The 57,671-nt window shown below is 41.5% G+C and carries 51 protein-coding genes and 3 pseudogenes (2 of these 54 running past the window's edge); 19 read left to right on the top strand and 35 right to left on the bottom strand.

Annotated elements, in window-relative coordinates; translation table 11 throughout:
- Together J5A56_RS03810 and rplS are read left to right on the top strand one after the other, a co-directional pair.
- Positions 1–221, top strand: partial view of an acid phosphatase gene (locus J5A56_RS03810; protein ID WP_021672342.1) — the 3' end only. The gene continues 514 nt to the left of window position 1, outside the view; the window shows 221 of its 735 coding nt (coding positions 515–735); its start codon lies off the left edge, out of view; the stop codon is at positions 219–221.
- Positions 222–354: 133 nt separating this feature from the next.
- Positions 355–717 carry a 50S ribosomal protein L19 gene (rplS, locus tag J5A56_RS03805; protein WP_036920085.1) on the top strand — a complete coding sequence of 121 codons (363 nt, stop codon included), beginning with the start codon at positions 355–357 and terminating at the stop codon, positions 715–717.
- 342 nt (positions 718–1,059) lie between these two features.
- Here the strand turns inward: rplS and J5A56_RS03800 are convergent, their stop codons facing one another.
- Positions 1,060–1,344: a hypothetical protein gene (locus J5A56_RS03800; protein ID WP_021672344.1), complete on the bottom strand. Its 285-nt coding sequence runs from the start codon at positions 1,342–1,344 to the stop codon at positions 1,060–1,062.
- 403 nt (positions 1,345–1,747) lie between these two features.
- Between J5A56_RS03800 and J5A56_RS03795 the strand changes: the two genes are divergently transcribed.
- The gene (locus J5A56_RS03795; RefSeq protein ID WP_021672345.1) at positions 1,748–2,380 is read left to right on the top strand and encodes a hypothetical protein; all 633 of its coding nucleotides are present in this window, start codon (positions 1,748–1,750) and stop codon (positions 2,378–2,380) included.
- A gap of 206 nt (positions 2,381–2,586) precedes the next feature.
- Here the strand turns inward: J5A56_RS03795 and J5A56_RS03790 are convergent, their stop codons facing one another.
- Positions 2,587–2,961: a RidA family protein gene (locus J5A56_RS03790; protein WP_009012227.1), complete on the bottom strand. Its 375-nt coding sequence runs from the start codon at positions 2,959–2,961 to the stop codon at positions 2,587–2,589.
- Positions 2,962–3,189: 228 nt separating this feature from the next.
- On the opposite strand from J5A56_RS03790, the gene J5A56_RS03785 reads away from it, so the two are divergent.
- Positions 3,190–4,371 carry a phosphoribosylaminoimidazolecarboxamide formyltransferase gene (locus J5A56_RS03785; protein ID WP_021672347.1) on the top strand — a complete coding sequence of 394 codons (1,182 nt, stop codon included), beginning with the start codon at positions 3,190–3,192 and terminating at the stop codon, positions 4,369–4,371.
- An 11-nt stretch (positions 4,372–4,382) separates the two neighbouring features.
- Positions 4,383–4,568 (top strand): hypothetical protein, encoded by a 186-nt coding sequence (locus tag J5A56_RS03780; protein WP_013264945.1) that lies wholly within the window; start codon positions 4,383–4,385, stop codon positions 4,566–4,568.
- A gap of 334 nt (positions 4,569–4,902) precedes the next feature.
- Here J5A56_RS03780 and pgeF read toward each other — a convergent pair.
- From pgeF to hpt, 4 genes and pseudogenes are all read right to left on the bottom strand, one after another.
- Positions 4,903–5,681: pseudogene (pgeF, locus tag J5A56_RS03775) on the bottom strand (peptidoglycan editing factor PgeF).
- Positions 5,674–6,846 (bottom strand): GTPase ObgE, encoded by a 1,173-nt coding sequence (gene obgE, locus J5A56_RS03770; RefSeq protein ID WP_021672350.1) that lies wholly within the window; start codon positions 6,844–6,846, stop codon positions 5,674–5,676. The pseudogene pgeF and the gene obgE overlap by 8 nt, the downstream one beginning before the upstream one ends.
- A 149-nt stretch (positions 6,847–6,995) precedes the next feature.
- Positions 6,996–7,568 carry an adenylate kinase gene (locus J5A56_RS03765; protein ID WP_021672351.1) on the bottom strand — a complete coding sequence of 191 codons (573 nt, stop codon included), beginning with the start codon at positions 7,566–7,568 and terminating at the stop codon, positions 6,996–6,998.
- Positions 7,568–8,107, bottom strand: a complete 540-nt coding sequence (hpt, locus tag J5A56_RS03760; RefSeq protein ID WP_021672352.1) for a hypoxanthine phosphoribosyltransferase — start codon at positions 8,105–8,107, stop codon at positions 7,568–7,570. The genes J5A56_RS03765 and hpt overlap by 1 nt, the downstream gene beginning before the upstream one ends.
- Positions 8,108–8,188: 81 nt before the next feature.
- On the opposite strand from hpt, the gene J5A56_RS03755 reads away from it, so the two are divergent.
- Positions 8,189–9,706: an NAD(P)H-hydrate dehydratase gene (locus J5A56_RS03755; protein ID WP_021672353.1), complete on the top strand. Its 1,518-nt coding sequence runs from the start codon at positions 8,189–8,191 to the stop codon at positions 9,704–9,706.
- Between the two features lie 197 nt (positions 9,707–9,903).
- Here J5A56_RS03755 and J5A56_RS03750 read toward each other — a convergent pair whose 3' ends face one another.
- Positions 9,904–10,914 carry a class II fructose-bisphosphate aldolase gene (locus tag J5A56_RS03750; protein ID WP_004360402.1) on the bottom strand — a complete coding sequence of 337 codons (1,011 nt, stop codon included), beginning with the start codon at positions 10,912–10,914 and terminating at the stop codon, positions 9,904–9,906.
- Positions 10,915–11,410: 496 nt separating this feature from the next.
- Between J5A56_RS03750 and J5A56_RS03745 the strand changes: the two genes are divergently transcribed.
- A complete protein-coding gene (locus tag J5A56_RS03745; RefSeq protein WP_021672354.1) occupies positions 11,411–12,235 on the top strand; it encodes a Cof-type HAD-IIB family hydrolase in 825 nt (274 codons plus the stop codon).
- 241 nt (positions 12,236–12,476) lie between these two features.
- Here J5A56_RS03745 and J5A56_RS03740 read toward each other — a convergent pair whose 3' ends face one another.
- The 17 genes and pseudogenes from J5A56_RS03740 to J5A56_RS03660 form a co-directional block, all read right to left on the bottom strand.
- Positions 12,477–14,294, bottom strand: coding sequence for a MutS-related protein (locus J5A56_RS03740; RefSeq protein ID WP_021672355.1), 1,818 nt, complete (start codon positions 14,292–14,294; stop codon positions 12,477–12,479).
- A 30-nt stretch (positions 14,295–14,324) separates the two neighbouring features.
- Entirely contained in the window at positions 14,325–15,647 is a 1,323-nt protein-coding gene (locus J5A56_RS03735) for a thioredoxin family protein (protein ID WP_021672356.1), read from the bottom strand.
- A gap of 29 nt (positions 15,648–15,676) precedes the next feature.
- Complete coding sequence (locus J5A56_RS03730; protein ID WP_021672357.1) at positions 15,677–16,342, bottom strand: hypothetical protein; 666 nt, start codon at positions 16,340–16,342, stop codon at positions 15,677–15,679.
- A gap of 46 nt (positions 16,343–16,388) precedes the next feature.
- Positions 16,389–17,174: an Omp28 family outer membrane lipoprotein gene (locus tag J5A56_RS03725; protein WP_021672358.1), complete on the bottom strand. Its 786-nt coding sequence runs from the start codon at positions 17,172–17,174 to the stop codon at positions 16,389–16,391.
- Positions 17,175–17,179: 5 nt separating this feature from the next.
- Entirely contained in the window at positions 17,180–18,811 is a 1,632-nt protein-coding gene (locus tag J5A56_RS03720; RefSeq protein WP_021672359.1) for a DUF6029 family protein, read from the bottom strand.
- Positions 18,812–18,815: 4 nt separating this feature from the next.
- Positions 18,816–19,307: a TlpA family protein disulfide reductase gene (locus tag J5A56_RS03715; RefSeq protein ID WP_021672360.1), complete on the bottom strand. Its 492-nt coding sequence runs from the start codon at positions 19,305–19,307 to the stop codon at positions 18,816–18,818.
- A 609-nt stretch (positions 19,308–19,916) separates the two neighbouring features.
- Positions 19,917–20,789: a hypothetical protein gene (locus J5A56_RS03710; protein WP_021672361.1), complete on the bottom strand. Its 873-nt coding sequence runs from the start codon at positions 20,787–20,789 to the stop codon at positions 19,917–19,919.
- Between the two features lie 21 nt (positions 20,790–20,810).
- The gene (locus tag J5A56_RS03705; protein WP_021672362.1) at positions 20,811–22,781 is read right to left on the bottom strand and encodes a TonB-dependent receptor plug domain-containing protein; all 1,971 of its coding nucleotides are present in this window, start codon (positions 22,779–22,781) and stop codon (positions 20,811–20,813) included.
- Between the two features lie 74 nt (positions 22,782–22,855).
- Positions 22,856–23,650 carry an HmuY family protein gene (locus J5A56_RS03700; RefSeq protein WP_021672363.1) on the bottom strand — a complete coding sequence of 265 codons (795 nt, stop codon included), beginning with the start codon at positions 23,648–23,650 and terminating at the stop codon, positions 22,856–22,858.
- 14 nt (positions 23,651–23,664) lie between these two features.
- On the bottom strand, positions 23,665–24,603 hold the full coding sequence (locus tag J5A56_RS03695; RefSeq protein WP_021672364.1) for a calycin-like domain-containing protein: 939 nt from the start codon (positions 24,601–24,603) through the stop codon (positions 23,665–23,667).
- A pseudogene (locus tag J5A56_RS03690) lies at positions 24,600–25,078 on the bottom strand (T9SS C-terminal target domain-containing protein). Before J5A56_RS03690 ends, J5A56_RS03695 begins: the two are co-directional and overlap by 4 nt.
- Positions 25,079–25,604: 526 nt before the next feature.
- Entirely contained in the window at positions 25,605–26,918 is a 1,314-nt protein-coding gene (locus J5A56_RS03685; RefSeq protein WP_021672366.1) for a DUF58 domain-containing protein, read from the bottom strand.
- Between the two features lie 37 nt (positions 26,919–26,955).
- The gene (locus J5A56_RS03680) at positions 26,956–27,930 is read right to left on the bottom strand and encodes an AAA family ATPase (RefSeq protein ID WP_036920101.1); all 975 of its coding nucleotides are present in this window, start codon (positions 27,928–27,930) and stop codon (positions 26,956–26,958) included.
- Between the two features lie 52 nt (positions 27,931–27,982).
- Complete coding sequence (locus J5A56_RS03675) at positions 27,983–29,233, bottom strand: DUF4350 domain-containing protein (RefSeq protein WP_021672368.1); 1,251 nt, start codon at positions 29,231–29,233, stop codon at positions 27,983–27,985.
- The gene (locus J5A56_RS03670; RefSeq protein WP_021672369.1) at positions 29,230–29,841 is read right to left on the bottom strand and encodes a DUF4129 domain-containing protein; all 612 of its coding nucleotides are present in this window, start codon (positions 29,839–29,841) and stop codon (positions 29,230–29,232) included. The genes J5A56_RS03675 and J5A56_RS03670 overlap by 4 nt, the downstream gene beginning before the upstream one ends.
- Positions 29,842–29,853: 12 nt before the next feature.
- Positions 29,854–30,846, bottom strand: coding sequence for a hypothetical protein (locus tag J5A56_RS03665; protein ID WP_021672370.1), 993 nt, complete (start codon positions 30,844–30,846; stop codon positions 29,854–29,856).
- Positions 30,821–31,801, bottom strand: coding sequence for a stage II sporulation protein M (locus tag J5A56_RS03660; protein WP_021672371.1), 981 nt, complete (start codon positions 31,799–31,801; stop codon positions 30,821–30,823). The genes J5A56_RS03665 and J5A56_RS03660 overlap by 26 nt, the downstream gene beginning before the upstream one ends.
- Positions 31,802–31,902: 101 nt before the next feature.
- Between J5A56_RS03660 and J5A56_RS03655 the strand changes: the two genes are divergently transcribed.
- The 4 genes from J5A56_RS03655 to J5A56_RS13835 all read left to right on the top strand — a co-directional run bounded on the left by J5A56_RS03655 (position 31,903) and on the right by J5A56_RS13835 (position 35,269).
- Positions 31,903–32,628, top strand: coding sequence for an RDD family protein (locus tag J5A56_RS03655; RefSeq protein WP_021672372.1), 726 nt, complete (start codon positions 31,903–31,905; stop codon positions 32,626–32,628).
- 285 nt (positions 32,629–32,913) lie between these two features.
- The gene (locus J5A56_RS03650; protein ID WP_021672373.1) at positions 32,914–33,762 is read left to right on the top strand and encodes an SDR family NAD(P)-dependent oxidoreductase; all 849 of its coding nucleotides are present in this window, start codon (positions 32,914–32,916) and stop codon (positions 33,760–33,762) included.
- Complete coding sequence (locus J5A56_RS03645) at positions 33,759–34,871, top strand: AMP-binding protein (RefSeq protein WP_349251574.1); 1,113 nt, start codon at positions 33,759–33,761, stop codon at positions 34,869–34,871. Before J5A56_RS03650 ends, J5A56_RS03645 begins: the two co-directional genes overlap by 4 nt.
- A gap of 29 nt (positions 34,872–34,900) precedes the next feature.
- Complete coding sequence (locus J5A56_RS13835) at positions 34,901–35,269, top strand: hypothetical protein (RefSeq protein WP_349251573.1); 369 nt, start codon at positions 34,901–34,903, stop codon at positions 35,267–35,269.
- A 287-nt stretch (positions 35,270–35,556) separates the two neighbouring features.
- On the opposite strand, the gene J5A56_RS03640 is transcribed toward J5A56_RS13835, so the two are convergent.
- Positions 35,557–38,580: a PEP/pyruvate-binding domain-containing protein gene (locus tag J5A56_RS03640; protein WP_021672375.1), complete on the bottom strand. Its 3,024-nt coding sequence runs from the start codon at positions 38,578–38,580 to the stop codon at positions 35,557–35,559.
- A 258-nt stretch (positions 38,581–38,838) separates the two neighbouring features.
- Between J5A56_RS03640 and gdhA the strand changes: the two genes are divergently transcribed.
- The gene (gene gdhA, locus J5A56_RS03635) at positions 38,839–40,176 is read left to right on the top strand and encodes an NADP-specific glutamate dehydrogenase (RefSeq protein ID WP_021672376.1); all 1,338 of its coding nucleotides are present in this window, start codon (positions 38,839–38,841) and stop codon (positions 40,174–40,176) included.
- Positions 40,177–40,331: 155 nt separating this feature from the next.
- Complete coding sequence (locus J5A56_RS03630; protein ID WP_021672377.1) at positions 40,332–41,138, top strand: septal ring lytic transglycosylase RlpA family protein; 807 nt, start codon at positions 40,332–40,334, stop codon at positions 41,136–41,138.
- 510 nt (positions 41,139–41,648) lie between these two features.
- Here the strand turns inward: J5A56_RS03630 and J5A56_RS03625 are convergent.
- The 3 genes from J5A56_RS03625 to J5A56_RS13420 form a co-directional block, all read right to left on the bottom strand.
- Complete coding sequence (locus J5A56_RS03625) at positions 41,649–42,497, bottom strand: hypothetical protein (RefSeq protein ID WP_021672378.1); 849 nt, start codon at positions 42,495–42,497, stop codon at positions 41,649–41,651.
- 148 nt (positions 42,498–42,645) lie between these two features.
- Positions 42,646–43,635, bottom strand: a complete 990-nt coding sequence (locus J5A56_RS03620; RefSeq protein WP_249112014.1) for a hypothetical protein — start codon at positions 43,633–43,635, stop codon at positions 42,646–42,648.
- 20 nt (positions 43,636–43,655) lie between these two features.
- The gene (locus tag J5A56_RS13420; protein WP_249112012.1) at positions 43,656–44,078 is read right to left on the bottom strand and encodes a hypothetical protein; all 423 of its coding nucleotides are present in this window, start codon (positions 44,076–44,078) and stop codon (positions 43,656–43,658) included.
- A gap of 979 nt (positions 44,079–45,057) precedes the next feature.
- Here J5A56_RS13420 and tnpB point away from each other — a divergent pair.
- From tnpB to J5A56_RS03590, 6 genes and pseudogenes are all read left to right on the top strand, one after another.
- A complete protein-coding gene (tnpB, locus tag J5A56_RS13415) occupies positions 45,058–45,273 on the top strand; it encodes a transposase (RefSeq protein WP_249112009.1) in 216 nt (71 codons plus the stop codon).
- A gap of 63 nt (positions 45,274–45,336) precedes the next feature.
- Positions 45,337–46,995: an IS66 family transposase gene (gene tnpC / locus J5A56_RS03610; protein WP_211815440.1), complete on the top strand. Its 1,659-nt coding sequence runs from the start codon at positions 45,337–45,339 to the stop codon at positions 46,993–46,995.
- Between the two features lie 744 nt (positions 46,996–47,739).
- Positions 47,740–51,126: pseudogene (locus tag J5A56_RS03605) on the top strand (SusC/RagA family TonB-linked outer membrane protein).
- Between the two features lie 12 nt (positions 51,127–51,138).
- Positions 51,139–53,052: a SusD/RagB family nutrient-binding outer membrane lipoprotein gene (locus tag J5A56_RS03600; RefSeq protein WP_036919818.1), complete on the top strand. Its 1,914-nt coding sequence runs from the start codon at positions 51,139–51,141 to the stop codon at positions 53,050–53,052.
- Between the two features lie 471 nt (positions 53,053–53,523).
- Entirely contained in the window at positions 53,524–53,823 is a 300-nt protein-coding gene (locus J5A56_RS03595) for a hypothetical protein (protein ID WP_021671831.1), read from the top strand.
- Positions 53,824–53,833: 10 nt separating this feature from the next.
- Positions 53,834–54,352 carry a hypothetical protein gene (locus tag J5A56_RS03590; RefSeq protein ID WP_021671830.1) on the top strand — a complete coding sequence of 173 codons (519 nt, stop codon included), beginning with the start codon at positions 53,834–53,836 and terminating at the stop codon, positions 54,350–54,352.
- 78 nt (positions 54,353–54,430) lie between these two features.
- Here J5A56_RS03590 and rplQ read toward each other — a convergent pair whose 3' ends face one another.
- From rplQ to infA, 7 genes are all read right to left on the bottom strand, one after another.
- Positions 54,431–54,919 carry a 50S ribosomal protein L17 gene (gene rplQ / locus J5A56_RS03585; RefSeq protein WP_021671829.1) on the bottom strand — a complete coding sequence of 163 codons (489 nt, stop codon included), beginning with the start codon at positions 54,917–54,919 and terminating at the stop codon, positions 54,431–54,433.
- Positions 54,920–54,977: 58 nt separating this feature from the next.
- On the bottom strand, positions 54,978–55,976 hold the full coding sequence (locus J5A56_RS03580; RefSeq protein WP_004361631.1) for a DNA-directed RNA polymerase subunit alpha: 999 nt from the start codon (positions 55,974–55,976) through the stop codon (positions 54,978–54,980).
- A 14-nt stretch (positions 55,977–55,990) separates the two neighbouring features.
- The gene (gene rpsD, locus J5A56_RS03575) at positions 55,991–56,599 is read right to left on the bottom strand and encodes a 30S ribosomal protein S4 (protein WP_004361630.1); all 609 of its coding nucleotides are present in this window, start codon (positions 56,597–56,599) and stop codon (positions 55,991–55,993) included.
- 38 nt (positions 56,600–56,637) lie between these two features.
- Entirely contained in the window at positions 56,638–57,027 is a 390-nt protein-coding gene (gene rpsK / locus J5A56_RS03570) for a 30S ribosomal protein S11 (RefSeq protein ID WP_004383890.1), read from the bottom strand.
- A 20-nt stretch (positions 57,028–57,047) separates the two neighbouring features.
- The gene (gene rpsM, locus J5A56_RS03565; RefSeq protein ID WP_004361628.1) at positions 57,048–57,428 is read right to left on the bottom strand and encodes a 30S ribosomal protein S13; all 381 of its coding nucleotides are present in this window, start codon (positions 57,426–57,428) and stop codon (positions 57,048–57,050) included.
- Positions 57,429–57,525: 97 nt separating this feature from the next.
- Positions 57,526–57,642: a 50S ribosomal protein L36 gene (gene rpmJ, locus J5A56_RS03560; protein ID WP_004352823.1), complete on the bottom strand. Its 117-nt coding sequence runs from the start codon at positions 57,640–57,642 to the stop codon at positions 57,526–57,528.
- A gap of 13 nt (positions 57,643–57,655) precedes the next feature.
- Positions 57,656–57,671, bottom strand: partial view of a translation initiation factor IF-1 gene (infA, locus tag J5A56_RS03555; protein WP_004352768.1) — the final stretch only. It continues 203 nt past the right edge of the window; 16 of the gene's 219 nt are visible here — the last part of the coding sequence; its start codon lies beyond the right edge, outside the window; it ends in the stop codon at positions 57,656–57,658.

Here is a 57,671-nt window from a genome sequence, read left to right as displayed (position 1 = left end):
CAGAGCTGAATCCATCACGCGGTAACGAGATTATGAAACATGCTTACGAGTATGGTCAGAGCCGAGTAATCTGTGGTTATCACTATCAGAGCGATGTCGATGCTGGTCGTCTTTGCGCAAGCGTAGGCTTTGCTGCCGTACAATCATCTGATGCTTTCCAAAAGCAAATGGCAAAGGCTAAGAAAGAGATAGCTAAGGTGCTTGCAACAAATAAGCATTAAAAAGCTTACATTTACTTTGTTATTTCATTGAAAAGTAGTAACTTTGCACCGCTTTTCGGCGTAACCGCTGATCGTGGAAGAGTCATGGATTACGTTACGTTGGAACGACAAACAATATTTAATTAATAGAAAAATGGATTTAATTAAAGTTGCTGAAGAAGCATTTGCAACCGGCAAGCAGTTCCCAGAGTTCAAGGCTGGTGACACTATTACTGTCGCTTACAAAATCGTCGAGGGTAACAAACAGCGTATTCAGCTTTACCGTGGCGTAGTTATCAAGATTTCTGGTCATGGTGAGAAGAAGCGTTTCACAGTTCGTAAGATGTCAGGCACCATTGGTGTTGAGCGTATCTTCCCAATCGAGTCACCAAACATCGATTCTATCGAGGTGAACAAGCGTGGTAAGGTTCGTCGTGCGAAACTCTACTACCTCCGTGAACTCACAGGTAAGGCTGCACGCATCAAGGAGAAGAGAACTGTTGTTGCAGAGAAGTAAGCCCTTGGAAAATCCAAGAAAATAAAAGTCCGAAACTATTGGTTTCGGGCTTTTTTATTTACCTCTTAATAAGGATTATTAGACATTCATTATTGATAAAGCTAACGAAATAAAGAGAGAAAGCGTTATCATATTGCACCATCTAAAACATCTTCTTGTCAGTTTTCTTGACTATGAAGAAAAAACTTCTCACCGTAAAAACACATATAAATAATGTAGGGACCCATGCTTTGCTTATCTTGTGATAGGTATCGCTAACAGATAAACACATCATATGTCCCTACAATCCTTCAGAGATAACCTTTCAGAGAGTCTCCCCTACTCAATATCTCTACAGAGCAATTAATCTTCGTAATTCAACTTTGCATCATTTTCACCATGCAAAGCCGCATTTAAATCTTTCCAATTTTGGAAACCAGCAAAGAGAGCTAACCTATCTAAAGTCTTTTTAGAAGGTTTTTCCTTCCCCTTGAAATAACCTATCAACTTATTCAAAGATGACGATTCCAAGTGGATGTGATGAAGTGCTAACCTACTGGACAATCTTTCTAAGTCAGAAGCCAACTCTCTGCGGACATTTGCCTTTTGACCAAGCTCCTCAATAATGGTTCTAAGCTTCTTTTTCATACCACAATTTTCAACATATACTAACGTAATGCAAAAGTAACGAAAGATTGTCTAACTAAGTAATATTCATCGACTTTTCTTAACACTCTGACTGTTAATTAAAGTTGTAGACATAAAGAAGTAAACAAGAATCTAACACTCTGTTCAGCTAAATGATAGAATAAATTCACTCGCATACCTCATCATCGATTGGTTAGCAAATAATCAAAAAAATATTGAAAGTGTATCAGGTTAAACAATGTTTAATAAAAATGCTTATCTTTGCAGTCAAATTGACATTCTAAGTCTGACTGAGTATATGACAAGCCCTTTATTATAGGATAATATCTCAAGGTAATAAAATTCGAAACATTTATTAGAACACTATAATTAGTATTATTAATTTTACAACAGAATAGTATATATGAACACAGTAAAAAACAAACCCTTCCTCTTATTATTGGTATTGCTTTTCCAGGTATTTACAATAAAAGCACAGAATAATTTCACCAGACTTCATGGCACCTATAATGGCTCAGCGAAAACAGAAATTATAAAAAAGGACGGAAGTTCTTCAACCACAGAAGTGAAGAAGTTTCAGGTAGTGATTGAGAAAATAAATGATGACACAAAACTTATACTGAGAGATTACAAATTAGGTGCATATACTTTCGAGGATATTGTGTTTGACAATCTTACAGCAACCTACCAACCAGAGAACAAACGATGGAAATTCACCATCAATCCTCTTTCTGGTGATTACGTCAATGCAAAAGGAACCTCATTGAGTTTACAAGTCCATGGCTCGCTAATTGGTAGCGACAACTATGTTTATGACAATGGAACTATAGAATTCACTTTTGAAATTTATAATAGACCAGAAAGCAAGACAAAGAATATCTACAAAGGCAAGAATGACGTTGCAGCAGGTATTAGTTCTATAGCTGTCAACAATAAAAAGGATATAATCTATGACCTTAACGGTCGCCACGTACAGAATCCACGCAAAGGACTCTATATCATCAACGGTAAGAAGGTGTTGTTGAACAACAAGTAAGCGACCGAACAAGCCGAACAGACCATGTAAAAGACGGCATAGGAAATACTATCCAAACCTTATACAGCACTGACACGATAAAACAAGAATCCCTTTATAATGGCTTAAGCACCACGCTTACCATATATAAAGGGATTTTTGATTAAACAGAATCAAGTAAGAATAAAGCTAACAGAAGCCTTGTTAGCTTAATCTTCTCTATCCGTTTACTTCACAGCAATGCACTCAACCTCAACAAGTGCGCCCTTTGGCAAAGCCTTTACAGCGAATGCTGAACGAGCTGGATAAGGCTCCTTGAAGAACTCGGCATAAACTTCATTCATCGCTGCGAAGTTCTCCATATCAGAAAGGAATACTGTTGTCTTGACAACATGAGACAGGTCTACACCTGCAGAAGCCAACACGTTGCGTGCGTTAGTGAGCGACTGGCGAGTTTGTTCCTTCACGCCACCCTCTGCAAATGCATTAGTAGCCGGGTCAATAGGAAGCTGACCAGATGCGAAGATGAAACCATTGGCTTCGATAGCCTGACTGTAAGGACCTACTGCTGCAGGTGCCTTGTCTGTGTGTAATGCTTGCATATCTTTAAGTAATTTAAAGGGATTAAAGGAGTCAGAAGGTGTTTTACCTACGGCAGAATAGCCTTCAAGCTCCAAATATTATTTTCTTTTCGAGTGTAAAAGTACTGCTTTTCTTTAAAAGAAACAAACCAACACGGCTAATTTACTTAAAAACAACAAGCATAACGACGTATTCCATTATTTTTCCTTATCTTTGCACTACCAATTTACATATACCACATAAGTTATATGAAAGAATTAGCTCTTAAGTACGGATGCAATCCGAACCAAAAGCCTTCACGTATCTATATGGAGGAAGGCGAACTCCCAATCACAGTTCTCAGTGGTCGTCCTGGCTACATTAACTTTCTTGATGCGCTCAACAGCTGGCAACTCGTTAAAGAGCTGAAGGCGGCTACGGGTCTACCTGCAGCTGCATCGTTCAAGCATGTCAGCCCAGCTGGTGCTGCAGTAGGTCTTCCTTTGAGTGATACACTCAAGAAGATTTACTTCGTCGATGATGTTGACTTCGAGCTTACACCGCTTGCCAGTGCTTACGCTCGTGCTCGTGGAGCTGACCGTATGTGTTCTTATGGCGACTTCTGTGCGCTCAGCGACACCTGTGATAAGGAGACTGCATTGCTGATCAAGCGTGAAGTTAGCGATGGTGTTATCGCACCTGACTATACTCCAGAGGCTTTAGAAATTCTTAAGGATAAGCGTAAGGGTGCATACAATGTCATTAAGATTGACCCTAACTATGTGCCTGCTCCTATCGAGAAGAAGCAAGTGTTCGGCATTACCTTTGAACAGGGCCGCAACGAGGTGAAGCTTGATGACCCAGCACTCTTCGAGAATATCCCTACCAAGAACAAGACATTCACTGAGGATGCTAAGCGTGACCTCATCATTTCGTTGATTACATTGAAGTACACACAGAGTAATTCTGTTTGCTATGTGAAGGACGGACAAGCCATTGGTATTGGTGCTGGACAGCAGAGTCGCATCCACTGCACCCGCTTAGCTGGTAGCAAGGCTGACGAATGGTGGCTGCGCCAGTGTCCAAAGGTTATGAACCTCCCATTCAAGAAGAATATCCGTCGTGCTGATAGAGATAACACAATAAACATCTATATCTCTGATGAGTATGCAGATGTACTGCAGGATGGTGTATGGCAACAATTCTTCACAGAACGTCCAGAGCCTCTGACACGTGAAGAACGCAAGGAATGGATTGCCAAGAACACAGGTGTTGCACTCGGTTCTGATGCTTTCTTCCCATTTGGCGACAACATTGAGCGTGCGCATAAGAGCGGTGTAGAATATATAGCACAGGCAGGTGGAAGTATTCGTGACGACCATGTTATTGACACTTGCGACAAGTACAACATCGCAATGGCATTTACAGGCGTTCGTTTATTCCATCATTAAAAAGATTGTATATGAGTGATATTGACGATATTATCGAGACCGGAATGGTCTTTCGAAGTGCCTCGAAACCCAAAACCGATGACGGCAAGGTAAAAACCAAAGCCAAGAAAAAGAAGTATATTACTGGTGCACACGGCTCTGGCAGTGCAAAGCAGAAGGCTAAATACCGTCAGCAACGTGCCAACCGACACAAGTAAAGAAAACAACGAATGCCCTCGTTTGTCCGTCCCTATTGAAGAGTACTGGAGAAACGAGGGTGTTCGTTGTTATTTTAATATACCCTCTAAATATTAAGAAAAGGTCAACCCTTTTGAAGAAAAAGGTAGACCATTTGGAAGAAAAGGGGCAACAACAGAGAAAGAGAAAACCTTTTCTAATGAATCTATTAAGACAACACTATTGATTACACGGTCCCTTTCAAATTACTTTCATACGAAAAAATATTTTTCTTCATGAAAAGAAATATTTATTTTCACGACAAAAATATTTATTTACATGAGAATAATTCCGTAATAACCATGGAATAGGTATCTATTTCAATGCAATACCTGTATAGATAGTACCAAATCCTTCTTTAAGAATACGTGCTGAGAAGAAGTCGGAAGCATTATCATAAGTGCAGATAGCAGACTGAAGGATATTAGCTGTTGGCACACCAAGTTCTTCTAACTGAAGTTGATTGCAAAGCGGAAGGTCAATATGCCACTTCTCATACATACGTGCAATACGCTCCATAGGGAAGCCTGCAGCAGCAAAAGCATCATAAACTTCCTGTCCTACCTCAAAATTCTTTGGGAAATACAAGGACCTACGACCACTTTAAGTTCCTTTGGGTCAGTGCCATATAGTTTTGTCATCTTACGAACTGTATGCTGAATGATACGTTGCACCGTACCACGCCAACCGGCATGGGCTGCACCAATGGCATGATGAACTGGGTCATAAAAAAGAACAGGAACACAATCAGCCGTATGAACGCCAACGCAGACGTTACGACAATCGGTAACGACAGCATCTTTTCCTTCTTCCATCTCATACTGTTCAGCGGCTGAAAGATTAAAAAAAGCATCCGTCACAGTCAGACAATGTGTCTCGTGTATCTGATGCAGACGGATAATTTTATCAGCCTCAACACCAATCTCAGCAGCTACAGCCTGCAAATTCTCTACCACAGCAGAAGGTTCATCACCTCGATGCGGGTTGATGTTCAGCGTAGCAAGTTGTCCCTTGCTGACACCGCCATGACGAGTAGTACTAAAACAGACCACCTCATCGACAAGTTTGAAGTAATGAAGAACAGGCTTAATCATTCGTGTATTCAAAATCTTCAAGGTCTTCTACCTCATCCAAGTCGTCAATACCTACCTCTTCAACATCATCAATATCAGCATCTTCTGCCTCCAACTCAGCTGCAAAACGTGACATATCCTTGTCACGATGAACAAGCGTATCCTCTGATAAGATGCTCTGCAACTTATTGCTCTCTGCATTAAGTTCCTTCCAAAGAACATCTTTCAACTCGTCAATTCCTTGTCCTGTAACAGCAGATATGAAGACAACAGGAAGGTCTGTTGGCAACGTTTCACGCAGCATCTCAATGAGTTCGTCATCAAGTAGGTCGCATTTTGTCACCGCTAAGACACGATGTTTGTCGAGCATCTCTGGATTAAACTGCTGCAATTCGTTTAGTAACACCTCATATTCACGCTTGATATCGTCGGTGTCTCCTGGTACCATAAAGAGCAGAAGGGAGTTTCGCTCAATATGACGGAGGAAACGTAAGCCGAGTCCCTTACCTTCACTGGCACCCTCAATGATACCAGGAATATCCGCCATCACGAAACTTTGATTGTCACGATAGCTAACAATACCCAACGATGGTTCCATCGTGGTGAATGGATAGTTGGCAATCTTTGGCTTTGCACTTGAAAGCGTAGACAACAAAGTTGACTTGCCCGCATTCGGGAAACCCACCAGACCGACATCGGCTAACAGCTTCAACTCAAGAATAACAGTCATCTCCTGCATCGGCTCACCCGGTTGTGCATAACGTGGAGCTTGATTCGTAGCCGTACGGAACTGGAAATTGCCCAATCCGCCACGTCCACCTTTCAACAACAATACCGTCTGTCCGTCGTGCATAACATCGCAGACATACTTACCCGTTTCAGCATCATAGGCAACAGTACCACAAGGAACATCAATATAAATATCCTTTCCATCCGTACCATGACACTTATCACGACCGCCATTACCTCCATGTTCCGCATAGATATGACGCTGAAACTTCAAGTGCAACAGCGTCCAATAATTGTGGTTACCACGTAAGTAAACACTTCCACCCTTACCGCCATCGCCACCATCTGGTCCGCCATTAGGGTTATACTTCACATGACGAAGGTGCATGGAACCTCTACCACCCTTACCAGAGCGGCAGTATATCTTTACATAATCAACAAAATTTGAATCAGCCATAGCAAGTGATGGGTGTTAGAAGTGGGGTGAATTATAGTTTAAAAGCCCTATCTTTCTTCAAGGACTAAATAACAAAAAACTGATAGGAGATGGGAAGAAGTAGATACATTATGTATCCCTTAACACCCAACACCTATCAGCTGGATATATTAAAGACTGTCAATAACAGACTCAATACGTGCAAAGATTTCTTCAACTGTACCGAGACCTTCAACATGATGATGAATCTTCTCACCCTTATACCAATCAATTAATGGAGAAGTCTGGTTGCTGTAAACATTGAGACGCTTCTTAATTGTCTCCTCATTGTCATCAGAACGACCACTCTGCTGTCCACGAAGAAGCAGACGCTTCATCAACTCATCCTCAGGGACAAAGAGTTCAACCATAGCCGCTACGCTGTGACCACGCTCAGCCAACATCTTCTTCAAAGCCTCTGCTTGTGGGATAGTACGTGGGAAACCATCAAAGATAACACCCTTATGTTCCTTGCCAAAGCTATCGTATACGCTTGCAAGAATATCTATCATCAACTCATCAGGAATGAGCTGACCATTGTCAATGTATCCTTTTGCAGTCTTACCAAGTTCCGTACCATTCTTAATCTCGTTACGAAGTACGTCACCGGTTGAGATATGACCGAAGCCATACTTCTCAATCATCTTGTCGCTCTGAGTACCTTTACCAGCACCTGGCGCACCGAAAATTACAATATTCTTCATTATTCTTGTACTAAAGTATAAATATCTCGTAAGTTGCGACCCTGCTGGTCATAGTCAAGTCCATATCCAACAATGAAATCGTTTGGTATCTCCATTGCAGCATATTCAATATTCAAAGGTACTGTCAACTTACCTGGCTTTAACAGTAAGGTAGCGATATGCAAGCCTGCTGGCTCACGTGTTCCCAATGTTTCGAGCATACGCTTCATTGTTGCACCAGTGTCCACAATATCCTCAACAATAATAACCTCTCTACCACGGATATCCTCGTTCAAACCGATAATCTCCTTGATAGTTCCAGTTGAGGTAACACCTTGATAAGAAGCCAACTTAACAAAAGATATCTCACAAGGAATGGTGATCTGCTTCATCAAGTCAGAAGCAAACATGAATGAACCGTTCAGCACCGCAAGAAAGAGTGGAGTCTTACCTTCAAAATCCTTGTTTATACGGTCAGCTACCAGCTTTACCCTCTCCAAAATCTCGGCTTCAGGAATAGAAGTCTCAAACGTTTTGTCCTTAATTGTTACTCGACTCATGCTTCTTTATTTATAATTTAGCGCAAAATTACGAAAATAATACCAAACTATCCGCATTTATTTTGTAAATTTGCCATCGATATGAAGATATTTACAAGTGCCCAGATTCACGAACTGGACAGATACACCATAGAACACGAACCTATCAAGTCGATTGACTTGATGGAACGTGCAGCAAAAGCCATTACCCGTGCTATCATGGAGGAATGGTCTATACATACGCCAATTGTTGTCTTTGCAGGACCTGGCAACAATGGCGGTGATGCCCTCGCTGTGGCACGTTTGCTGACAAACGAAGGCTATAAGGTGAGTACCTTCCTTTTTAATATCAGCAATCATCTATCAGAAGATTGTGTGACAAATCGTCAACGTCTGCTCGATAGCAAACATGCAAAGGATTTCACAGAAATCACAGCAAAGTTTGATCCACCTGAGTTGACTGCCGAAACATTGGTCATTGATGGCTTGTTTGGTTCTGGACTTAACAAGCCATTGGCGGGTGGCTTTGCTTCTTTAGTGAAATATATCAATCAAAGTCCTGCAAAGACTGTGAGTATTGATGTCCCTTCTGGTCTGATGACTGAGGACAACACGTATAACGTACGTGCAAATATCATTCATGCTACCCTCACATTAACCCTCCACGAACGGAAACTATCCTTCCTTTTCGCTGATGCACAGCAGTTCATTGGTAGACTGAAAGTACTCGATATTCGTCTAAGTCAAGAGTTTATCAGAAAGACCGAGGCACAATATTACATCTTAGAAGAGAACGATATTCGCTCACGTCTACTCCATCGTGATGACTTCTCACACAAAGGAGACATGGGCAACGCCCTTATCATTGCTGGTAGTTATGGTATGTCAGGTGCTGCAATATTAGCTACACGTGCCTGTTTGCGCAGTGGTGTGGGTAAGGTAACAGTGCATACGCCGAAAAAGAACTATGACATCATGCAGATTTCTGTTCCTGAAGCTATCTTGCAGATAGACCATGAGGAGACGGCCTTCACTGAAGCGGTTGATACAGATGATTTCGATGCACTTGCAATAGGTCCTGGATTAGGCAGACAGGAGCCTACTGCCACAGCGATGATAACGCAGATAAGACGCGCACAATGTCCTATTGTTACCGATGCTGATGCCCTTAATATTCTTGCAAGCCATCGCGCATGGATGCAACAACTACCAAAGGGAATCATTATGACGCCTCACGCAAAGGAACTCGACCGTCTTACAGGCTCACCTGCCAATGCTGACTTCGAGCGTCTTCATCGTGCAAGAGAATTGGCAAAGTCCTTACAAGCTTATATCATATTGAAGGGACACAACAGCGCACTCTGTCTGCCTACTGGTAATGTTATCTTTAACTCAACAGGTAACAGCGGCATGGCAACAGCTGGTAGTGGTGATGTTCTCACAGGAATCATCACAGCCCTCCTTGCTCGTGGTTATAATCAGCAGAATGCTTGCATGGTTGGCATGTACCTCCATGGGCTTGCTGGCGATTTAGCAGTCAAGGACTTAGGCAAAGAGAGTCTCGTTGCTGGAGATATCATTAACTATCTCCCTAAGGCTTTCAAACTTTTGGACGATTAATAACCTGCCAGAAGAACAATCCGCAGCCTCGCATGGTTCAATCCATGTGGGGCTGCGGTTTTCTCTGTTCCAACCTACGAGGCACTGCCTCATAGAAACCAACAAGCCTCGTAGAAACCAACACAACAAAAAGCGGCAACTCCCGAAAGAAGCTGCCGCTAATGTTTTTATTTGGTCATGCTGACCTCAACAAATGATTAGTCGAGGTTAGCAAGTTTGTTCTCAGAACCAAGAACGTCTGTAATCTTATGCTTGTAAAGATCCTCCATGTATTCACGAGCCTTACCGCAGTACTGGCGTGGGTCGAAGTACTCTGGGTGCTCATCAAATGTCTGGCGAACACCTGCGGTGAATGCAAGACGAGAGTCAGAATCAATGTTAATCTTGCAAACAGCACTCTTAGCAGCCTGACGAAGCTGCTCCTCTGGAATACCAACAGCGTTAGGCAACTTACCACCATGTTCGTTGATGATATCAACATACTCCTGAGGAACTGAAGAAGAACCATGGAGAACGATTGGGAAACCTGGGAGCTGCTTCTCGATAGCTGCGAGAACATCGAATGCCAATGGAGGAGGGATCAAACGACCAGTCTTTGGGTCACGTGTACACTGCTCTGGAGTGAACTTGTAAGCACCGTGAGAAGTACCGATTGAGATAGCCAAAGAGTCGCAACCTGTACGAGTAGCGAAGTCAACAACCTCCTCTGGCTTTGTGTAGTGAGAAACCTCAGCTACTACGTCATCCTCAACACCAGCGAGAACACCGAGTTCAGCCTCAACAGTTACGTCGAACTGATGAGCATACTCAACAACCTTCTTAGTCAAAGCGATATTCTCTTCGTATGGAAGAGCAGAACCATCAATCATTACAGAAGAGAAACCGAAGTCTACACAGCTCTTGCAAGTCTCGAAGCTATCACCGTGATCAAGGTGAAGAACAATCTCAGGATGATGGCAACCCAACTCCTTTGCATACTCTACTGCACCCTCAGCGAGGTAACGGAGAAGAGTCTGGTTAGCATACTTGCGGGCACCCTTAGATACCTGAAGGATAACTGGTGACTTCAAATCAGAAGAAGCCTTGATGATAGCCTGAAGCTGCTCAAGGTTATTGAAGTTGAACGCTGGAATAGCGTAACCACCGTCAATTGCTCTCTTGAACATCTCACGAGTGTTCACGAGACCTAATTTCTTGTAATCTACCATAATTTCTTTTATCTTTTAAAATTAATAAATCTATACCTATTTACAATTGCAAAAGTACAGTTTTATTTTCTGATATCCAAAACATCACACATATTTAATAAGCGCAAAATGTTAAATTCCGTGATAAACTGCAATGTTTTCAGAATAAAAGCGAATAGACTTATTAGATATAATAGCCTAATAAGCCTAATTTCTTATTTCAATGATAAACTGAATTACTTCTCTGATGGTTCAATAACACGCCAAACAACTAATGCAAGCGCACCACCAGCAAATAAACCTACGATAAAGACCCAAAGGAAAGTTAATCCTTCACGTAAACGTTTGCGATTTATTGTATTACATCAAAACTTTTTCATACTTATCATTTTATATCAAGGCAAACACAGCCTTTAGTCCATAAAAAGCCGTACCTTTGCACAAGGATTAATGGTTTTCGATAATTATAAGTCATTATTCATAATGGAAATTACAAAGTAATAAGAAGACAAACAACATGAAGTATAAGATGATTGTGCTCGACTTGGACGGCACATTGACTAATGATAAAAAGGAAATAACCCCACGTACAAAAGAAGCCCTTATGCAGGCACAAGCCGCAGGAGTGCACGTCGTACTGGCATCTGGGCGTCCTACCTATGGAATAGTCCCTTTAGCAGAAGAGCTGAAACTAAAAGAAAATGGCGGTTTCATCCTCGCTTTCAATGGCGGAAAGATTATTGATTGCACTAACAACGAAGTTCTTTTCGAGCAAAAGCTGGACGAGCAGCTCGTTCCCCTACTTTATCAAGAGGCTAAGCAAGCGGGTATGGAAATCCTAACCTACCAAGGCGAAGGCATTGCTACTACGAATAAAAATGACAAATACGTAGAACATGAAGCTTTCATCAATAAGATGCCCATCGTGCAATATGATGATTTCCTCAACCAATTGGTCTATCCTATCAATAAATGTCTGATTGTTGGTGACCCTACCCCACTTCACGAGTTGGAGATAAGATTAGCCAAAGAGTTGGAAGGAAAGATGGAAGTATATCGTTCTGCCGACTTCTTCCTTGAATGCGTACCACTCGGTATCGACAAAGCACGCTCCCTTGACCGTCTTATCTCTACACTCGGTATTCAACGGGAAGAGGTGATAGCCTGTGGTGACGGCTATAACGACCTCAGTATGATTCGCTTTGCAGGACTTGGTGTGGCTATGGCAAACGCAGCAAAAGACATTCAGAGCGAGGCAGACTTCGTTACCCTATCAAATGAAGAAGATGGTGTCGCACACGTCGTTGAACGTTTTATCCTTTCTTTAGAGAAAGTCAATTAAGTAGTGTTCATCATCAATGACGAATTCTTTTCATGAAGAAAAATAATTTTATTCATGAACATAAATATTTTTTTCGTGAAAAGAAATATTTTTCTTCATGAAAAGAATTCGGAAACAACCCAAAGTCAACCTATTCTGATAGTCATTTTGGATTATCATTTACCACGACAAAACGCCTTAGAAACAACAAAATAACTTCTAAACGTTCTATTTTAATCTTCCATTATCCCAAGTCACTCGTTCAAATACAATTAGGATTCAGGATTCCTTTCAACAAGAATGTCGCATTCTGATTGCGTGCTACCCCTTTCGTAATCTTGTACGAATAAGTGATATTCTCACCCAATTCTATTTCAAAACAATAGTTATGAAAACGCCCTGCGTATTCCTCTTCCATCTTTGAAAGTTCAAGGTCGTGAGTAGCAATAACGCCTGTTACATTGCGTTCGGCAATATATTGCAAGAAAAGACGAGAGCCATTCAACTTATCGAGAGAGTTTGTTCCCTTCAAAATCTCGTCCAAAATAATCAGACTTGGCACATCATCACGCAACGAGCCTAACAACTTCTTCAAACGAAGCAACTCAGCATTGAAATAAGAGATGCCATGCGTAAGGTCGTCCGTCGTGCGCATACTCGTAAAGAGATGGAATACTGAGACCTTCAACTGCTTAGCAAAGACCGGCAAACCATTCATCGCCAAGAGATAATTTATACCCAAGGAGCGTAGGAAGGTACTCTTACCTGCCATATTCGCGCCCGTGATAATATAATATTCATGGTCGAGGATATTAAAATCATTCGACACAGCCTTCTCGGCAAGGAAGGGATGATAAAGGTCTTTCGCTTCATAAACCACCTTATTCTCCTCGCTGATCTCTGCCTGTACAGCCCTGTCTTCATTCAGTCGGAAGTTACCCATTGACACCAAAGCATCAAAGAGATTCAGACTATCAATCCACTCGTTCGTACGCTGTTCATACGTATGCTGCCAGCGAAGGAAGAGTCTTACGATAGTAATGTCAATCAAAGCAAAGCTATTGAAGACAAAGACTCCGACCTCGTTACTTCTGTTATCAATCTTTTGTAAGATAAGTTCTAACTTCTCAAAAGATTCTTCCGCACCCGAAAGTTTTTCTTTCAACGCTTGAAGTTCAACAGACTTAAACTCAATCGTATTAATCAACTTTAGTACTTGCAAGTAACCATCTACCTGTGTGTGTACCTTTGCTATCAACTCAGAAATGACACGCATGTGCTTATGTCCACAAAGGAAAGAGAACATAAAGTTAAATATTCCCCACCATACAGGCAATAGGAAAGGAACCAATCCCACAACGGAAAGCACGATACTCACATAGAAACCAAGTAAATTGGCATAACAGAAATAACGTAAAAGAGAGCTATGGAAGAACTTTGGAAAGCTTTGGCGATGAACATCCGTCAATGCCTTCAAAACCTCTTCTGTATTAATACGCCCCTTTACGCCCAAAGACTTGAATTCAGAAAGGAAAGTTTCCTCCTTACCCAACTCGTCTATGGAAACCATTCGTTGACGTATCTGCCCAACAAGTTCCTCCCTCTTTGCACCTCCCCATTCCGTAGACAGACAGGCTGCCAACTGGTCACTACCACCAGTTGAGATAGTGCGGTTCATCCTTTGAAACAGAGAACCTATACCAAAGACATCCATATCAAAGGTGTAAGGATGTTGCGGATTAACATATTGTTCGCCAGCTTCAAAGCCTGAGAAGTTGCCATTTAGATAGTCTATCTCATTCTGATAAACTCGCTGCAGAGCCTCTGCCGTCTTTATCTTTCGGTCGTTCAGCACGTCACGATGACGAATGTAAAGATAAAACAATAATGCAGCTAAGGCACAGAAAAGCGTCCAAGCTGCATTATGCAATAAGGTGTAGAGAACTACAAAACCAATAGCTACCAAAAAAGAACCGATTTCTGTCAGGATAAAAACACGACTACGGTTACGGAGAGAGACGAGTGTTTTGCTCGTCTCTTCTGCCTTATGCTGATACAAATCAGTCAATTTTCTGTTCATAATACAAATAAGTATAAGGTCAGGATGACATTATTGTGTCACCAGCTCTTTACTAACACGGCCATCACTGTACTTCACAATGTTAACACCCTTTTGTGGAGTTGTAATACGACGACCATCAAGCGTATAGCGTGCTGTCTCTACAACCTGTCCTTCTCCCTGTGACAAAGAAGAGATTGCAGTAGTATTTGGCTCAGAAATCGTACACTTGGCAGCATTCTCAATGCGCCCAGTAGTCTTATTAATCAGCAGAACGCAGACTTTCAACTTCGACTTGTCTTGTATTATCTTCTTATTAGAAATATTCTTAAAGGTATATGTATGGCTCTGTGGTTCATCTGCCTTAATCGGAGTATTGATATAGCCTGTTAAAGGAGCTTTTACTCCTTCTGCAGCAATGGCAACAAAGTTATTTTCAAGATTACGAATATCTCGAGGAGCATCAATAAAATAATCAAATTCTTTTGTAATACCACGATCAGCCGTACTACCTGAAAAATTGTTGTATTGTACCCAATTAGGATTTGACATACCATCTTCCGTCAGCACATAAGCAAAGCCATAAGGAGCTTCATCTCGATTCACACAGAAAGTGACACGGGGAGTTACAGTAATATTGTTTTTCTCCTTATCCCATACAGCTGATACTTCTACATCCATATCTGCACCTTTTGAGCGTTCCTCTTCAAACTCAGTTTGTGCTTTGAAATAACCCAGTAAAAGATTTCTATTCATATCAAGTGAAGGGCGACTTCTGTAATCTGTAGCTTTCCATGCATAGTCTGTACAAGTTAATGGATCAGCTCTACCTCCAGTATGGATAGCAATGCCAATGAAGTCTTCACCATATTTATGTGCCAGATTCTCCATAAGTGCAATACCACGCGGACAAAATCCACACCACATTCCAGTGTATTCTTCAACTACAACTTTTCTGCGAGGCACCTTTGTAACAGTTATTCTCGGAAGCGTTGCATAGTTGAAATTAGCACTATTCAACTCTCCATTTACCTTTGTAATTGTAAACAAAAGGTCGGTTTCTGAAACCTGTGTATGAGGAGGGACATCAATTTCTATCGTTGTTCCCTCCATGCGGTTCAATGGATTTGTAAGGACATAATTCTTCGACATCAGCTCCTTGCCATTGAAAGAAAGTGTATAATCGAAGTTACGAATAGCTGTTCTACCGTAATTGGTAATCAATAGTTTACCTTTTGCACTCTTTGCTGTGATAGGAACATATACTTTCTGCCCTGTAGAAGGAATAAGCGTATAACCATCCGCCTTTACATTCACAGCACAACAAAAGACAGCAATAAGCGCAATAAACAATGTATAAAACTTATGTAACATATCAAGTTATAGATTAATAAATTATATGCTTAACGAATAACATACTTTTTTGTATAGGCAACGCCCGTCTGCTTCACAATGTAAACACCCTTAGGGAGATTTGTCAAAGACGTAAGTTGCTTATGTAACAGTACACCTTGAGTATTGTAAACATCGTAAGTAATACCCTTCTGTGAAGCTACAGCAGCAATACCTGTTGCCTTAGTATCAAACTTAACAGTAATCATCGGACCTGCCTTCTCTTCCTGTGAACCAGATTCTTTTATTGTAAGTTTCAGCGTTACTGTACAGTTCTCGAATTCACCATAACTGTGATCTATTTCTACAGCTTCCTTTTTAAGACCGATAGGGAAAAGCTTACTACCTACCTCGTAAGTACCAGCCTCCGAATGAAAAGTACAATTCCCATACGCACAAACCTGCACGTCACCCTCATCTATATCGTTAATAGTATAGGAAAGAGATACATCTTGAGACTTATCCGACTTGTTCTGAATGTACACCTTTCCTGAAATCTTATTTCCCTCAAAGGGGAAAGTAGTTTTTTCTACCTTATTCAGAACAACTGTTGTATTGTTAGTAATGACCCTACCTTGTTCATCAAGGAACACAACATCATTAGAACTTGTCTGTGCTTGTGCACTAACTAAAAGATTAGTCATCAGACCAATAAACACGAGTAAACGTAATTTCATTTTCTTATTTTTTTATATTTATTCGTAATTGATTATCATTCGTTTATTAAAGCGAAACCTTTTGGCGCACAGCCTGCAAGACTCCGCTGTCGTTATAGAAGAAACCTACTATCCATGCATTCTTTGGTACGACTCCGTCAGGGAGTGTGTAAGTCGTTTTCTCCTTATGAACATTCTTCGTAGAGAGCGTTAACTCTGTGCCCCATTCCCCATTAATAGCAGCGCGAAAGACATGATTATGCACATATTCCTTATCCACTTTATTGTTTGGGAACATCTGTGGGGCAACGATGTTATCCTCAACCAACCACAGTTGTAGCCGTCCCTTCACATCTTCAGACAAGGTCTTTAAGGCAGTTTCTATCTCCATCTGACGTGTAGAAGCATCATACTGACATTTAAGTTCAATACTAACTGTTGTCGTCTGAGCAAACTCATCATAGATACGTCCTGCCCAAGCATCTTTAGGAAGTACACCTCCACGACGATTAATAATGGCTTTTGGCACATTTGGAACTGACCAATGCTTATAATAAGTATCTCCCAAATCGGTGCGCAAACCCACAAATCCAACCGTACTCTTGATTGCAAGCGGTCCTGCATGGAATGCAACAGCAATCAATTTGTCTGCACCGTAAAGCTTTTGTTGCTGTGCAATAGCCTCTGCAGCATCAGGACAGAAGATGCAACGTTGTCCAGTAAAATCCTCTATCAGTACATTACGCTGAACAGTAGCTGCTGGAACCTCAATCAGTCGTTCATCAGAACCAACTGAATCGCAGCCTGTTAAAAAAGCAACTGCAGCCAAAAGGCATATATAAAAACTTTTCATTTCTATCAGAAGTTATAATTATAAGAGAGTGTCAACCCCTTTGTTGCAGGGATATAACGACATACACCACCCGAACAGTTAAAGCCTGCACGCGTACGACCATAGCCTAATTGCAAGCGATGGGCACCTCCGCTATAGGTTACATAGCCCTGATAATAATGCACACGGGTATTACCAACGTTATAAAGGTCGCTCAATGTGAACATCCAATGCGGTGCAAGCGACAGCTCAGCCAGCCCAAACAACCAATCCTTGTCGCCATCTTTCGATACAAGATACTGTCCTTCTACACGCAATGTTGTGTTAGGCGAAAGTTTCTGTTTGACATCTGACACAAAGATATGCGAATTAAGCATTCCTCCATGTCCTTCGAGTAACATCTGATTGTAACGCTGATACATATACATCAGATTGAGCTTCGTATCTTTAGCAAGTCGCTTTTCCACTTGAAAATCAACATCTTGATAATAGGTAGCATCCCCCCACGCCCAAAACGGACTACCATAGCCATCTGTTCCGATTTCTCCTGCACCATTCTTCCGCACAGAATGAACGTGTGAGAAGTTTACCTTAACAGTCGTACCATACTTACCACCTATCGTTGAACCCTTTGGGAAGGTATAGGCAGCTGCTGCTTGATAAGCCCACTCACCATCAGGGCGTGTGGCATAAGGATAGAGAGCAGCCAATGTATAGGTATGTTCCATCGTGAATGGAGGAAGATGATTAACAAAAGAAGAGATTCCTTCCATTCCTCTACGACTGCGAAAGCCCATATTCGTACTGCGTTTTGCCTGCAGAAGCAGACTCATTCCACGCTTTGAATAGGAACCCGAAAGCATTGCAACGTAACCATTACGATAGATGTAACCATTATCATGAGAAGGATCTTGCGACTTCATTGCCATCTCTGCCAATACATTAAAAGCTCGATGTTGCACACGCAAACGCACATCAAAGGCATTAACATTAAGCGGAAGATGCAAACGATGAGTTGGATCAACCATTATCACCTCGTCTCTCTCATGTTTATTAAGATAGGAAGCACCTAAGGTAACATACGTATTATGCTGTTGGAGAGTTTTACATAACTCGTCAATATTCCACTCCACATCAGCACCTGTCATCCAACTCTTATTATGATTCCAATATCTACGCTGACGACCTGTAAGCACCTTCACTGCAACACCAGCCCAAGGGCGATAGTTCAATCGTGCACCTTGCAGAGAATTATCAATACCCAAACTGCGTTCTTCGTACGAACGGAGGATGAAACCAGAGCCAAACTGCTCGTAGAAGCTACCCAAGGTAAGTTCCGCATTCTTGTAATGACCTTTCAAATAAGCGTATGGTACACCCCAACCCTTAAAGTCATTCTCGTATCCCGGAAGCGGATGCTTCAGATACTCCAGTCGCGCACCAGCCTCAACATAACGGCTCGATAGTTTCAAGTCGAGATAAGTATTTGTCAGAAAACGACCATCTGTAGCCTCAGCACCTATCGTACTGTCCTTTTGTGCCAACAGCATATCGCTCTGAAGACTTCCAGAAAGGCGTAATTTATCGGACTCCTCTTGTGCACAAAGAGATATACTACTCATGCCAATGAGCAGTCCTATCATCATCAATTTCTTCATAGAATTACTTACCTGCCGCTTCTTTCACCTTTTTATATAGCTCTACTTCAGCACCATCAGTATATCCGTTGTGCTTATAAACAATCTTACCCTGTCCGTCAAGCAACACGGTATAAGGAACAGACTGAATACCTAACGAGCGACGAAATTCACCATTAGGGTCGAGCAAAACATCATAACGCCAGCCATTTTGGTCGACCATTGGCTTCACCTTATTAATGTTCTGTGCCTGATCAATAGACACAGCTACGAGTCGGACACCTGTCTCTTGCTGCCAATCATCATAAACCTCATCAATACTTGTGAGTTCACGATTGCAAGGTTTACACCAAGTAGCAAAGAAAGCTATAATAAGGGGCTTACCATTATTAGAAATAGTGTCGGTTTGTACGGTTTTCCCTTCTATGTCTTTGAGCATTACTTTAGGCAGACGGTCTTGTGCAGCCGCTGCAAAGCTAATCAACAACAAACTAAGGGACAAAAATAGTTTATTCATCTCTTTTAATTATATTGCAGCTACAAAAATACGAAAAAAAAACGATACTACAAAGAAGAAACAGCCAAACACAAACAAGATTATACGTCTTGACCGATTTTAGACTAATCTACAGTGCTCATTATTCCTACTAATCACCTTATCTTTGGAAGACAAACTACTTTCTAATCAAAACAATCTTATCTGCTTTTAGATATACAATTCTCTTCTAAAACCATGTAAACATAAGGTCTACACTGTAACCTATTGCAATGTATTTAACCCTTAGTTCAATTGGTGTCAGCGCTTAGCACCACATGTGCTTAGCATCAGCACCATACGTGCTAAGCATCAACACACCGATTAAAAGCGGTAAGAAGTAATCTTTAAGAACGTTATTATAGATAGTAAACACCAATGTCTACCTTATATAAGACTTCTTTTCCTGTACAAAACTCATATAAAACACATCCCTACAGATTCTTATCTGCTATTTAGAACCATTTATATAAACAAAAAAAGATTACTTGCTTGCAACATCAAAGTTGCTGACAAGTAATCTTAAATTTATACATAGTTCCTCCTTTGAACAGGCTACGGTATAGCATTTCTCCTATAGAAAGATTGTTCTTAATTGTTGTTATGCTTCTTTTTAGAACCCTTCATCCACATATAAACCAACAGAAGGATAAAAGCACCCAAGATACAAAGGAGCTGTACGGCATATTCTTGTGGATTTACCCAAAACTCTTTGAAGAAATTGATACGTCCGAGAATCTCCACTGGCGTCCAAAACACAATCACGGTTGCAACCGACATACGGATATTAGCACCCCAAGAAGCAATATAAAGCTGCTTCTTAAACATATAAAGCGCGCCGATGAAACAGCCAATACCCACTAAGAAAGTTACTGGATGATGGTCGCCAATGAAGTTCTTATCATAACAGAACATCAGCAAGAGATAAGATGCCCAAAGAATCATATTCACCTCCATAAAAGTAACGATAGAGGTATGACGTGTCATCGGCTGAAAAGCAATCTCATTCTTGCGCTTTCCAAACAAACGTTTCTGAATCCATGTGATAAAGTTACAACCATTACGTGTACTGAAGATGTACATTGTCATCATCATCATCCAAAAGCCGAATGAAGCTGGAAGTATCAAATATTCTGGTTTGGTAACAATCTCTCCATTTTCAATCTCAGGCTGCACACCAAAGCGGTGAGCGTAATATTGGAAGAGGAACTCTACCCAACCCGTCCAAAAAAGCAAACCACCAATTAGTCCCCAGAGTGTTTGACGTGTATCACCTTTGACAAACACACCGATAATTACCATTACCAATCCTACGAATCCCATAGCAAAGCCAGCATAATGCACAGCTTCTGGTGTCATCGTCTTATCCATAATGATCATAAGTGCATGACCCAAAGGCATCGTAAACAACACAAGGATAAAAGAGGCGAGTGTCCGCCATAAATAGATTTTACCTTTTCCCATAAATTAAAACGTATTGAGAGCTTAAAATAGTTTATCAACATCAACTGACATTCCTACCATGAGGTTGGTCCCATCAGTCAATGGACAGTTCAAATAATAATATTCTGGTTTATAATTAAAGATGTTATCGAGAATTACACTTACCTTCACCGCCTTACTGATGCGCTGCACCAAGGAGAGTTTGAAGAGTGCGTATGCTGGATAATGAATGGGTTTTATACCCTTAGAGATATCGTAGTAATCGACAAACTCCTCATTATTAACAGCTGAAAGGAAACGACCATCAAGTCCGATGTTCGTACCATAGTTCTTCGACCACTGATGATCCCAATCAATATGTCCCGTCATCGAATGCTTGCGAGCAGGTATATACTGATTGTTTACAGCCTTATCATTCTTATCCTTTGGCAAACGTTCGTGGGTATAAGCATAGCTATAACGAGCCGTGATACCATTTGTCCAACGTGCCTGTGCCGTAGCTTCTCCACCACTAACAATGTAATGATTTAGGTTGATATAAGGAAGATGTGGTACAACATCCGATGGATTCTTGTAATAAGGTGCACCAGTAGCAATCTTATTTTCTATTCGATTGCAATAAGCACTTACCGTAAAGTTATAGTGCCCCTTTGTATAATCAACCGAAGCATTGAAGTTCTGACTTACCTCTGGCTTCAAAGATGGGTTACCTTCGACAATCCATATTCCCGACATATCAAAGTTATAGTACTTCTCTTTCAACGTAGGTGCACGGAAGCCCATACCATAACTGAGACGAACGTTTAAGTTATGTATAGGCTGATAACGTGCGCTCACCTTCGGAGTTAGGCGTGAGATATGCCCATCAGAGAAGTAGTCGTAACGCAAAGCACCCACAACTTCCCACTTCGGATTGATGTTCCAGTCGTATTGTGCAAAAGCATCAAAAGAGTCTTGCTTACGAATTCGACCCTCTAAGTTGGTATTGAAGAGATAATCATGCATATAATCTGCACCCACAGAGAGGACGTTTTCCCCTTCAAAAGTGTGATTATACAGCATACGAAGACTATTCTGAACATTTGAATAATCGCGGATGTCAAGACGAGTAATGCGCTGATAGTCTGACTTATCATACTGATCAAAAGCATAGGAGAAGTCCACACTATTGTAGAGGTCTGGTGTCCACATTCCACGAAGACCACCCGAAAAGTCACGATAGCGTTCTGGTACCTCTGATGTACGCACCAATTGACGATAGAAATAACCTGCACGTCCTGTCAGACGAAGTTTTTCATTCAACGTATAAGTAAGCTGTTCTTTGAAGTTCCAAACAGCATCACCATAGATAGTTGAGACTACTCGCGTGATTGGATTAGGTCCATTGTGTACATTGAAGTTGTCAGAACTATTCCTATTGACTGTTAACAGATTGTTCCACTTACCTCTTGCGTACTGCCACGACATACCATAACGCTGCTCGTTGTGGCGACCAAAGCGCATATTCAAGTTCAGTGCGCATGGATTGGACTTCTTCTTTGTGATAATATTGATGACACCACCTGCGGCATTAGAGCCATAGAGTGCTGACGCTGCACCTTTCACAATCTCGATATGATCAACATTATCCATCCCAATACGATTAAAGTCGACATCGTCCATCGTCTCACCAGCAAGTCGTTCACCATCCACAAGAATCAACATACTCTGTCCACCAAAGCCAGAGAAGTTCATGTGCACTTGCTGATTCATAGCGTAAGAGAACTCAACACCTGGTATTATCTGCTGTAAGACATCTCGCAAATTGGTAGCATCAGTCTTCGAAATATCATTAGCTGTGATTAGTCTTGTCAACACAGGGGTCTTGGCAAGCAGCTTTGGCGTACGTGTTCCCGTCACTACAACCTGTTCTAATTCTAAGGATTTATAAATAGAATCAGGCAACTCATCAGCCCACAACGTTGCAGGAAGCAGACCGACAAGAGCTGATAGTATAATGGTTTTTCGTGTCATAACCAATCAAAAAATCTCATAACCTTGTCACTAACCTGTGAAAGTACCGACTGTGAAAAGGTTGTATGTTTTATTTAATATGGATATTTATAATTGATTCTCAACCAACATTTGGTACCATCGGCACCAATATAGTTCTCTAACTGCACAGCAGCATACTTACCATTCTTCAAGCGAACAATGAATACGTGACTGTTCATTGTAAAGGCTGGAGGCATGGGAGGTATATCAAGCTTCAACCAAGAAGAAAGGACCTTATTAATTTTTATCCCTTGACACCCTATTAGGCTCGAGAGCATCTGCGACTGGTCTTCCCACACTTGATTCTCCGTCCACTCATCTTCTTGGAATGTTGCTCCTAAGAAAACAGAACTATTCTTTGGAATATCGTTTAAGGAAGCATATTTGGTCTCAAGTACAGCACCCCCATTGGTCCTTACGTTATTACGATGGAAGGCTAAGCTCCATGACTGTGGTTCAGGTTGTGCATCGGTAGCTGCGAAGCTACGCTTTTCATTCACCGAAATACCTTTGCCAAAAACATCAAACCAATAAGTATATATACCCGTCTTTCCATCACCAGTACCTGTTGAAAGGCGTGTCGGAATAGGATAACGTGTAAACGTTGTCTGCGCTTTGAGCAGCCCTGCAGTGTCTTTACGCTCTATAAAATCCTGCAGAGAGTCGAAATCAACGTAATACCAGTCATGCCAACTGCTGGCATCAACAAGAAGCTGACCTTCCGTAGTAACACTTGCTGTGGCTGGTGCCTCATCATATACACCATCAAAAAGTCCATTGCAGGCTGTTGCCATCAATAGGATGGCACAGCCTGCAAGGATATAAATAGAGCGAAATACTTTATGCATTAGCAATGAATATTTTACTTAGCCTTCTTTCCTGTATAAGTTTCGGAAATAGACATTGGCATACCTGTAAGGCTATATGAATTTGTAATAGTCAATACGCCATTCTCTCCGAGCTTAACAATCATCTTACTTGTATCCTGGAAAGTATACTCCTTATTAAGTTTCATCATACCATCTGATTTGAGATGAACCTTTATACCATCCTTGCTATAATCACGAACAAAGCTATTAGTTCCTTTATCGTAAGAAAGATTCTTTACGGTGTATGAATCTATCGTTAAGTTACCCACCATCGTTATTTCCGCAAAAGTCTCTTTAGGAGTTATTACATTGATGGTACCATCCTCATTAGCAGTAATCTTATATGACAAATTAGTCGCTTCATAAGGACCGAAAGTTGGTCCTACCATTAACGACGTTGTGCCAGAATAATCGCCAGCAATCTTCGATGCTGCTGAGACTTCAATATAATGCCAAGTAATATCAGTACCACCCATAAGTGATGGGACATTAATCTTGATTTCTTTCATTGAGCCATTCATTGTTGCATCATACTCTTTCACTGAACCGCCACCATTTGGGTTGGCAATATTCATCTTTCCGGTACCATTAATAGCATGGTTATCCATTGTTATATCGAAAGTACCTGTACCCCACTGCTTGTCAGAAAATTCAGCCTGGAACTTACTACCATTCTGCAACACCTTGATCTTAGCGCCGTTGTCAAAACGAGCATTATTCATCATTTTGTTTTTCACAGTCAAATAGCCTGTGAACTCGTGTATAACCTTTGGTTGAGATGGAGTCTCATTTGGCAAAAACTCAATCTTGGAGATATCTGTTGCCTTATAAGTTACAACGCCACCATCAGTCTTGGTTACCTTTAATGTCTGTGCCTGTACTGCGAGTGCACTCAAGAAAGATACGATTACTAAAGTAAATATTTTTTTCATTTACGTATGAATTTAAATGTCTTAGATAATGATTTAACTACAAAAACGCCTGTTTGTCCGTCGAGTGGAATCTCTACTGAACCGCTTTGGCTTACAGTGGCACGACCAACCAACTGTCCGTTGATGGTGTAAACAGCTACCTGGCTGCCTGCTTTTAGTCCTTCTCCCTTTAAAGAGTTACCAAAGAGAAGACTGCACTGTTGCCCTCCGCATCAAGAGTACCGATACCTGTTGGCTGATCTGCAAAGGCGAAAGCACGGAAATCTGTCAGAGGATACTCTATTCTTTGACTTCCAGCTGTCAAAACCATAGCAGTGGAAGTGAAAGTAACAGTAGGTTTCTCAGACAGAGCGAAATAAGTGTCTTTGCCATCTTTGTCACTTACTTTTACATAGTCAGCCGCAGAGGCAGAGAGTGTGCTCATAGAAGCTAACAGTGTAACAGCAAGTGAAAGAAATAAAGTTTTAATTCTCATGTTACTGATCTGTTTATATTAATTTCTAATTTTAGTGCAAAGGTATAAGAATCTGTATTATATCACAATACCTAATAATTATGATTTTAGACAAAAAAACAAGCAACAAGGAATTACTAATACCTAATAAAAGGGGGTTGAACCCATAGAAAAAAATGCTTTGAGCATTCTGCTATCATGGATCATCACCTTGGCTTCACAGGAAATTTCCATAACAAACTTGTTTGTTTTTGTTAGCAGAACACTTCGTTGATTGTAAAAAGGCATCAGTTCTGTGTCATTTTACATTGTGTTCAACATCGATATCGTGCACATTTAGCGACAATATCACATGTGCTAAGCCTCAGCACCACATGTGCGGAGCCTTAACACCACATGTGCGGAGCCTTAGCACATTGGTTGAAGAGTGGAAAATAGATTATTGTCAGTATGATAATATATTACAAGATACGGCTGATTAGATTGCAGAGAGGAAACTTTATCGCTTAACCTATCATTCTCTACTATTGAATCATTAAGAATACTACTAAGTTAAGACTTGTCTTTGCTTCATTTCTAAGTATTTATTGATAACATCAATGCTAAGTTTATCAGGCGTGGTCAATACGCTATAAATACCATGCTGGCGGAGTGTTGAGACTATCAAACGCTTTTCAGAAGCAAACTTCTCTGCAATAACATGCTGATAATATTCCTCTATCGAGTGCTTCGGAGAATGAATATAATCATTCATTTCCGCATCTTCAAAGAATACAACAAGTACACGGTGCCACTGACTAAGCAATTTCAAGTAGGACAATTGCCGGTTAAGGGCTGTTATACCAGAGAAGTTTGTATAAATAATAAACAAACTACGCTTGCTCACTAACTTATGAACATTAGCACACAAGCCACTAAAATCACTCTCATCAAACTTCGTTTCCTGTGCATAAAGCGACTCTAAGAGGAGTTGCATTTGTCCAGTTCGCTTGGAAGGAGCAACAAACGTATCCATCTTGTCTGCAAAGGTTATCAGCCCTGCCTTGTCATCACGACGCATAGCAACGTATGACAACACTAAAGCAGCATTAATACTATAGTCGAGAAGTGTCATTCCACGAAACGACTGCTGCATCACACGTCCCTTATCAATAACCGAGAATATCTGTTGAGAACGCTCATCATGATAGACATTCACCATCAGCTGATTGCGACGAGCACTCGCCTTCCAGTTTATGCTTCGGTATTCGTCACCCTTCACATAGTCTTTTATCTGTTCAAACTCTGTATTGTTGCCCACCCGACGAATTCGTTTTATACCCAGCTCTGTGAGGTTATTGCTTATCGCAAGGAATTCATAGCGGTTCAGCATCATGTAAGAAGGATATACCTTTACATCTTCTGCACTGCCCAAGGTGTAACGACGCTCAACAAGTCCTATGATAGTACGCGTAAAACAACGAATCTTACCAAAGGAATAAACGCCTCGCTTCTTAGGGATAAGTGTATAACGAATGGTCTTCTTGCCCATTGCTGTTAGACGACTCTTATAGCTAATATCTCTCCGTTGGAACACCTCTGGAGCCTCATCTATAACCGTCAGCCATACAGGGAAAGGATATTTACTTTCAAGGCTTATCTTGACAACATTCTTATCACCATTAGAGAAACGTTCGGAACAGGTTCGACTCGCTGCGACTCCACGATGATGATAGAGCATAACAGCATCAACCACAACCATAGCCACAAAGATAAACAGAAACATCTTTGCGACGATGAAAAGATGTGGGTACACATAACCTAACCCTGCAAGCAGGGTGAGACTTGCTAAGATGATATAAAACCTTTTAGTAAGGAACATTTCTTCTTTATTTGTCTAAGATTTTTCTCCTGTCACGTTATTTAGGAACTTCCACCTTGTCAATCAGCTTCTGCGCAACCTTCAATGGAGTATAACCCTCCATTTCTGCCTCAGCAGTGAGGATAAGACGATGTTGGAGAATACTTGGAGTAACAAACTTGATGTCTTCTGGCGTTACAAAGTCACGCCCACCCAACAAAGCTGATGCCTTGGCAGCATTGAGCATAGCAACAGAAGCACGTGGACTGGCACCAAGGTAGACTGCCTTTGATATGCGAGTCTGCTGGACGATATTTGCTATATAGCGTAGGAGGCTCTCCTCAATATATACAGTATCAAGTTTCTTACGCATCTCCAAAAGCTCATCGATGGTCAGCACTGGTTTAACATCCTCCAACTTGATGAGGTTTCTCTTCTCCTGATGACGCTTGAGGATATTCATTTCCTCGTCAACAGATGGGTAACCCATACTTATCTTGAAGAGGAAACGGTCGAGCTGAGCTTCTGGTAGACGATATGTCCCCTCCTGTTCTACTGGGTTCTGTGTTGCAATAATCGTATAAACATCGCTCATACGACGAGTAGTACCATCGATTGTCACCTGACGTTCCTCCATTACCTCGAAAAGAGCTGCCTGTGTCTTTGCAGGGGCACGGTTGATTTCATCAACAAGAACGATATCTGAGAATACCGGACCTTCATGGAAGTCGAACTCAGAGGTCTTCATATTGAACACTGTCGTACCGAGTACATCGCTTGGCATGAGGTCTGGCGTGAATTGAATACGACTAAAACGGGCATCAATCAGACGTGACATCAGACGTGCCAACAAGGTTTTTGCAACACCTGGTACGCCTTCAATCAGCACATGACCATCAGCAAGAATCGCTGTTAACAACAGGGCGACAGCCTCTTGCTGACCAACAATAACCTTACTAACTTCTCCTCGTACTTGCATCACCTTTTGGCTAAATGCAGTAAGGTCGGTTCTTTCTTCTCTATTCTCTTCCATCTTATTTATTGTTTGCTCTTCAATTACATTTTTATTTGCTCATCCATAGCCTTTATAGCTTATTGATTATCATATCCATACCATCTATTGCCTTTCGCAGAGCAGCATCTTTTAGTTCATCATTACCCTGCAAATAACGTTCGACACGGTCGAGTATCATTCGCACTTCTGCCTCTGGCATTCCTGTTCGAAGGGCTATCTGTGCTATATTCTCCTTCCTTGACTCAACATCTTCGATATCTATCATCGTCATACGACGTAAAGTCTCTGCAAAATAACTATACTTTTTCTGCAGCAAGTCTCGATTAATATGCTTCTGATGATAAAGGGTTCCGATCAGCTTAACAAACTCCAACGAACGGTTCGCAGGCTCTTCCACTATTGGGATAACGCGTTGTCTCCTTCGTGCGTAGAATATACAGAAGAGTAATAGTCCTCCTAAGGTGAGGTAGACAGCCCATCGGAGAGGTTCATTTTGTAACCAGAAGCGCAATGGAGTATCCGTTTCAAATTCCGTCTCAGGACCGTATGCTTCAGTGCGGATAATTGGCAACCCTCTAAACTGTGACATCAAACGGAAGATGAGACCATTAGTCTGAGTATCAAGGATTCCATAATTGGTCATCAATAATGGTTCACAAGAAAGGAAGAGTTCTCCCTTTCCTCGTTTAATGCTGACCACACGTGGTGCCCAGTAGCCTTCTGTAGAGTCAGAATACTCCTTAGGAACCCAGCCGCTAAGCAAAGTGTCACACGTAACTTTCCCTTCTATATCGACATTACTACCTGTCATAGCAGAATAGACATGGTATTCTTTTTCCTGATAAGGCACCTGTTGAGTCCAACCTAATGTGTCATAGAGGATTGACTGATGTTTTAGTGCCGCCTGAACCTGCAAAGGAGAGAATGCACCTGTCCCATCCATACTTACATTCAAGTCAGGAAATAAAGAGTCAGGATTCAGATAAGAAGTTGCGATAAAGACCTTATTACCATTCTTCAATAGCTTGTCCAAAGCCCGAAGATCTGTCTCGGTCAATTCTATGCTACTTGCCATAACCAAGAAAGCGTGCGGTTTCTTACCGTAACCCTCACGTTCTAACTGCGGGAAAGTCTTCCGTGTCACCACATAACCCGCAGGAGTTGACTTCTTCATCAGTGAGTCGAACACCGCACAACCAAATGGTTGCTTATCGTAATGATTGAAAGTTGGATTCCAAACAAACTTTGAAGGCGCATTCCACTCTAATAGGAAAACGAAGACAAGGAAAGCAACTACGAAGAACCAAAACCGCTTGTTCATTCTACGCCTCCTTTCTTTATCTGGCTTTCTAAGTCTGTCATCAGCCTTACCAGTTCCTCTGACACTTCATAATTACCGTATCTCACACGCATAAAAACTGTTGTCATGCGCTGAAACTCAGCTGAAAGGAACTCATGGGTATACTGTGTAGGCGTCTTATAGAGCTGCCAACTAATCTTATTACCATCTGATAACCAGCGAAGTGTGCGCAAGTAAACGATTCTAACAGCCTTATAATAATCCTTCTGAGCCATTGCTTTGGCATAAACAGCATCGAAGTCAACGCCATAGATATTATCTTCTTCATCATCTTCATTCGCTATCTTACCCGCTCTACCAAAGAGTTTGAATTGATAACGATACAAAATGAAAGCTATTAGGGCGATAACAGCAAGCGCAAGAATGATGTAGATCACTATACGGAAATCCCCTTTGCCTTGAATATCGAATATCTCAGACAGGAATTCGCCTATCTTTGACATCAGCCAATCCCACCAATCAAGTTCAGGTGCTTGTAACTCTTGCGCATAGTTATACGCCTCATCAGAACGAAACTGATGAAGTAACGCAGAATCACACGACAAGGTATCACTCAATGGCTGTAACATAGAACCGTATTATCAGAGTTTTCCGAAGTTATCAATATCTGTATCTTTCTCTGCTAACTCATCAAAATGCTGTATATCTTCCTCAACAGATAAGCCATCTTCCTCCTCTGCAATGCTTCCATAATGAAAAGCCAAGGCGAAGGTAGAGATTGTCATCGCAAGATACATACCGAAGTTCATAAATACAGATGACAAATATACGATGAAGCTATACAATGGGCTTACTGCAAAAGAACTCTGAGCAGTATTCGAAATCGTCAAAACAGACTTAACGACAGTCAAGATATACCAAGGAATTGATGTAATTGAAGACAAGATATTTGTCATGAGGCCTATCACAAACATCAAGCCAAACAACGACCAAAACGAATGGAAACCCAGTGTCAAACCACGAGAAATAGAGCTAAATAGCGTTTCATCATCTTCAAAAATATAGACAGGTAATGCCATAGAAATAGGCAAGCAGCATACAGCTAATGCAAGAATAGGTATAATTGCTAATATTGGTGCACTTAGTGTTACTGAGATGAAGATGATAAAAACCAAAATAGCTATAAACAGAACGACGAGAACAGCAGTCATTGCCAATGAGCGTTTAATAACCTGAATGATTACAGGTTTTAAGTCAGTCATTGTCACATCGCGAAGTCTATTAGGGCTCTTATGATAGTATTTCACCATACCATAACAGATGCCTGCCAATAAGGTAGAGCCTATCAGTATACAAATAAAATATCCCAAGTATGAAGAACCTAATCTAAACATCATACCCTGCGCTACGTCAGCATCATCACCTATATCAAAAGTGTTGTTATAAAAAGGCGTTAAGACTTTCATCATAGCCTCCATTGCGAAGCCTTGCAACATACAAAATGGCAAAAGCAAGTAAGTACATGCACGCAACAAAAGTTTGAAATTCTCACGAATAAAATCAAAAATCGCAGTAAATTTCTCACCGAATCCACGAACTTGATACAGTTCAACCTTTGGTCTTTCTATTCTCATTGTTTAAATGGTAATTACGTTTATATGGTAAGTAAATAAAATAATACACGACAAACGCCAATGAAGCAAGTATAATACTGAGGCGGATAAAGTCATTCAACTCTGTATGACGAGTGATGAAACCTTCAATAAAACCTGCCATGATAAAGATGGGGATGGTTCCTACAACAATCTTCATTCCCCTCTTTGCACCACGTTGAAAGCTGACCAAACGTGAGTAAGTGCCTGGGAAAAGCCAACCATTACCGATTGCCAAGCCTGCTGCACCTGAGACAATGATAGCTGAAAGTTCCAACGTTCCATGCAACATCGTGGCTAAAAGGCTCTCACCCAACAACCCATGTTGATAAAAGAAAGTATCAAAACAACCGACCATGATACCATTTCGGAACAGAAGAAAGCCCGACATAAAGCTCGTCAACACTCCTGAAACAAAGACATTAAACGACACCATGATATTGTTCAACGTAATCCCAAGAAACATACTTCCCTCTTCTTCATTGCCATATACCCCCATCGGATTACCTTTCGCCATATTCTCAAGTGTCATATCCATATACCCATCACCAAGTATCAGGCGTGGAAAAGACTCATCCCCTAAGGTTGAGACAACACCTATCAGCACACTCACCATAAAAATAATGAATGACAGAAGTAGCAACTTACGTTCTTTCCACATCACATCTGGCACCTCCTGTGTCCAAAAAGTCACCATACGCGACCATTTCTCCCGTTTATTACGGTAGATTTCATTATGGAGTGCGGAAGCAAGATTATTGAGATAAATCGTAATACGTGAACGAGGATAATGTGTCTGTGCAAAGGCGAGATCGGCTGTTAGCTCCGTATAAGCATCAGCCAACTGATCAGGCATCTCAAACTTGACATTATCTATCATGTCCTCCATTGCCCGCCACTTCTCAATATTATTGCGTATGAAAAGTATCTCTTTCATGCAAACTTTACACGTATTTTACACATTATTATTATTTAGGGAACAAAAGTAGAGTTTTTTTCTTACATTTGCAACAGAAATAACATATAATTCTCAACGAAATGTCTGAAGCCAATATTATCACAGGGCAATACGTACAGATAAGTCAGTCACCAGCCAGTTTAGGAGAGCGTATCATAGCACAAATAATCGATGGCTTTCTGGTTGTATGTTATCTGATTGGTATCACACTCCTTATTAGCGAGCTGAATCTTTCTTTTTTCTCGAATGGACTTGTATGGATGATTGGTGTCTATCTTCCAGCTGTCTTTTACCATTTCCTTATGGAACTTTTCAACCATGGACAAAGCGTTGGAAAGATGGTAATGCGCATACGTGTGGTGAAGAAAGACGGTACAACACCGGGTATTGGAGAATTCTTCATGCGCTGGCTTCTACAACTCGTCGACCTTGGTTTCTCGGGGATTGGTGCACTTATCATTCTTATTTCTAAGAACTCACAGCGATTGGGCGACCTCGCTGCAGGAACAATGGTAATTCGACTCAATGACTATCGAAAGATTCAAGTATCGCTTGACGAGTTCTATTACCTTGACCGAAAATACAAACCAGTCTATCCGCAGGCTGAAGACCTTTCACTTAACCAACTTGATGTTATCCAACGTACGCTCAATACTGAATACGGATACGAGCGCGAACGTCGTATTGCTTCTCTTGCAGCTAAGGTACGAGAACACCTCAAAATATCTGATACGAACACTGCTGACGAGAAATTCCTCTATACTATCGTGCGTGATTATCAGCATTACAGCTTAGAAATAATATAAAGGTTAGGGGAAACGTAAAACGACAAACTACAGGTAGAGGGGAAGATAACATGGATATCTAACAGAACTTCTCTGTATAACTTTGGTGTTAGTGCCTTACGATGCCATGTTATAACGACAACAATAAAGCGTTCTACCCATTTTCATCCAACGTGTTATTGCTTAGCACATGATGTGCGGATGCCCAACACACATTGTGTTCATGCCTAACACATGATGTGCGGAGCATTAATCACATCGCTATTGGTTATCAAAACAAGCACTACTGATTGTTAGAAAAGAGTTATGATGACGTCTCTCAGAAAAAAGATAATAGCTATTGGAGGTGCTTTGGCTTACCCAACCATAAGTCTTTCACCTGACATTACAAGAGAACACTTCTCTGGGAAGTGGATACTTGTGACGGGTGCATCGCATGGAATAGGTAGGGCATTAACCGAAAAAATAATCAGTGCAGGTGCAAATGTCTTCCTCATTGCTCGTAGTGAAGCGGACTTACGTCTCTTATGTGCCAAAGCTAAGCAAATGGGAAGTAGTGCAGACTACTGCGCAATAGACCTAAGAGACAGAGAAGAACTGGAACAGCTTTGCCAAAAACTAAGGAAAACACTACTACGGTTGGATTACTTCTTTTGCAATGCGGGTAAATCTATCCATCGCAAGATCAATGATGCCGTAGACCGGCTCCACGACTATGACCGCACCATAGACCTCAACTATCGTTCCTTGATCGCACTTTCATTAGCTATCTTACCTGCTTTGAAAGCAAGCAAAGGGCGTATCATCTACTCTTCATCAGTGAGTACACTCTATCCAATGGCACCGGGTTGGTCGGCTTATCATGCTTCAAAAAGTGCTGCGAATACATGGTGTGAGACAGCGAACAGCGAGTTTGCCGCATTAGGTGTCCGCGTACAGATAGCCTATTTACCCTTAGTTCACACAGCGATGTCGGATGTTAACGAACAATACAAGCATCTACCTGCTTACGCCCCATCTGATGCAGCCAATATTCTGTTGAAACTTGCCATACGAAAGAACAAGAGTTATAAACCATGGTGGGCTAAGTTATCTGCTCCGATAGTCCACATCCTCGCGCCAATTATACAGCTATATTATAAACGAATGACATGAAAAGCAGAAACGTCTCTATCTTTTCAATCCTCTATCGCTTACACATAATCTCACTAAAGGGCTTATTTGTGTGGGCAAAAAGCCTCATCTTGGAAGGTATTAGCCTGATGGCGCTACTTCGCTTCGTTACTTACTTCTATCCACAACGCTGTGCTGTCATTAATGACAGCCTATCTTTGACCTATCGAGAACTCTACAATCGTACTCGTCAACTCGCACAGATACTCCACACAAAATACCACCTCCAACCCAAAATGAGAGTGGCTTTGATAGGACGTAACAGCCTTACCTTAACCATTCTTCTACATGCACTGTCACGATTAGGCATACACACCACCTTGCTTAGCACAGACTTAGGCACAAAACAGATAACAGCAGCCTTACAAAAGCATCACTATCAACTCTTTGTATATGACGAAGACCTCAAACAGATTCCCACAGGAACTCCTTGTACAGCTGTTACAACAGAGACACTAAGCGACCTCCTTTTATCTAAGGAGGCGCAAACAAGGGATATAAAACTCCCTAAAATCTGGCGAGGAGGAGAAATAACCATTCACTCAGGAGGAACAAGTGGTGACTTTAAGAGTATTGCCCACCGCCCCTCTGTCACCTCTTTTCTTCCTCCATTGCTTGCGCTACTACACAACATCAGAATCTACGAATATAAGAGTGTACTGATTTCACTGCCATTCTATCATGGTTTCGGACTTTCAACGCTTATCATCTCCTTACTTATGGGTAAGAAAGTATGCCTACAAAAACGCTTCGATGCTATCAAAACCTTAGAGATTATCCAGCGTGAACAGATAGAGGTCATGCCTATTGTTCCTGCTATGCTCTCACGTTTTTGGCAGATTGAAAAAGCAAAGGAGAAGATGAAGAGTCTACGTTGTCTTATAAGCGGTGGCGATAAACTTCCTAAAAGCCTTATCGACATGACTCATCAACAAATTGGTGAGGTGCTCTTTAACCTTTATGGTACGTCTGAAGCAGGATTCTTTATGCTGGCAACACCTAAAGAATTAGCTTCCTTCGAAGAGACAACCTTAGGTAAGCCTATTCAAGGAGTTGACTGTAAAATAAAAAATCTCAATAAAAAGGAATAGGAACACTTTGGGTACGTTCTCGTTGGGCTATGCATGGAAAAGAAAAACAATGGCAAAATACAGGCGATTTAGTTTCTCAGAATAGCGAAGGTTACTTCTTTCATCATGGTAGAGCCGACCGAATGGTGGTCTGCGGAGGTGAGAACGTACAGCCAGAACACATTGAGCAGGTTCTTCTCTCCCACCCTATGATCATTGCAGCACGTGCCTTTAACGTTCCCGACCCTAACTTTGGCAATGTCATCCACACGGAAATAGAATGTACGCCAAAGGCTACTCTAACAGAGCTAACACTCCTCGACTGGCTCCAACCACAACTTTCACGTGCGGAAATGCCACATAGCATCCGCTTCAAAACCATTGAAATGCTCTCAACTGGCAAGCAGAAGCTTCGTTAAATGTGCTCCGTCTTAACTCCAAATACAAACAGTTCTGAGTTCTTTTCATGATAAAAAAGAATTATTTTCATGAAAGAAAATATTTTTCTTCACGACAATAAATATTTCTTTTCATGAAAATAATTTGAGAACAATCCAAAGATTAGATAAATATAGGAGGATTAAAGGAGTAGTGAAGTTCTTCTCTATATCTTTTATCCACTAACAATAAAGCTATCATCAACAGTCTATTGCCGTAGATGATGGCTTTACTTTTATAGAATCATACCCTTTCTTAGGGAGGAAGTCTATTCCTTTTCCTCTTGAGGAAGCATGATAAGGGCTTCTTGTTTCTTACCATCCATCATAATCTTTAATGGATTTGGGAAACGAACATGGCGTACCCACTGAGTTTCTTCCACAGCTGGAAGGGCATCAAGTACACTGCGCTGATAGAATCCATCTTCCTTATAAGGATTGATAGTAAAGTAGCCTACACCGAAAGAGGTGAGATTTTGGAAGAAATGTGTTCCCTGACTTGGGTCTACACGATAGTGTTCCAGTCCCTCCTCAACGATGACACGGGCTGCCGAGATATGTGGCCACTTCACAGGAATACCCAACCAAGGGTCGCTTGAACCCCAACGGCCGGGACCAATGAGCACATAATTTTTGTCAGTATCAAGGAACTTGCGGTTTATCCGTTCTATCTCATCAGCAATAGTTGGGTTGTTAGATGCTGTAAAAGAACTGTCGGTCTTTACATACACAACATCTTGTACATCATCCGAAACGCCATGTCCCAAAGAGTTATGACTCCGCAAGAGACATTGATTATCAGGAATAGTCGTGAGATCTTCGTCTAACATCTGTTTAGAATCAACGATTGGACGAATCTGTAAGAGATATAATTCACCCGTTCGGTCATCATTCAAATTAACAGCGAACTCTATCTCCACAGGGCGACGCATAGCCTCAGCACCGTATGTCATTGCCATTTGTAACAACTCTGGTAGTGGAAAGACGTTCTGTTGGAGGACACCACAGAAAGAGATAACCTTTCTTCCACCCTCGTAGAGTCCATCGTAAATAGCTTGGTCTTCGGGAGAATAAGTGGAAGTGATATATTGTAGACTGCCATCAGCCTCAGCATCTTTCACACGCAGTTTGAGGATATTAAAGCCATCATCTACCTTAAAGTCCTCACTGATATGCTTCATGTCGAGAGCATAGAACTGAGTCTGGGTTTCGCGCAAGGCTATTTCCATTTCGCTCATCTGTAAGACTTGATGCGGATGGAACGGACAAACACGCAGCGTCTGCCCACCATCAACAATATACTTACCTAATCCCAATGCCAAAGAGGCAATACCTTCCTCAGCTTTCTCTTCTCCTATCGGATAATAGTTGAGAGAGCGAAGAACGCCAGAGATGTTCGGATAGAAATGATCTCCATACTCCTTACCGACAACCTGCTGTAAAATAACTGCCATCTTCTCCTGATCTATGACATTACTTGTAGCAGTCATATAGGCTTTGGAGTCACGATAATAAACCGAGGCATAGACAGCCTTAATCGCACAAGCCAACATTCGGAGCATTTCATACTTATCCTCAAGATAAGGAATCATATAGGTAGAATAGATGCCTGCGAAGGGTTGGTAGTGACTATCTTCCAACAACGAACTTGAACGGACGGCTATTGGTGAGCGAGTAGCCTCAAAGAAGGTAAAGAAATCACCTATGAATTCATCTGGCAATTGGGCACGAAGGAAGGCTTGGAGTATCTCTTCATCGCTCGCATCACTCAAAGCAATCTGATAAAGATTGTTCTGCTCCATAAAACTATCGAAGACATCCGTACAAAGAACAACCGTCTTCGGTATCTGTACCTTAGCATTCGGGAAGCTATTGAAGTCGGGGTGACGCTTGATAACATTGTCGAGGAAAGCCAAACCACGTCCCTTACCACCTAATGAACCGTCACCAATACGTGCGAAGTGGGCATAGCGGTCGAACTTCCGTCTATCGAACAAGGCGACAACACCCACATTGCGCATCCGTCGATAGGCAACAATGGCATCAAAGATAATCTGTCGGTGAATTTCCACATCTTGCAGTTTATGCCAAGTGATGCCTTTCAGGAAAGAAGACACAGGAAAGATGGCACGTGCTGAGAGCCAACGACTCATGTGGTTACGGGAGATATGATATAGAATGGAGTCACGTGGGATAGTAAAGATGTTATCCTGTAACTCCTTCAAACTACGAATACGCATCACCTCCTTACGTGTCTTTGGATCACGGAAGATAAAGTCCCCGAAGCCCATGTGTTCTTCAAGCAAGTGACGAAGGTCAACGCTCATCTTCTTTGAGTTCTTATCGACAAAACGGAATCCCTCTGCCTCAGCCTTCTCACGGTTCTCACTCTCTGAACTTTCAATAATCAATGGAAGGTATTCGTCTTCTTTTCTAATGGCACGAAGTAGCTTCAAACCAGCTTCTGGGTCTTTCGCTACTACGGGTATGTTCCCTTCGGTCGCAGTAGTCCTCTGTTCTTTCACATTATTAATAGGGAACCTCACATCAGAGATAACGCCCAAGCAGTTATCCTTATAACGTTGATAGATATCCCATGCCTCCTCGTAGGTACGTGCTAAGACAACCTTTGGACGTCCACGCTGGCGCAAAGAGGCATCGTGTCGGGTCAAGGCTTCTGTGGCAAAGTTCTGACTCTGCGTAAGAATATAGCTATATAAATTAGGTAGGATAGAGGAATAGAAACGGATAGAGTCTTCTACCAGCAATATCATCTGCACTCCCACCTCGTGGATATCATTCTCTATATTCATCTTATCCTCCATCAGTTTGATGATTGAGAGGATGAGATTGGTATTGCCCAACCAGCAGAAAACATAATCAAAGATACTAAGGTCTTCGTTTTGTATGCGCTTCGTGATACCGTGGGAGAAAGGCGTAAGTACCACACAATGGATATCAGGGAACTCTGCCTTTACGGCTCTCGCCACATCAAAGGCATCGTTATCAGCATTACCTGGCATACAGATAACGAGGTCGATATCTACCGTATTGAGTACCTTTGAGGCCTCTTCAATCGTTGAAACCTGCGTAAAGGTTGGCGGATAACGCAAACCTAACTCCATATACTCATTGTAGATTTTCTCTTCCACACGCCCATCGTCCTCCAACATGAAGGCATCGTATGGATTAGCTACAATCAGAACATTGTAAATTCGTCGCATCATCAGATTGACGAAACTAACGTCTTTTAGGTAAAAATTACCCCATTGTGCAGGAACTTGCTCACTCATAATCCAAAACTTAATATTGGACAAAAATACAAAATAAATACAAGTCAACCTATCTTTTCGCAAGTTAAATAATATATTTTTTATTACTTTGCAAACTGGTTACTATCTTTTGCAACCAAAGCAACTTTCAAGAAGAAAGAAAAAAAAGAAAAATTTTTGATTTTCATTTGGTCTTTTGATAGAATTTGGATATATTTGCCGTACCATTCTAAACGGAATGATACTATCTAACATAAACAAATAAAAAGTCAATTTACTATGGAAGTCGAAAAAATCATGCAAGCACTGGAGCAGAAGCATCCAGGTGAGTCAGAGTATTTGCAGGCAGTACACGAAGTGCTCATGTCTGTAAAGGATGTTTACAATCAGCACCCAGAGTTTGAGCGCGCAAGTATTATTGAGCGTATTGTTGAGCCTGAACGTGTTATCACATTCCGCGTACCTTGGGTTGATGACCAAGGTAAGGTACAGGTGAACATCGGTTATCGCGTGCAGTTCAATGGTGCTATCGGCCCGTACAAGGGTGGTCTGCGTTTCCACGCATCAGTAAACCTCAGTATCTTGAAGTTCCTCGGTTTCGAGCAGACATTCAAGAATGCACTCACCACATTGCCTATGGGTGGTGGTAAGGGTGGTTCAGACTTCTCTCCACGTGGTAAGAGCGATGCTGAAATCATGCGTTTCTGCCAAGCTTTCATGAACGAGTTGTATCGCCACATCGGTCCTGACGAGGATGTTCCAGCAGGTGACATCGGTGTTGGTGGTCGCGAGATTGGTTATCTCTTTGGTCAGTATCGCAAGCTGACTCACCAGTTCCAAGGTATGCTCACAGGTAAGGGCAGAGAATGGGGTGGCTCAATCCTCCGTCCAGAGGCTACTGGTTATGGTGCACTCTACTTTGTTCACCAGATGATGGAGACCCACGGTCTTGACATTAAGGGTAAGACTGTTGCGCTCTCAGGCTTCGGTAACGTTGCATGGGGTGCCGCTAAGAAGGCTACCGAACTCGGTGCAAAGGTTATCACATTGAGTGGTCCTGACGGCTATATCTATGACCCAGACGGCATCAGCGGTGAGAAGATCGAGTACATGCTCGAACTCCGCAACAGTGGTAATGACGTTTGTGAGCCATACGCAGAGAAATATCCTGGCGCACAGTTCTTCAAGGGTCGTAAGCCTTGGGAGCAGAAGGCAGACATCTATTTGCCATGTGCTACTCAGAACGAGCTTAATGGTGAAGATGCAGACAAGATTCTTGCTTACAAGCCATTGTGCGTAGCTGAGGTTTCAAATATGGGTTGTACAGCAGAGGCTGCTGATAAGTTCACTGCAGCGAAGCAGCTCTTCGCTCCTGGCAAGGCTGTTAACGCAGGTGGTGTGGCTACATCAGGTCTCGAAATGTCACAGAACTCTCTCCGTCTCTCATGGAGTCCGGAAGAGGTTGATCAGAAGCTCCATTACATCATGAGCTCTATCCATGAGCAGTGCGTGAAGTATGGTAAGCAAGCTGATGGTTACATCGATTATATTAAGGGTGCCAACATTGCGGGCTTCATGAAGGTAGCGAAGGCTATGCTCGCACAGGGTGTCGTATAAATATACCAGTCTTTCTATTCCCTCTCCTGCTCTCGAAAGCAGAGAGGGAACAAAGGTTTGTTCTATAAACTATCTTGACGATTTCACCATATAGGTAATTTATAGAACAAACCTTACCTCTACTGAGAGAAGGCTGGCAATACTAATTAATAAATATGAGTAGAACCAAACTTCTCACGATAGCGTTATTTACGTTATCTAATATCTTTACACTGACCATACAAGCACAGTCAGATGGTAAAGCTTCTTATTATAGTAACGGATTACACGGTCGCCGAATGAGCAATGGCGAACGTTACGACCGTAATGCCTTTACTTGTGCACACCGTACACTTCCCTTTGGAACTCGTTTGAAGATTACAAACCCTCGCAATGGTAAGTCGGTCATTGTCCACGTAACGGACCGTGGTCCTTTTGTTCGTGGACGTGTCGTTGATTTGTCATATGCTGCTGCACGTGAATTAGGTACTATTGCCAGTGGTGTGGCTTACGTTAAGGTCGAACTTGTACGAAAGGAGACAGAGATACCTTTCCCATCTGAGTCAACGGGAATACTTGAAATGCCTGAGATTGAATATGGTACAGCAGGCGTTTGCTATGAGTTTATCCCTGAATGGGAAAAGGTTGAGGAGGACAAACCAAAGGAGATTGAGCGCAAAGTGGATACTCACTTAAATAACAAGAAGATTCCACAGCAAGCGAAAATGGAGAAAAACAATAAGGAGAATAACGCTGATCCACGTAAACCGGTGCAGACGTCTATTCCATCCAACCAGCAGAATACCAAGAAAAAAACTCAGCCAACACCAGTCTATACCACCTCAACAGCAACCAACCGACAGCAGACTGTTCAACAGAATAAGTCTGGCACACAATCTACTACGCCAAAGAATGAATCAAGTAGTAGCTGGACCAACTTCTTCAAACGTGTGAAGGATGGTGTAACTGGACTCTTTGAATAGAAAAATATAAAAACAATAGCAGTCCCTCCCCCGTCCCCTCCCCCATAGGGAGGGGCGTAAATACCGTGATATCCCCGACCATTTCCCTTTAAGTCTTAGTATCTCTGTACAAGTATTATCTATGTTATAACTCGTTTCTAACAACAAGTTGATCCCCTCTTAGATAACATATAGAAAGATAATTAGTACCCAACACTATTGGTGTTTACCAACAGCACGACATGTGCTAAGCATCAACACGTCGCTTGAAGATAGGAAGAAAGAATATGATAGAATAATAATAACACGCTAATAGCTAACGAAGATGAAGAGAACTACCAGACTATACAAAAAGAAATAGGGGGCACATCAGTTCAATGATGCACCCCCATTTCGTCATTCAAAGATTTAGTTATCAGTAGTTAGTACTTACACAATAATTTCTTTATAATCTCTTTCAAATTCTATTCTCGTAGTTTTCAAGCCATAAGATAATTGTTGAAAGTCTCTCTTTCTATACTGTCAACAATCTTATTTGCTGGTCTTAATATCAAATTCTGTCACCTTACTTATACTCTTCTGACCCTGCAGAACAGTTAAAGCAAATCGTGCCATACCATTCTTTAATTTCTTATCAGCCTTCACAAGAGCTGTATAACGAACTCCTTTACCAGGAGCAATACTCTCAATATGGATAGATGGGCTAATATAGATATGTCCATTACCTGTTGTCTCCAATACCGATGGCTGCACATCACTGATAGCTTTGTCCCCACGATTCATCACCTCAAAGATAATCTTGCCCACCTCATTGCGTGACAACACACCATCTTGATTGTCATCTACGAAACGAGCATTTACAATCTCAATATTCGGAGTATATTGATAATTGCCTGCTAACTTATCAACACTTGACGCTGCTGGAGTCTTTATGCTCGGCTCTGCTGCACTATAACTGCCCGTATAATCGCTACCTTGGAAATCATAAATACGGTCGTCACCAGAGTTAGTCTTATCAAAGCCGCTGCTATCTACCCCATCATACTGCGCATAACCGTCCGTCTGATTATAATAGTCGTATCCAGTCTGGTTTCTCCTCTCCCGTTCCTTACGCTGTTGCACCTTCTCATAGTGGTCGTGTACATCGTCTTTCACACGCCTATCAGCCTTTGCACCAGTAGAAGCACCAATAATGGCACCACCAGCCATACCGACAATCGTACCTATATCTGAACCTCTCGCTCCACCTGCAATGCCCCCAATAGCGCTTCCAAGAATGCTTCCTAACGAGCCACCAGTTACAGCACCTGACCCTGTATAGGTATCGCAACTACTCAGCACCACAGCGGCAGAGAGGGAGAGTATTAAAGACTTCTTCATAACTTTCAAATTCTTAACGTTGGCAAAATTAGCTACATATTTTCACACTCACAAAGATATTTCCCTACTCAACGAGGGGAAAACCCTAAAATACCTAAACGTATCTTCTACTACTCTGATTTCCAGAAGTAAAAAGCAATAAAATTTATTATTCCTCTATCGGAAGATACAACATCAAATGATCAAACGCTATATAACGTTTACCAGCCCAAGTGATAATACCAATAGCATCGTTCAACGTACAGTTTCTTAATTCTTCATGCTCAGAAACAGAGACTTTATACGACTTTCCATTCTCATCTTTCACAGAGATAAAATCTGGTGTTATCGCTTCAAAACCAAGATAGAAAGTATAGGAATAAGCTTCAAAATCATTTATCACCTCCATTCCCTTTTCTGTTGGAGGCATCCAATCATCTTTTGCACGTATCAATCGCATCGGTCGAAACCAAGAAACATCCATCATAAACGACTCAAAAGCTATCTTCGTTGGTTTATCTCCTCCAAAGAAGACAAAGTGCGGATAGGTTATATCCTCTTTTGATAACTTGTCATTATTCAACCATTGCATAATAGAACGAGGATGTTGCACACAAGCATAATCATCTTCATTACTATAAAAACTGATTGTAAACTCTTGCTGATGTAGTTTACCATTCTCTCCCTCCTTCTGAAAATAATGAGTGAAAAGATATCCTGACATTATCTCTTCCACGCGCCAATAATCTGGGCGGTGCTCACTATGATGCTCACCGAACCAATAACCATCAAGATTGGGAGACAACTGATCCCACTGACCACGTCGTCCAGTCTCTGTAATCTGCTCTGTACTTGCAAGAATTGACAGATTGCAAAGTACATCAACCGTAAGCTTAACTAATCTTATACGTGTCAGTTTCTCTTCCGAGTCTTTTAGAGCTTTATGAAAGAGGGTCATCCTTGGCGTCTGTACAAAAAGAATATTACGATGACATACGCACAGAAAGAAGTTATAAACCTGCTCGTACTTTACCTTCATCTCCTTCGCATCACCCTGTCGAGTTTCAAAAGACGAAGGCAATACGCCAAGCAACATCAACAACAAAACCGCAAGGCAATAAGTATCCTCTTCCTGCAAACGCAAAAGGAGTTCCCTCATCTTCGCACCTTGCTTATCTGTTATCTCATCATCAAAATACAAACATTAACAATTTGCTCACAACATTCTATCCTCACACCCTCTTCTTCATCCTCATGCAAAGGATTATACCTCTCCATAAGCTTTGCTGCTTGTGCATAAGCATCTAACAAGCCATTAAGAATAATGCCCGTTTCGTCATACCACTCACGCTCCAACTCGTGATAAACTGCCTTACGCAAAAAGGCATCTTTTCCACCAACACGACCAAAAGAGTTATTTCCACCACCCGACTTTCCGATATGCCTCCACAACTCTTCACCTGTATTATATAGTAGCCTGAGTCGAAACACAGCATTCAGTTTCTCCTTTATCGCCTCGTCATCAGCATCAGCCTTAGACATTATTACCTGAGCTTCATCCCGCTTATCTACCAACTTAACAGTCTTATCATCTCTATTCATATCTTTCAACCTTTACGCTATCATCTTATCTGACAGTAATAACCTATCTGACAGATTTCCACTTTTTCATCTTCAACAGTTTATACAGCTACCAAGTTCAATCCTTAAAGAATGTCCCAACAAGACATTTCATACATGTTCAAACTTCCTTTCTTCATATATTACTAATTGCAACAATAAAGCTACTCTGTCGCAAAAATACAAATTAAATCCTTTGTGCCTCTCACAATTAAGCATTTATTTTGCAAACAGAAACAAAACAGTTGAAGAAAAATGAACAAAAACCAAACATTACTCGTAAGCAAATATATCTTGACAAACAAAAGCTATCAATCAATTAAGACGTATTCTCAATGCTGCAAGACAACTCCTAACAACTGATTGTACCCTAACTCCACAATATCTTACGACGTGCTAAGCCTCCGCACCATTGGTGCTAACCAACAGCACTACTCGTGCTAACCAACAACACCACGTGTGATGAGCAAAAAGACATCAGCAATAAAAGCAAAGAATAACGCTTAATGGTCATTATATCATAATAAAATATTTATACATTAAAATCACATCACTTATGATTAGAGGTCATATCACTTTCACATGCGACAACTGCAACAACACCTTTCGCGCATTAGACATTGAGTATAATGCAACAACATTCTCTGTCCCAATGCCTTGCCCAAAGTGTAACAGCCGATACACTTATATCCCAAGTCTAAGTATATTCGGCTTTTACCCTTTCGGCAACGACCGTGACATATATAAAAAGATTTAGGAAGAAATAAAGTAAGCATCCAAAATTAGCCGTCTTTTGTGGATACCGCATTGTTGCTACCTTTGCACAAAAAAGATGTTTGCACTGAATGAAACAAATGTTTATCGGGTTTGTTGTTCTCCTGTGGATATGCGCCAGGGAATGCTTTGATTATGTCAATTCGTCCGTGGTAACGATTTTAATCCATCTGATGGTTGTGTCTATGTGTTTTATAATCGTTCTCGCAATCGTATCAAGCTGCTTCATTGGGAACGATGTGGTTTTGTCGTATACCACAAGCAGATGGCACAGGGTTGTTTAAGTGGTAAAATCATGCAGCAAACCAAGGGATTTTATGAACTTCGATGGGATGAATTGGTCCTTTATATAGAAGGTATAAATCCTCATTGTTATCGAAGAAAACGTTACAATAAACCTTAGAAAATTCTTGCAAAATCCAGATATTTTTCGTACCTTTGTATCATATAAATAACTGGTTTTCTAATGAATACATCCAACAATAAGACTGCGTCTAACTATCATTTTTTAACTCGAGAAGATGTTATAAATCTTCTTGAGCAGAAAGACATGGAGCTTAAAAGTAAGGATGTAGAACTTAAGAGCAAGAATGTTGAACTTAAGCAAAAGGATGCAGAACTTAAGCAAAAGGACGAAGAGCTTAAGCAAAAGGATGCAGAGTTAGCAAGAAAATCTCAACGTATTCTTGAACTTGAGCGTATGGTATTCGGTAGACGTAGCGAAAAGCGTTTACCTGAGAGTCCCAACGGCTGGGCAGGTTCGTTCTTTGATAAAGATTGGGCAAAAGAAGGTAAACAACTTTCGGGGGAAATACCAACTATCATTAAGGAAGTAGAGAAGCAAGCTAAGCAGCGCAGGGAAGCAAGCTGTAACGCTCGTTCTACGAGAAAAGGCAAGCCATATGCCTCTTATGTTCCTAATGATATAGAGCGTGTGGTTACTGAGATTTATCCAGATGGGTATGATGAAAACCGTATGGTTATCATCGGTCACGATAAGACAGAACACTTGTGCTTACGTCCCTCAAGCTTTTATGTTAAGGTTGAAGACCGCATCGTCTGCCGTTTGAAAGACGCAAAACCCACGGATGCAAAGATTGACATACTGGAAGCTCCTTTACAGAAGCAAGCTGTGGATTGTTTTGCCGATGCCTCTCTGCTGGCTGAGATTATCACAGGAAAGTTTGTCTATCATTTGCCAGAGTATAGACAAAGCACCAGATGGAAAGAGTATGGCATCAACATCCCAACCTCTACCATAAACAGCTGGGTTCACAGCACAGCTAACGCTTTATATCCTCTATATAAACTCCAAGCAAAGTTGATTTTACAGAGTCCCTACTTGCAAGTTGATGAGACAAGCGTACAAGTTGCCGACCGTAAGGGTAAGACTCGCAAGGGTTATCTGTGGGGAGTAAGAGATGCGCTGCACTGCCGAGGGGTCTTCTTTCATTGGAAGGAAGGTTCACGATCTGGAGCCGTACCCGACGAACTCTTCAAAGGCTATCATGGTGCTATACAATCCGATGGGTATGAAGCTTACAGCAGATTTGAAAACGTTCAAGGCATAGAGCTCTTGGGATGTATGGCACATGTCCGGCGAAAGTTCGAGCATTTATCGACAAATGACAAGAATGCCGCCCATATCGTTAAGATGATCGCCGTACTCTACGAGTTAGAAGCAAACTTAAAACACAGTAACGCCAGCTACGAAGAGATTCAGGCTGAAAGAAAATCCAAAGCATATCCTATATTAAGGACTCTTGAAGCATATATGAAGGAGGTACACAAGGAATATCTCCCTGGCGAAGCTATGGAGAAAGCTCTGCGTTATGCCTTCTCCGTATGGATACGCATCAGCCGATACGTACAAGATGGGCATTTCAATATAGATAACAATCTTATGGAGCAAGCCATCAGACCCATTACGTTAGGAAGGAAGAACTATCTTTTCTGTGGCAACAACGAAGGAGCTGAAAACAATGCCATCTTCTATACGTTCATGGCATGTTGTAGGGAAGCAAAGATAGAACCTAACATGTGGTTAAGGCAGGTATTAGCAAAACCCTTGCTGGACATGGAGGATGAGGAATTGATTAAACTGCTACCCATAAACTATAAATAGCATAGAACCCTTATATGAAGCCAGTCATATAAGGATTTTTTGTGAAGTGGCAAGACGGCGAATTTTGGATGCTTACTATATATTAACAAAAAATAATCACCCCTTTTATTGCTTAATATATTTATTTTGTTTAAATTTGCTCACAGAATAAGAAATATATAAACAACCGTTAAGCAACACTTGGTGTATCGTCAAACGTACTAACACTAACCAACAATTGAGATTACAATATCTACAATACTCAGAATCATCTTTGGAGTAAAAATCTGTCCCGCTCGAAGAAGTTATTAAATATTAATAAAATCTATAACTAAACAAATAGAATTATCTCGGTAAGAATCCCCAAGAGCGACATATTCATTGTGGTAATAACTGATACACAAAGCTAACCACAACACAAAATGTGTGTTGAATAGATAAAAGCACTACGAAGAGTCCAAATAAGCAATACCTATAAAAGGTGACAATGAGTGTTCTGACATTTTAAATGCTATATGCCGTAAGGAAGTAAACCAACGCATAAAAAGCCAACTCACTAATTCGATGCTTAATAAATCTGATGTGATAAGGTTTCGTGACATCTTCAAATCATCACATAACTAAGAAAAGAGCGTGAAAAGCTGACTTTATTATTCAAAACAACAAAACCAAACAAAAAGAGTTGGCACCGAATGAAAGTGAGATAGAGACATAAATAACACCTAAACAATAAATATTACACATTAATCTTTAACTATAAGCAAAATGAACAACAAGCAGAACAAAGCGCAAGCCTTATGGCGAATCTGTATGATGGCACTGATATGGATGTTCGCTACTGAGCTTTATGCGCAAAATGTCACGGTTAGTGGCATTGTGAAAGACCCAACGGGCGAGCCTGTAATCGGTGCTTCGGTAACGGTGAAAGGTACAAATATGGGTACTGTGACTAATATCGACGGGCAATACACCCTACAATGCCCCACAAAAGGCACGTTAGTATTCTCATACTTGGGAATGAAGCCTAAAAATGTAGATATTAATGGTCGACAACAGATAAACGTTGCCCTTGAAGAAGAAGCCACTGCGCTTAATGATGTGGTGGTTACGGCATTGGGAATTAAACGACAAACAAAAGCATTGGGTTATGCTGTCACCGAACTGAAAAGCGATGAACTGGAACGAGCCAACACGGTTTCTCCTGTTACAGCATTGCAAGGTAAGGTGGCTGGTGTAGAGATCAGCCAGTCAGACGGTGGAATGTTTGGTTCTACTAAAATTCAAATAAGAGGTGCATCTACTCTTAATGCCAACAACCAACCTATCTTTGTAGTAGACGGTGTGATATTAGATAATGCTACAAGCCAATCAGGGGACGCTGACTGGAATAGCAATATCAACGACTATGGTAACCAACTAAAGAACCTTAACCCCGACGACTTTGAGAGTGTGAGCGTACTAAAAGGCGCTGCAGCAACAGCATTATATGGTTCACGTGGTTTGAATGGTGCTGTCGTAATTACCACTAAAAGTGGGAAAGCAGGCAAAGGTGTTACTGTAAAGGTTTCGCAAACTATAGGATTAGAAACAGTCTATCGTTCTCCAGATCTACAAAACACCTATATGATTGGAGCTTTCCCTGGTGCTGTAGATTACGGAGACGAATACACTGCCACGGGCAACCTTTGGAGCGATAACATGACATCGTTCGCTCGTAACTCTAAAGGTGAATACTCGCTCATCGAACAATATGGTAACTATGCTTGGGGACCTAATATCTCATGGGCTGAAGGTAAACAGTTTGAACAGTACGATGGGACAATGGGAACAGCGAAAATGTTCCCAAACAACTATAAAGATGCTTACGACACAGGCTTTAATACCAATACGAATGTATCATTGCAAGGTGGTAATGATCGTACACAATTCTATGCTTCAGCATCTTATAAATATAATAAGGGTACTACACCACGCAACACCTTTAACCGTCTGTCGTTCTTAGGAAAAGCTTCACAAAAGATTGGAAATATCGTGACGGTAGATTTCAGCGTGAACTTTACGCAATCACAGCCCCGTAATGCACCATTAAACATTGGAGAATACTTTGCTAATAGTACGTTCCCACGTGAATACGATGTTAATCGTTATCGTAACCTTTACAAAGGGGAACATGGTGGACTTGCCAGCGAAAGATATGGCGATCTCTATCGTGCTGTACCTGGCAAGGAGCTGTGGTGGAGTATCTTTGAAAACGATTACAAACAAACAGAAACCATGTTTCGCCCTGTGCTTAACATCAATATTCAAGCACTGCCTTGGCTACAGCTTTCAACTGGTGGTTCGCTCAACTATTATGCCATCGATGGCGAGCTAAAAGCCCCTGGTAGTGGTTATGCCAACGAAGGTGGGTCTTATGCACTCTCACACACGCACACTACACAAGAGAACTTGTACCTTGCGGCCAACCTAAACTATCAAATTAATAAGGACTGGGAAGTGCACGGGTTCTTACGTGAGGAATATTTTAACCAATATGCACAGTATAATAGCGAGAGTACGAACGGTGGACTTATTGTGCCCAACCAATTCTTTATCAAGAATTCAAAACAACAAGCCAGCTTTAATGCGTATAAATTCAACACCAAGCGTATCGTCTCTACCATCTTTATGATTGGAACAAGCTGGAAGAATCAACTATTCTTGGACATAACGGGACGTAACGACTGGTCCTCAGCCTTGGTTTACAGCTACGGAACAGGTAATTTCTCTTATTTCTATCCTTCTGTTTCGGGCTCATGGATCATCACAGAAACCTTCAAAGACAAACTTCCAAAATGGGTTAGCTTTGCAAAGGTACGCGGTTCTTGGGCGCAGGTGGGAAACGACACCTCTCCTTATTATATAAATTCGGGCTATTCTGTGGCAACATATCAACGTGGCGACAAGAAAATATATGGAATGACTATCCCTGAGAATATGAAGAGTACCAACTTAAAACCTGAACGTAAGAATGCTTGGGAAGTGGGACTTGACTGGCGTTTCCTTGACAGTAGGATTGGGGTAGACCTCACCTATTATAAGGAGAACACTCGAAACCAAATTATGACTATCAATGTACCTTGGGAATCGGGCGTAAAAGAAAAGCTAATCAACGCTGGTAATATACAGAACTAAGGTATAGAAATAGCACTCAACACAACTCCTATAAAGAAGAAACAATGGCAATGGGACCTAAATTTCACTTACACTCGCAACCGCAATAAGATTGTAGAACTAAGTCCTGATGTAACCTCTTACATTAATCTGGATGGTGCAGCAAACTATGGTAACTACCGCATAGCATCTGTTGCCAAAGTAGGCTCCGACTATGGTATGCTAATGTCTGACTCTTGGATAAAGACCGACGAAAAGACTGGCAAACCAGTGGTGGGCTACACTAACAAATTCCGAACAGTGTATTATAAGCGCGGAGGTACTGTGAAAGAAGTTGGATCGATGTTGCCTAACTTCCTTGGATCACTAAACTCTACCCTGAGATGGAAAGACCTTAGTCTCTATGTGCTATTTGACGCACGCTTTGGAGGATACGTTGCTTCGTATAACTCACGCTACGCAACTGCATACGGTTTCTCTGGAGAGACCGAGAAATACCGTAAGGGGATGACCTGGACCAGCAAATACGCTAATGCGCAAGATAAGGTGTTTACTGATGGCTTTATTCCTGATGCCGTTTTCGATGCAGGGACTATTGTTACCACGCCGGGAGGAACTAACCAAGACGTTAGTGGAATGACCTATCAGGAGGCTTACGAAAAAGGTTATGTAGAACCTGCACACCTACAAAGTGCTGCATACTTTAAGAATAGCTGGGGAACAGGTGTTATTAACGATGATTGGTTTAAGAAAATCAACTACATCGCTCTGCGAGAAATAACTCTCTCGTACAACGTTCCAACCAAAATTAGCAGCTATATCGGTGCAAAGAACTTATCCCTTAGTTTCACCGGACGTAACTTGGCATACCTACTGAACACTGCGCCAAATCACGAGAATCCTGAATCGGTACGTGGAACAGGAGCTGCGCAGTTCCGTATGCGATCATTTATGCCTTACACAGCAAGCTATCTCTTCACATTAAACGCTACATTCTAAATGCCTTTCATTATGAAACAGAATATTATAAAATTCAAGTCGCTCGCCTTTGGTATATGTGCCACATGCATGATACTAACAACAGGATGCAGCGAAAGCGAATACGCAAAAATAAATACCGACCCATCGACTATCGCCGAAGGAAATCCTGTGTTCTTGTTTACTCAGGAACAGGTGCAATACCAGCCCTTCGATTACCTGCTGTGGTATTACGATGGGGCTTACACGTCAAAAATAGTTCAGGCATATTCACCATCAAGTAGTTTTAATGACTTGTATAACAAGTTGGCTGAACTGGGCGGTGTGGGTTCTCAGCTTATTTATGTTAAACGATACGAGAACGATATTAAATCTACTATCGATAAGATGCCAGCTAACAAAGCTGCTCAATATTCACACCTTTCGGCTATGGCAAACGCTCTAACAGTTTACATGGGACTGTTCGATACCGACCTCTTTGGCTCAAGACCTTACTCTGAAGCTGCACAAGCCCAATATGGAGGTACATTAACACCGAACTACGAATCGCAGGAGAGTCTATTCGACCAATGGCTGACCGAACTGAACACCGACCTGGATAAACTGAAGTCAACGACAACGCAGATAAGTGTTGGAGACAATGACTTAGCCTACGGGGGAGATACTAAGAAATGGGTAAAATTTGTAAACGCCCTAAAACTTAAAATTGCAGTAAGACTTCTTCACCAAAACAAAGCTAAAGCCTTAAAAATAGCTGAAGAGGTGGGTGCTGACGATGCAAACGTGATGCAATCTATTGCAGACGACTATGTATATAATAAAGGTACAGGTGGAGATGGTGGCAACAACACCTATGGAAGTGATAATAGTGTGAACTTAGGTGTTAGCAGCAAAAACGTTATCGACTTCATGAAACGTAACAAAGATCCACGAATGCTGGTGATGTTTACCAAAAACGATTTCAACTCTGAGGTTATTCAAGCATTCTTCGATGCACAAGCAAGAGGGGATAACAACTGTGCTATTCCTAAATATATTTTAGACCAGGTGAATTATACAACGGATGCTTCTGGTAAAAAACATTTCGACAGTTGGAAAGATGACGGCGAACCATGGGTGCGCTATCAGGGATTGCCTATCGGTATGGCTATATCAGAAAAAGCCGAATATACTGGAAACAATAACTATTTTGTAACTACCAGATGGAAAGTAACTGATGGAGACAAATCTAAAACCTACTCACCATTGTCGTACTTTAACGAGGAATTAGTGCGTGGTCGCGTTGACTTCACTTTCCCAACAGCTCCAAAAGGTAAGGTGGTACAAGACACTGAAGATAACCCACTTTACGAGATGACCCTTTCCACAGCTGAAATGAACCTCTATCTGGCTGAGTTTAAGTTACTGGGTGCTAACTTGCCACATACTGCAGCTGAATACTTCAAACTTGGCGTTGAGGCTTCAGCAAAGGCTTATAACCGTTTAGCAATACTAAACAAAATACCTTATTACGATAAGGCACATTGTAATGACAAGTTAGACGAGCCAGTTACCTACGGTGATGCAGCCATTGCTACGATGATGGCTAATTCTGACTACCAACTAACAGGTAATATTCCAAGTGACTTAGAAAAGGTTTACATCCAATTGTATCTACATTTCTTCTATCAACCACTTGAGCAGTTTGTAACAGTGCGCCGTTCTGGCGTTCCTAAAGTTGGTAGCTCGCTCATTCCTTGGATTACAATGAAGCCCAACACTGAGTTGCCTCGCCGATTCTATATCGCTCAACCCGATCCAGCCGATAAAATGCGTACTATTATTGAAACTGCGATGACGCAGCAAGGATTCACCTTTACAGATGGCCAAAGACCTGAACTGCTTAACTCTGAAAGGGTGTGGTACGACAAGGGGGCTCCAAACTTTGGCGAAGGTCCTAACTACTAATAGGGAGACTTGCAGAATAAAGAGGCATCAATAAACGCTATGAAGAAGCAAGTGGGTAAAAACACCCAATAAACTTGTGCTCACATGCCTCAAGATTGTTTTCGTTAGATTATTGAAAGAGGGTGTGTCAATTGTGAACACACCCTCCTTCGTGAAATAAATGGATTACAAGAGATTTTAGGTCTCTTTTTGTCACTTAAACCAAAATCTCATCTTTAATCGTCGAATGCTCCTTAACCAACTATTCAAGCCAACAGATGAAAACTATCAGCTGTTAAAGGAATTCAACGAAACACTTAAAGAAGTAGTAATTAAAAACTATCAACAAAGTAAAGAGTTGTATTACAACACAAAGAAAATGTTGGCAGATAGTGGAAGTAGCTTGCAGTTTGAGGGGGTAGAATGTAAAATCTTCTTAGGAAAAAACAAACAATACTCGAACAGTAATCCTTTCAAGGAAAAGATTCAGAAATGATTTGGGAGATTCTCAATGATGAAAGTTATAACGACATCTATTGCAAATATGGTTGCTGTATGAGCTTCGACGGATATCATAGAGAGGAAGATGACAAGGCTGAAATGGAACTCATGGGATTGCAAGATGCGGATGATTGTTGGAATGAAGGATTAGACAGAGAATGGAGTTACGACTTACACCTTCATCAGCATTTCCACAATCTATACAACCATACAAACTTCAGCATCTTCGATTTCATTTATGTTAGGGACTTCTACACAGAGTTTGAACTAAAATTTAATCAGAATACTTAAACAAGAATAAATGGAAACAAAAGAGTTATGCATAATCTCCGACTCAGACATCCCATCAGGTTCTGGTGGTATCAACGGAGAAGGCTATACATACGGACAATTACGTCATCAACCGATTATAACTGAGATTCTAAAACGTATCACCCACCCTATTGCACGACAAATGGCAGAGGAATGTAACGAACGTAACCATAAAGATGGATTTACAATGTATAAGGTAGATGAAGAATACTGCTTCGAAGGGCTACGAGTAGGTCCGAAAGTGAAAATCCCTTCTAAAGACGAATTATTAGCTCTGTTAGGTAATCAACCCATCAACGCTGCAACTATCCGTAACATCACATATACGCTCATACGCGAAGAATTAGCACGTTTATACGGAACATCTGTACAAGAAGCTGCAGACATCATAGGTAACCAACTTGATTGTGCCCCACACGAAGATATCTCTGGCTATATCTTCATGGTACCCAACTGGGCGCATAAATGGTTTCGTCACAATGGCTATGTATCAAAAATGCTAAAGTAGAAAGCTTAATCTACAAAAAAAACTCCCGATACATCAAGTACCGGGAGTTCTTTATTATAGAGATAAAATCTATTCGGATTATTCAGCCTTTGCCTCTTCAGCAACGTTCTCAACAGCCTCTGCTGGTGCATCAGCCTTCTTTGTAGAACGACGGCTACGACGAGTCTTCTTAGCTTCAGTCTTTGGAGCCTTAGCCATGTTCTCATCGAAGTCAACAAGCTCAATGAATGCAATCTGAGCAGCGTCACCCTGACGGGTACCGAGCTTGATAACACGTGTATAACCGCCTGGACGATCAGCTACCTTTACAGAGATCTCCTTGAAGAGCTCAGTAACAGCCTCTTTGTTCTGAAGATAACGGAATACAACACGACGTGAATTAGTTGTATCATTCTTAGAACGTGTGATCAGCGGCTCAACATACTTCTTAAGAGCCTTTGCCTTAGCAAGAGTCGTAGTGATTCTTTTGTGCTGATTCAGAATCAAAGCAACTGCCAAGTTTGAAAGCAACGCAGCGCGATGGTCAGCAGTACGACCCAAATGGTTGAATTTCTTATTATGTCTCATTTTGTTTTTAACTTGTTGTGGATAAACCCGTCAACTTGTCGTTTAAGCAACTCGTCAACTATTCTTTATCCAATTTATACTTTGTAATGTCGGTTCCAAACGACAGATTCAGACTCTCGAGCAAATCATCAAGCTCAGAAAGCGATTTCTTACCAAAGTTACGGAACTTCAAGAGATCCGTCTTGTTGTACTGAACGAGGTCGCCTAATGTCTCTACATCAGCTGCCTTCAAGCAGTTGAGTGCACGAACACTCAAGTTGAGACTTGCATCGGTCAACTTGGTCTTCAAGAGCTGGCGCATGTGCAGAACCTCCTCATCAAACTCCTGATTGCCCTCCTGATCTGGATTCTCGAGAGTAATCTTCTCATCAGAGAACAACATGAAGTGATAAATAAGAATCTTCGCAGCCTCTTTCAGTGCATCCTTTGGGTGGATGGAACCATCAGTCGTAACTTCAACAACCAATTTGTCATAGTCGGTCTTTTGCTCAACACGATATGGCTCAACGGCATATTTTACGTTACGAATTGGGGTGTAGATGGAATCGATTGGGAGTACGTTTACATCAGTGCAGTATTCACGATTTTCCTCAGCAGGAACGTAACCACGTCCCTTGTTGATGGTCAAATCAATCTGCATAGAAGCCTTGGAGTCTAAATGACAAATCACCAAATCAGGGTTTAACACTTCAAATCCAGTCAGATACTTACCGATATCACCTGCTTTGAATTCGGTGGAATTCTCTACGGTGATACTAACTTTCTCATTCTCGAATTCTTCTACTACTTGCTTGAATCGAACTTGTTTGAGATTCAAGATGATGTTGGTAACATCTTCCTTTACACCAGGAACTGAAGAGAATTCGTGCTCAACACCAGCTATACGGATAGTGTTGATTGCGAAGCCTTCCAGCGATGAAAGGAGGATGCGGCGAAGAGCGTTACCAATGGTAACACCAAAGCCAGGCTCAAGAGGACGGAATTCGAACTTGCCGAAATGGTCATTGGCCTCCAGCATCACTACTTTATCAGGTTTTTGAAATGCTAATATCGCCATTAATTTAATGAATTTTATTGTTTAGAGTACAACTCAACGATTAACTGCTCCTTAATATTCTCAGGGATGTCAGCACGGTCTGGACGATGAAGGAACTTACCGCACTTAGCGTTATCATCCCACTCAAGCCATGGGTACTTGCTGTGGTTAAAGCCTGCCAAAGCTGCCTCGATAACCTCAAGTGACTTAGCCTTCTCGCGAACACCAACAACGTCACCAGCCTTTACCTGATATGAAGCAATATTTACGACATTACCGTTAACAACAATGTGCTTGTGGCTAACGAGCTGACGAGCAGCTGCACGAGTAGGAGCGATACCGAGACGGAACACTACATTATCCAAACGACTCTCGAGGCTCTGAAGAAGAACCTCACCAGTAATACCCTCTGCCTTAGCAGCCTTGTCGAACAGATTACGGAACTGACGCTCCAAAACGCCATAAGTGTATTTAGCCTTCTGCTTCTCTGCAAGCTGAGCACCATACTCAGATACCTTGCGACGACGGTTGTTACCGTGCTGTCCTGGAGGGAAGTTTCTCTTAGCTAATACCTTATCTGCGCCGAAAATTGGCTCACCGAAACGGCGTGCGATTCGTGATTTTGGACCTATGTATCTTGCCATAATTTAATATGAATTCTTTTAATTGTTATAAGATGTGATTATACACGACGACGCTTTGGAGGACGGCAGCCGTTGTGTGGCAACGGAGTAACGTCAACGATTTCAGTTACCTGAATACCTGCTGCGTTCACCGCACGGATAGCGCTCTCACGACCGTTACCTGGACCCTTAACGAATGCCTTAACCTTACGAAGACCGAGATCGAAAGCTACCTTAGAGCAATCCTCTGCTGCCATCTGAGCAGCGTAGGGAGTGTTCTTCTTTGATCCACGGAATCCCATCTTACCAGCCGAAGACCAAGAGATAACCTGACCCTCGTTGTTAGCCAAAGATACAATGATGTTATTAAATGAGCTGTGCACGTGGAGCTGTCCAAGTGCGTCAACTCTTACATTTCTTTTCTTAGATGTTGCTGATTTCTTTGCCATAATTAATTTCCTCCTTAGAATTACTTAGTAGCCTTCTTCTTATTAGCAACAGTCTTCTTCTTTCCCTTACGGGTACGAGCATTGTTCTTAGTACTCTGACCGCGAACAGGAAGACCATTACGATGTCTAACACCACGATAGCAACCTATATCCATGAGGCGCTTGATGTTCATCTGGATCTCAGAACGGAGATCACCTTCAACTTTGAATTCAGCACCGATAATTTCACGGATCTTGGCTGCCTGGTCATCAGACCACTCGCTGACCTTCAGGTCACGGCTAATACCAGCCTTATCCAATATCTTTGCTGAACTACTTCGACCAATACCATAGATATAGGTCAATGCGATTTCGCCACGCTTATTCTGGGGCAAATCTACTCCAACAATTCTTATTGCCATTGTTTGATAATTAAATAAATAAATGTCATTTAGCGCTAAAAAGCATGCAAAGGTAAGCATAATTTACGAGAAACTTACCTCTTTACGCTTTTTTAACTTAACCCTGACGCATTTTGAACTTAGGGTTTTTCTTGTTGATAACGAACAGACGACCCTTGCGACGAACGATCTTACAGTCGGCTGTACGCTTCTTTAATGATGCTCTTGTCTTCATATCTCTATGTTGTTTATTTGTATCTGAAA

The organism is Prevotella melaninogenica (genome assembly GCF_018128065.1).
Taxonomy (GTDB): domain Bacteria; phylum Bacteroidota; class Bacteroidia; order Bacteroidales; family Bacteroidaceae; genus Prevotella.
The sequence above is the reverse complement of the archived record's forward strand: the minus strand, read 5'-3'. Positions and strand labels throughout refer to the sequence as shown.

Bases quoted from the DNA above. Each gene is read 5' to 3' on its own strand.
- rplS (WP_036920085.1), top strand. From the start codon at position 355: ATGGATTTAATTAAAGTTGCTGAAGAAGCATTTGCAACCGGCAAGCAG.
- J5A56_RS03800 (WP_021672344.1), bottom strand. From the start codon at position 1,344: ATGAAAAAGAAGCTTAGAACCATTATTGAGGAGCTTGGTCAAAAGGCA.
- J5A56_RS03795 (WP_021672345.1), top strand. From the start codon at position 1,748: ATGAACACAGTAAAAAACAAACCCTTCCTCTTATTATTGGTATTGCTT.
- J5A56_RS03790 (WP_009012227.1), bottom strand. From the start codon at position 2,961: ATGCAAGCATTACACACAGACAAGGCACCTGCAGCAGTAGGTCCTTAC.
- J5A56_RS03785 (WP_021672347.1), top strand. From the start codon at position 3,190: ATGAAAGAATTAGCTCTTAAGTACGGATGCAATCCGAACCAAAAGCCT.
- J5A56_RS03780 (WP_013264945.1), top strand. From the start codon at position 4,383: ATGAGTGATATTGACGATATTATCGAGACCGGAATGGTCTTTCGAAGT.
- obgE (WP_021672350.1), bottom strand. From the start codon at position 6,846: ATGGCTGATTCAAATTTTGTTGATTATGTAAAGATATACTGCCGCTCT.
- J5A56_RS03765 (WP_021672351.1), bottom strand. From the start codon at position 7,568: ATGAAGAATATTGTAATTTTCGGTGCGCCAGGTGCTGGTAAAGGTACT.
- hpt (WP_021672352.1), bottom strand. From the start codon at position 8,107: ATGAGTCGAGTAACAATTAAGGACAAAACGTTTGAGACTTCTATTCCT.
- J5A56_RS03755 (WP_021672353.1), top strand. From the start codon at position 8,189: ATGAAGATATTTACAAGTGCCCAGATTCACGAACTGGACAGATACACC.
- J5A56_RS03750 (WP_004360402.1), bottom strand. From the start codon at position 10,914: ATGGTAGATTACAAGAAATTAGGTCTCGTGAACACTCGTGAGATGTTC.
- J5A56_RS03745 (WP_021672354.1), top strand. From the start codon at position 11,411: ATGAAGTATAAGATGATTGTGCTCGACTTGGACGGCACATTGACTAAT.
- J5A56_RS03740 (WP_021672355.1), bottom strand. From the start codon at position 14,294: ATGAACAGAAAATTGACTGATTTGTATCAGCATAAGGCAGAAGAGACG.
- J5A56_RS03735 (WP_021672356.1), bottom strand. From the start codon at position 15,647: ATGTTACATAAGTTTTATACATTGTTTATTGCGCTTATTGCTGTCTTT.
- J5A56_RS03730 (WP_021672357.1), bottom strand. From the start codon at position 16,342: ATGAAATTACGTTTACTCGTGTTTATTGGTCTGATGACTAATCTTTTA.
- J5A56_RS03725 (WP_021672358.1), bottom strand. From the start codon at position 17,174: ATGAAAAGTTTTTATATATGCCTTTTGGCTGCAGTTGCTTTTTTAACA.
- J5A56_RS03720 (WP_021672359.1), bottom strand. From the start codon at position 18,811: ATGAAGAAATTGATGATGATAGGACTGCTCATTGGCATGAGTAGTATA.
- J5A56_RS03715 (WP_021672360.1), bottom strand. From the start codon at position 19,307: ATGAATAAACTATTTTTGTCCCTTAGTTTGTTGTTGATTAGCTTTGCA.
- J5A56_RS03710 (WP_021672361.1), bottom strand. From the start codon at position 20,789: ATGGGAAAAGGTAAAATCTATTTATGGCGGACACTCGCCTCTTTTATC.
- J5A56_RS03705 (WP_021672362.1), bottom strand. From the start codon at position 22,781: ATGACACGAAAAACCATTATACTATCAGCTCTTGTCGGTCTGCTTCCT.
- J5A56_RS03700 (WP_021672363.1), bottom strand. From the start codon at position 23,650: ATGCATAAAGTATTTCGCTCTATTTATATCCTTGCAGGCTGTGCCATC.
- J5A56_RS03695 (WP_021672364.1), bottom strand. From the start codon at position 24,603: ATGAAAAAAATATTTACTTTAGTAATCGTATCTTTCTTGAGTGCACTC.
- J5A56_RS03685 (WP_021672366.1), bottom strand. From the start codon at position 26,918: ATGTTCCTTACTAAAAGGTTTTATATCATCTTAGCAAGTCTCACCCTG.
- J5A56_RS03680 (WP_036920101.1), bottom strand. From the start codon at position 27,930: ATGGAAGAGAATAGAGAAGAAAGAACCGACCTTACTGCATTTAGCCAA.
- J5A56_RS03675 (WP_021672368.1), bottom strand. From the start codon at position 29,233: ATGAACAAGCGGTTTTGGTTCTTCGTAGTTGCTTTCCTTGTCTTCGTT.
- J5A56_RS03670 (WP_021672369.1), bottom strand. From the start codon at position 29,841: ATGTTACAGCCATTGAGTGATACCTTGTCGTGTGATTCTGCGTTACTT.
- J5A56_RS03665 (WP_021672370.1), bottom strand. From the start codon at position 30,846: ATGAGAATAGAAAGACCAAAGGTTGAACTGTATCAAGTTCGTGGATTC.
- J5A56_RS03660 (WP_021672371.1), bottom strand. From the start codon at position 31,801: ATGAAAGAGATACTTTTCATACGCAATAATATTGAGAAGTGGCGGGCA.
- J5A56_RS03655 (WP_021672372.1), top strand. From the start codon at position 31,903: ATGTCTGAAGCCAATATTATCACAGGGCAATACGTACAGATAAGTCAG.
- J5A56_RS03650 (WP_021672373.1), top strand. From the start codon at position 32,914: ATGATGACGTCTCTCAGAAAAAAGATAATAGCTATTGGAGGTGCTTTG.
- J5A56_RS03645 (WP_349251574.1), top strand. From the start codon at position 33,759: ATGAAAAGCAGAAACGTCTCTATCTTTTCAATCCTCTATCGCTTACAC.
- J5A56_RS13835 (WP_349251573.1), top strand. From the start codon at position 34,901: ATGCATGGAAAAGAAAAACAATGGCAAAATACAGGCGATTTAGTTTCT.
- J5A56_RS03640 (WP_021672375.1), bottom strand. From the start codon at position 38,580: ATGAGTGAGCAAGTTCCTGCACAATGGGGTAATTTTTACCTAAAAGAC.
- gdhA (WP_021672376.1), top strand. From the start codon at position 38,839: ATGGAAGTCGAAAAAATCATGCAAGCACTGGAGCAGAAGCATCCAGGT.
- J5A56_RS03630 (WP_021672377.1), top strand. From the start codon at position 40,332: ATGAGTAGAACCAAACTTCTCACGATAGCGTTATTTACGTTATCTAAT.
- J5A56_RS03625 (WP_021672378.1), bottom strand. From the start codon at position 42,497: ATGAAGAAGTCTTTAATACTCTCCCTCTCTGCCGCTGTGGTGCTGAGT.
- J5A56_RS03620 (WP_249112014.1), bottom strand. From the start codon at position 43,635: ATGAGGGAACTCCTTTTGCGTTTGCAGGAAGAGGATACTTATTGCCTT.
- J5A56_RS13420 (WP_249112012.1), bottom strand. From the start codon at position 44,078: ATGAATAGAGATGATAAGACTGTTAAGTTGGTAGATAAGCGGGATGAA.
- tnpC (WP_211815440.1), top strand. From the start codon at position 45,337: ATGAATACATCCAACAATAAGACTGCGTCTAACTATCATTTTTTAACT.
- J5A56_RS03600 (WP_036919818.1), top strand. From the start codon at position 51,139: ATGAAACAGAATATTATAAAATTCAAGTCGCTCGCCTTTGGTATATGT.
- J5A56_RS03595 (WP_021671831.1), top strand. From the start codon at position 53,524: ATGATTTGGGAGATTCTCAATGATGAAAGTTATAACGACATCTATTGC.
- J5A56_RS03590 (WP_021671830.1), top strand. From the start codon at position 53,834: ATGGAAACAAAAGAGTTATGCATAATCTCCGACTCAGACATCCCATCA.
- rplQ (WP_021671829.1), bottom strand. From the start codon at position 54,919: ATGAGACATAATAAGAAATTCAACCATTTGGGTCGTACTGCTGACCAT.
- J5A56_RS03580 (WP_004361631.1), bottom strand. From the start codon at position 55,976: ATGGCGATATTAGCATTTCAAAAACCTGATAAAGTAGTGATGCTGGAG.
- rpsD (WP_004361630.1), bottom strand. From the start codon at position 56,599: ATGGCAAGATACATAGGTCCAAAATCACGAATCGCACGCCGTTTCGGT.
- rpsK (WP_004383890.1), bottom strand. From the start codon at position 57,027: ATGGCAAAGAAATCAGCAACATCTAAGAAAAGAAATGTAAGAGTTGAC.
- rpsM (WP_004361628.1), bottom strand. From the start codon at position 57,428: ATGGCAATAAGAATTGTTGGAGTAGATTTGCCCCAGAATAAGCGTGGC.
- rpmJ (WP_004352823.1), bottom strand. From the start codon at position 57,642: ATGAAGACAAGAGCATCATTAAAGAAGCGTACAGCCGACTGTAAGATC.